Source organism: Pseudoduganella sp. OTU4001 (genome assembly GCF_038440195.1).
Lineage (GTDB): Bacteria > Pseudomonadota > Gammaproteobacteria > Burkholderiales > Burkholderiaceae_D > Rugamonas.
In genome coordinates this window covers 1-47,772 of sequence record NZ_JASATG010000040.1, presented here as the reverse complement: position 1 = coordinate 47,772, position 47,772 = coordinate 1, and the positions used below count along the sequence as shown (strand labels likewise).

Sequence of the window (47,772 nt, the reverse complement as noted above, 5' to 3'; positions counted from 1 at the left end):
ACCATGGTCAACGTGACCGATGGTGCCAACGTTCACGTGCGGCTTAGTCCGCTCGAACTTTTCTTTTGCCATTTTAGACTCCTAACAATGTTTGAGTTGCTGGGCACGCGCCCGACTATCAGATGGATACTGCAGAATTCTGGTGCCCTTGACGTGGATTGAACACGTGGCCTCTCCCTTACCAAGGGAGTGCTCTACCACTGAGCTACAAGGGCTTATTTTTACTACTGTGCTGCATGGAGCGGGTGAAGGGAATCGAACCCTCGTCTTAAGCTTGGAAGGCTTCAGCTCTACCATTGAGCTACACCCGCGAGGTTCCGACTACATTCGACTACAACTTCACTCAGCTTCCTGCAAGCTTTGGTGGAGGGGACTGGATTCGAACCAGTGTACTCATAAGAGGGCAGATTTACAGTCTGCTGCCTTTAACCACTCGGCCACCCCTCCGCGAAGGAACCGCAGAGTATGAAGCAACTTCTCAACACTGTCAATACTGTTATTTGCTTATTTCGCAAACGCTGCATGACCGTGCGCTTCGGGGCGAGATTGTAAGGGCTAGTCCTGCAAAAATGCAAGTGTTGTTTTTACGTTGCACGTTTTGCTTTAAAATCGGTCAACTTATCCCGCATACCCGGAGCCTTCTTTCCGTGACCCATCCCGCCTCCGGCTGGCAGCGTACGCTGGCCGCCAACCTGATCCTGCTGGCGGTCTACGCCATTGTTGGCCGCTTCTGTCTCTACCTGTCGCTGGCGCCTGGTTACGCCAGCCCGCTGTTCCTGCCGGCCGGCTTCGCGCTGGCTGCGGTGGTCACTTTCGGTCCGCGCCTGCTGCCCGGTGTCGCGATCGGCGCCCTGCTGATCAACTTCCTGCCTTTGCCAGGCGCGCCTAACCCGCTCGCGCTGCCGCCGCTGCCGCAGGGACTGGCCGCACTGGCCGCTGCCGCCGGTTCGGCACTGCAGGCCTGGCTGGGCATGCTGTACTTCCGCCGCGCGATCCGTCCGGAAATCGGCGCCGGCCGCGACGTGCTGCGCTTCCTGTTGCTGGCGGTGTTTGTGACCCTGGCCAGCAGCACGCTGTCGAACGGCGTCGCCGTCGCGGTGGGAGCGATCCCGCGCCATGGCTGGCTGACCAGCTGGCTGACCTGGTGGATTGGCGACGCCATCGGCGTGCTGCTGGCGGCGCCGCTGTGCTGGGTACTGATCGGCCAGCCCCGCAGCCTGTGGCAGCGCCGCCGCTTGCTGGTGGGCGTGCCGCAGCTATTGCTGGTGACGCTGTGCGTACTGCTCTACGTGCTGGTGGCGCGCTGGGAAACCCGCCAGCACCTGGAAGGTTTCCGCCTCAAGGCGCAGCAGGTGGGCGACTTGCTGCAAGCCCGCTTCAGCGAACACGAGCGCTATCTGCTGGCAATGGCGCGCGCCATCAACCGCTACGGGCGCGGCATGAATGCACAGGGCTTCGACAAGATTGCGCACGGCTATCTCGACCAGCGCCCCGAACTGCTGTCGATGGCCTGGCTGCGCCCGGTCAGCGCCGCCGAACGTCCGGAATTCGACGCCTGGGCGCGCGACAAGATCGATCCTGAGTTCAGCATTATTGCGCCCTCTTCCACGCCCGGCCACTCGCACAGCCATGCCCCGCACGGACATGCCACGCTGGCGCCCGGCGAGCATATGGTGACCCTGTTCATCGAACCGGCCTCGCGCCGTCATTACCAGGGCCTGGACTGGCTGGCCGAGCCGGTGCGCGCGCAAGCGGTGCGCGCGGCGCTGTCGGGCGGACGGCCGGTGGCCAGCGCGCCGGTCCTGCTGTCGCAGCCGGGCGAAGGCAGCGGCGTGGTGCTGCTGCAGGCGGTCGAGCCGGGCGATGGCCAGCCGGCCGTCGGCATGCTGATGCTGGCGATGCAGATCGATTCCTATGTGCGCGGCGCGCTGGCCGGCGCCGACTTCCCGCATATGCAGGCGCGCCTGGTGGATCGCGGCACGCCGGGCCCGACCACGCTGGTCGATGAGCTGTCGCGCGCCCCGGGCAGCGACGACTACTGGCGCAAGCTCAGCTTTGGCGGGCGCGAATACGAGCTGGTGCTGGAACCATCGCCGGCCTATATGGCGCAGCAGCATGGCTGGCAAAGCTGGCTGGTGCTGAGCGCAGGCCTGCTGCTGACTGGCCTGCTGGGGGCGCTGATGCTGCTGACCAGCGGCGAGCGGGCCCAGATCCAGCAGCAGGTCAAGGAATCCACGGCGCGCCTGCGCGAACGCGAAGCGCGCCTGCAAGCCATCCTCGACAAGGCGGCCGACGCCATCCTGACCATCGGCGCCGATGGTTTGCTGGTGTCGGCCAACGCGGCGGCCGGCCGCCTGTTCGGCTACGCGCCCGACGCGCTGGCCGGGGTGCCGCTGGCGCGCCTGCTGCCGGAAGCGGAGAGCGACAGCGCGGCCCGCCTGCTGCGCAATATCGCCAATGGCGACACGCACGAACACGAATCGAGCGGCCGCCGTTCGGATGGCAGCACGCTGCCGATCGCGATCTCGGTGAGCGAAGTCGAGCTACCGGACGGCAACATCTTCGTCGCCATCCTGCACGACCTGACCGAACAGCAGCGCGCCCAGGAACGCATCTACCGCCTGGCCCACCACGATCCGCTGACCGGGCTGGACAACCGTCTCTCGCTCAACCTGCGCCTGGACCAGTTGCTGGCGCAGACGCGCCGCTTGCAAGGCACGGCCGCGCTGATGTTCCTCGACCTCGACCACTTCAAGAAAATCAACGACACCCATGGCCACGCCACCGGCGACCAGCTGCTGGTGGCGGTGGCCGAACGCCTGCGCGAACTGCTGCGCGAGGTCGATACCATTGCACGCCTGGGCGGCGACGAATTCATCGTGGTGACGTGCGGCACGGTGACGCCGGCCGACGCGACCCATATCGCGATGCGCATCGTCAATGCGCTGGCCGAGCCGTTCCAGCTGGCGGGCAAGACCATCCACACCGGCACCAGCGTCGGCGTGGCGATGTTCCCGCAGGATGGCGGCGACAGCCCGACCCTGCTCAAGCATGCCGACACGGCGATGTATGCCGCCAAGAGCCACGGGCGCGGCAATTTCCAGTTCTTCTCGGCGGCCATGAATGCCGCGACGCATGAGCGGCTGTTGATGGAAAACCGGCTGTGGCAGGCGCTCGAGCGCAAGGAATTTGAGCTTTACCTGCAGCCGCAGGTGGAACTGGGCAGCCGGCGCGTGATCGGGGCTGAGGTGCTGCTGCGCTGGCACCATCCGGAGCTGGGCATGGTGGGGCCGGACCGCTTTATCCCGATTGCGGAAGAGTCGGGGCTGATCCTGCCGCTGGGCGAGTGGGTGCTGACGCAGGCAGTCAGCCTGCTGCAGCGCTGGAAAGGCCGCCAGCGCCTGGCCGTCAACCTGTCGGCGCGCCAGTGCCATGGCGGGGCCTTGCTGCCGCTACTGGACCGGCTGGTGGACGAAAGCGGGATCGATCCGGCGCTGCTGGAACTGGAGATTACCGAGTCGGCGGCGATGCAGGATCCGGAACGTTCGCGCCACCTGCTGCGCGAGCTGCGGGCGCGCGGCTTTACCGTGGCGATTGACGATTTCGGCACCGGGTATTCATCGCTCAGCTACCTGAAGCTGTTCGAGATCGACCGGATCAAGATCGACCGCGGCTTTGTGAAGGATATCGAGAGCGATCCGAACGATGCGGTGATCGTCACCGCCACCATTGGGCTGGCGCATTCCCTGGGCCTGGGCGTGGTGGCCGAGGGCGTGGAGACGGAGGCGCAGGTGGAGTTCCTGCGCAGCAAATACTGCAATGAAGCGCAGGGCTATCTGTTTGCGCGGCCGATGCCGGTGGCGGAGTTCGAGGCGCTGGCTGGGCGGCTGCCGGAACCGGTTTAAGGCGACAGCGCCGCCAGCACCTGCGCCTTCAGCGCCCGGATCAGCGAAGTCTCATCCGGCGGCACCCCTTCCGGCGCCGGCTGTGAGCGGTCCGCGTAGAACAAGCCCAGCTGCACGCCCTGCACCACCAGCGGCAGCACGATAAAACTGCGCGTATCCGGCAGCAAATCGAGGTGCCACTGCGGCAGCAGGTCGCGGATCTTGGGCGCACTCGCATCGGCGATCATCAGGTCCGCGTCGTTATCCAACGCCAGGTGGAACAAATCCTTCCCCTGCAGCGGGAACACAAAGCCCTCCTGGCGCGGCCCGCTCCGGTCCCCCAGCGAAATCCGGGCCCGGAACTGCCCCGCCTTGGTATCCTTCAAGCACACCGTCGCAAAGCGGAAGCCCATGCTGCGGTACAAGGTCTCCAGCACCTGCTGGATCAGCTCATTGACGCGCGCCTTGCCCTGCACCCGCATCTCGGTCAGTTCCTGCACGCCCGCCAGCAGCTGCTCGCGCGCGTCGTACGGTTTGCCGCTTGGATAAGCGCCCTCCTGCGCCCCGGCATCCAGGCTGGCCAGCGCCAGCACGCTGGGCAAGGTGCCCGCCGCGCCGGCACCGCCTGTCTCGGCGTAGGGATCGCCGGGCTCGCTGGCCACGCCGCCGCTGCTGCCATCCATTTGCATACTGTTGAGCAGCGCATCCATGCTGCTGCGCGCCCCGGTCAGCACCTTGGTGACCTGCTCGCGCTCCAGCCCCAGCGCATTGCCGAAACGCTGGTGCAGCATGCGCACATCGTCGGCACTGGCGCCGCCGGCCCGGGTCAGGGCGCGCGCCGCCTCCATGCCGAAGGTCACCACCTGGCGCACCCATTCGTTGCGGTCCGGCGGCGGGCGCAGCGTCCCGGCCGGCAGCGGCACCAGCGAACGCACGATCACATCCGGGATTTTCCATTCGCGCAGCACGGCCGCCGTCAGCGTGTCATACGTGCTGCCCAGGATCATCTGCGAGGCCTGCGCCTGCGAATGCTGGCCGGCCGCGATCAGCGCATTGATTTCACGGAATCGCTCATGCTCGCGCGAAGCGATCAGCAGCGGCCCCAGGTTCTTGAACAGCGCCCCGATGGCCGCCTCCTCCGCCTTCTGGTAAGGGCTGTAGCGCGCCAGTTCGCGCCCCACCAGGCTGGCGCACAGCGCCGCCTCCAGCTCGACCCGCACGCTCTGCGCATGCTTGCTGTTGGACAAGGTATCGACCAGCAGCATGGCCAGCGCCGTGGTCTTCACATTATCGAAACCCAGCAGCGAAATCGCGTGGGAAATGGTGGTCACCGGCGCGCCCGAGGCTTGCCGGTATTGCGGGGTATTCGCCAGGCGCAGGATTTTCTGGGTCAGTGCCACGTCTGACAGCACGTGGTAGGCCAGGCTTTGCGTGCCCTGGTCGTCGGAATCGGCCATCTGCACCACGCGCGCGATCGATACGCCGAGTGCAAACAAGCCCTCGTCATCGCTGCAAAGCTTTTTCAGCAGGTAGGCGCGGACCGGGCGGTCTTCTGGATTGGGGTTGGTGCTGGAGCTCATAGCCCATTGTAGCCCCAGCAGCTATCAGATCGCGACGCGCACTCCAGCTTCGCGCCGCGCCGCCGGGCGAATGTTGTATTTCTTCAATATATCCTGATGCAATCCTGCCAAGGCATTCAGCTTGTTGTTGGCCGGGTCCAGGCGCCGCACGGTGGCCACCAGCGCCAGCGCATGGCGGCCCAGGGCGTCGTCCCAGCCCTCGTTTTCCAGGCATTTCAGGATCGCCACCGCCGCATTGAAGGCCACCTGCGCATTGTCCGGCAGCTTGGCGACCGCTTCCAGCATCAGGTCGACCGCGCCGCGGAAGTCGCCGCGTTTTGCCAGCGCCGCGCCGGCCGCCACCATTTCGCCGACCTCGTTGCGGCTCTCGTCCGCCAGGCGCTGCGCCAGTTCGGCATGGCCGCTCTGCTCCATCATGCGCATGGCGCGCGCCATGGCGACCGGCGAAGCGGAGTTGCGCATCACGTCGCGCATGACCTCGGTGGCCTGCTCCTCCTTGCCCGCATCCAGGCAGGTGCGCGCCAGCTCCATCTTCATTTCATTGGACAAGCCGCTGGCGATGCGGGCGCCGTTGACGGCGTAATCGAGCGAAGCATTCATGCGCGCCGTGTTGCCGGTGAATTCATGCAGCGCGGCCGAGGCGATGGCGCTGCAGACGTCGGTATTGCGGGTGCCGGCCAGCGACTTGTCGAGGTCGCGGATCACGGCCGCTGCCGCCACCGGGTCGCCCTTCTTGACCAGGGTTTGCGCCAATTTGGCATGGTCTTCCGGCGTGCGGAATTCCGAATAGCGGGTCTTGCTGACCACCTGCTTCAGGGCCCGTTCGGCCGCCTCGATATCGCCCGCCTCCAGCGCCACCTCGCCCAGCCGGCGCAGGCGCCGCACCGCATGGGGCGACAGCTCCACCGCGCGGTTCAGCACGGCCTGGGCCGCCGCCAGGTCGCCATTGGCTTCATGGGTGCGCGCCAGCCAGTCGTAGGCGTCGAGGAAGCGGCTGTTTTTTCCCAACAAGTCTTCCAGCATGCCGCGCGCCTCGTCGTAGCGGCCACGCAGGTACAGGGTTTTGGCCTGGCCCAGGCGCGCCCAGTGGATGTGCCGGGACTCCCACAATGCAGCGTAAATCGGCTCCGCCAGCTCCGGCTCGCCGGTCTGGATATGCAGCTCCGCCCGCATGCGGCGGAATTCGGTGGCAAAACGCGGCTGCGCGGCTTCGCCGTCCTCGCAGGCTTCGATCGCGGCGCGCAAGTCACCCATGTCCACCAGCTGGTGGATCGGCACCAGGGCGTTGCGCCGGTCCTGGGCGCGCCAGATGCGCTCCAGCATGCAGTCGGCGGCAAAGGGCTTGAGGATGTAATCGTTGGGCATCAGCTCGGCGGCGCTGACGACTTTGCTGAACTGGCCTTCCCCCGTGACCATGAAAAACATGGTGCCGGCATTGATCAGGCGGTGATGGCGCAAGTCCTCCAGCATCTGCTGGCCATCCTGGCCGCCTTCCAGCGCGTACTCGCACAGGATCAGGTCGTAAGTCTTCGTTTCCAGGGCGCGGACCGCCTGGTTGGAGCTGGCTGCGTCTTCGATGCGGTCCAGCCCGCACAGGCTCAGCATATTATGCAAGCTGGCGCGCATGCTGGGATTGGGCTCGATGACCAGCGCTGTCAGGCCCTTCAATTCATTCATGGCATTCGGCGTGGGGCAAGGGCTGCCCCTATTCTAATGCGCGCCGTGAATTTGCGTGAGAATGAAGGGTGGCAGCGCGGCGCGGCTGCCACAGTTGGGCTTGTCAGGCCTGGCCCAGGCCGGGATTGCGTTCCACCACATCGATCAGGGCCGCCACCACTTCCGGATCGAACTGGCTGCCGGCACGGTCGCGGATATAGGTCATCACTTCCGGATACGGCCATGGTTCCTTGTAGGGGCGCTCGTGCAGCAGGGAGTCGAACACATCGACCACCGCCACGATGCGCGCCGACAGCGGGATGTTCTTGCCCTTGAGCTGGTTCGGGTAACCGCCGCCGTCCCAATGCTCATGGTGGCCGCCTGCAATTTCCGCGCCGTAAGTCAGGTAGCTGACGCCGTCGACCATATTGGCCGCCCGCTCCAGCACGCTGCGCCCGACTGCCGCATGGGTTTGCATCAAGGCCCGTTCCTCGTCGGTATGGGCGCCCGGTTTCAGCAGGATATGGTCCGGCGTCGCCACCTTGCCCACGTCGTGCAGGATGGATGCCAGGCCGATCATGTCCACCAGCTGCGGCGTCAGCTCGTCGTCGTAGATGCCGCGCTCCTTCATGCGCGCGGCAATGGCCGAGGACAGCTGCTGCACGCGGCGCACATGGCCGCCGGTGCAGCCGTCGCGGAATTCCGCCAGGTCGGCCAGCGCCACCACGGTGGCTTCCTGCGCCTTGCGCAGCTGGCCGAACATGTACAGGTTGTCGAATGCAGCGGCGATGCGCTCGCAGAACACTTCCAGCAGGTCGCGCTGGATCTGGGCCAGCGGCCACGGCGGCGTGACCGAGATCAGCACGTCGCGGTTTTCCTGCGTGTGGATGTACAGCACATTGGCCGGATGCTCGAACTGGCTTTTCTTTTCCTCGAAGGCTTTGCGGATGGTCGGCCACAGCGGGTGTCCGGGCGGCATCTGCTCGTTCTCCGCCAACGGCGCATAGCCGCCGGTCGCCGCCACCACGGTGGTGTCGCCGGTATCGACTTGCATCAGGCACAGCACGCCGTCCGCGCCAACGTCGAGGATGGCCGATACCTGGTTCAGCACGCCGGATGCGAACTCGCGCAGCGAATGGATCTGGTACAGGTTGGTGGCGCCGGCCAGGATCTTGCCCAGGCCGATGCGCGAGCGCTCCAGCATGTTCAGGCTCTCGTACGCGCGCAGCGCCGAGATCACGGTGGTGAACAGCTTTTGCGTAGTGAGTTCGGTCTTGGCCTTGTAGTCGTTGATATCGTATTCGATGATCACGCGCTGTTCCGGCGCCTGTCCCGGCTGACCGGTCCGCAGCACCACGCGCACGATGGAGTTGTGCAGCTCTTCGCGGATACGGCGCGCCAACAGCAGGCCGGCATCGTCGGTTTCCATCACGACGTCCAGCAGCACCAGGGCGATGTCGGGCGTATCGCGCAGGATTTCAAAAGCCTCACGGCCGCTATAGGCCGAGTACAATTCCAGCTCACGTCCCTTGAAGCTGACGTTGCGCAGCGCCAGGCGGGTCACCGCATGCACGTCCTGGTCGTCGTCCACAATCAGCACGCGCCACAAGCGCTGTTCAGGGGAGCCCGCCGATGGCGGTTGCTTATCTTCTTCGTCTTCTTCCAGCAACCAGTTGTCATCGACGGCGTGTGGATCCGCCATGAAATCTCCTTGATCTAAATAGACTAATCTTTACATCCAGCATAATCAGATTTGACTTACGTAGCAATTAAAACTTGCCTACTCGTAAATCGCTTTACTCTCTGATACGCTTTGACAACACCGACCTTTGCTAAAGGAAAAGACCATGCAAGTAAGCACTGCGCAAGAAGACGCTAGCCAAGGCAAGGAATTCCTCGCATTCAAGCTGGGCGCCGAAGAGTACGGAATTGACATACTGAAAGTGCAGGAAATCCGCGGCTACGAAGCGGTGACCCGCATCGCCAATGCTCCCGAGTTTATCAAGGGTGTGATCAACCTGCGCGGCATCATCATTCCGGTGGTGGACATGCGCATCAAGTTCAAGCTGGGCGAGCCGGTGTATGACCAGTTCACGGTGGTGATCATCCTGAACATCAACGGGCGCGTGGTGGGGATGGTGGTTGATTCGGTGTCGGATGTGACGACGCTGATGCCGGAGCAGATCAAGCCGGCGCCGGACATGGGCACGGCCTTCAGCTCCGAATACATGATCGGGCTCGGCACGATCGATGAGCGCATGCTGATCCTGGTGGACATCTACCGCCTGATGTCCAGCCCGGACATGGGATTGAGCGAGTCGCTGGCTGCCGGGGCTGGATAAAAGTCTAACCGCCTTTGCTTCGCGCGCAGCCGTTCTGGCCGGCGAAGTTCAGGTTCTGGTAGCGGATCTCATATTTGCCGTTCGACAGCTGGTCGACCACCAGCTTGTCGTGCGGCTGCACGTAGGCATAGCGCACGTTTGAGCGGCGCTCCAGGTCATACACCTTGATGAACACCGGCGCGGCGTTGGAGCTGTTATCCAGCGTCAGCTGCATGTCCTCGCCCTTGTTGGCGACCGGGAAGCCTTCCACATAACCCGACTGGTTTGGCCATGGTTCGCCATTGGGCGCGACCGGCGGCGCCACATCGGCCTCGCAATCGACAGCGGCGCTTGGCAGCACCACCTGCGACAGGGCCAGCACCTTGATCGGCGGCGGCACGTTGGCAGCGCTCGGTTCAGGCGAATACGGTTTGGCGACGGCCCAGCCATCGTCCGGGGTGACTTTTTCCACACGCGGAGGGTGGATCTTCGGGGTGGCGGCAGCGGTCGCCGTCAGTTCGGCGGGCGGCTTGCCGCCCCAGGCGCCGGCCAGCACGCTGGACACGGCACGCGGCTCGGTAATCGTCAGCACGCCGCCCAGCCAGCCGGCCGCGGCGGCGCCGCCGACCGTGCCCCAGAAACGCCAGGATGTCAGCACCCGGCGCCGGCGCGGCACGTCGAGCTGGTCGGACCAGCCCGGCTCGGCATGCGCCGGCTCATGCTTGGTGCTTTCCAGCCATTCGATTTCCCATTCTTCCTGGGTGATCCACTCATCGTGCTCCTTGCGCCGCTGCGGATCGGACAAAGTGCCATAGGCCGTGTTGACGATCGCCATGATGCGGGCCGCCTTTTCATCCCCCGGATTCTTGTCAGGATGATATTTTTGGCTCAGGGCCTTGTAAGCAGCACGTATGACTTCCTGCGGCGCTCCACGCGCCACTTTCAGGTTGTCATAGTGAGTATGTATCTTTCCCATCTCTCAATCATATTACAAACGGTGGCTGCGGTCGCTAGCCAGTAATTGCTGGGGCAGCTCGATGCCATGGCCAATCACCAGGACTTTGAACAATTCTCCCATTTCGGCGGGAGAAAGCAATTTCTGCAGTGCGCTAGCGTGCGGCAGGTAGTTGAGGGCGTCGGCCGGGTCGAAACGCTGCATCAATTCGCCGATGCCGGCGCCGATCAGGAAGCCGGCCTGGCTGTTGTAGGCCAGCACGTCGGCACCCGCGTCCTGCGCCGCCAGCGCCATGGCGGTGAAGTCGACGTGGGCCGTGATGTCCTGCAGGCCGGGCAGGTAGAACGGTTCGGGGTGGGCGTGGTGGCGGTAGTGGCACATCAGGGTGCCGGTGGCACGGTCGCCCAGGTAGTACTCGCGCGCCGGAAAGCCGTAGTCGAACAGGAAGGCGGCGCCCTTGCCTTTGGCCAGCATGGCGGCCAGGGTGGCCATGAAGCCGCAGCCGGCGCCGTGCACCTCGGTCACGTAGCCGACCGGCAGCTGCTCGGGCACCGGGATCTGGCGCCCGATCTGGGCGGCCAGGGCCGAGCCGGCGGCGGCGGGGCCGGCCGGCAGCCAGGCGAAATGCGCGCCGCCCGCGCCGTCCTCTGCGGCGGCTACGTCCAGCGATTCCCAGCCGGCCTCGGTGCGCGTCACCACGTCCACCGGCATCGCATCCAGCACCTCATTGCCGAACACCGCCCCTTCGAACGATTCCGGCAGCGCATCCAGCCAGCGCACTTGCGGGAAGCCGCGCAGCAGTTCCTGCTGGCGCGCGCGCAGCTCGCCGGACAGTTCGACGATGGAATAGCTTTCGACTGTCACGCCGGCGGCGGCCAGTTCGGTCAGGATATCCTTGGCCAGCTTGCCGGTGCCCGCCCCGAATTCGAGGATGTGCGGGGCGCTTTGGTCCATAATAGCGGCTGCGACGTGCGCCAGCGTTTGCCCGAACAGGGCGCTCAGCTCGGGCGCAGTTGTAAAATCGCCATCCTTGCCCAGCTTGGCGGCGCCGCCGCTGTAATAACCCAGGCCCGGCGCGTACAGCGCCAGTTCCATGAAGCGGGAGAACGGGATGGCGCCCCCTTGCCGGATAATTTCATCGGCGATCAGGCGCTGCAGGGCTTGGGACGCGGCCAGCGCGTCGGGAGAAGGTGCTGGTAAAGACATGCCGGCATTGTAGCGGTTCAGCGCCGCCCGGCGCTATTTTGCTCACTTTGACTATGACTGACACAACTTCACGCGTAGCACTGGTCACCGGCGCCGGCCGCCGCCTGGGGCGCGAGATCGCCCTCGGCCTGGCGCGCGCCGGCTGGGACATCGCGGTCCACTACCGCAACTCGCACGACGAAGCGCGCACTGTGGCGCAGGAGATTGCCGCGCTGGGCCGACGCGCCGTCACGCTGCAATGCGAGCTGGCCGATGAGGAGGCCGTGGGCGGCCTGCTGCCGGCAGCGCTGGCAGCACTGGGGCGCATCGACTGCGTGGTCAATAACGCTTCGCTGTTCGACTACGACACCGACCTGAATTTCAGCCACGCCCGCCTGGACGCACATATGCACGCCAATGTGGCGGCGCCGATCCAGCTGGCGCGCGCCCTATATGACGCCACGCCGGAAGGCGGCCAGGCCGTGGTTGTGAACTTGCTGGACCAGAAGCTTTATAATCTCAACCCTGATTTCCTGTCCTATACCCTGTCCAAGGCGGCGCTGCAGGCCGCCAACACGATGCTGGCGCAGTCGCTGGCGCCGCGCGTCCGGGTGGTAGGCGTGGCGCCCGGCATCACCATGGTGTCCGGCGACCAGAGCGAGGAAGGCTTCGCCAAGGCGCATACCCAGACGCCGCTGGGCCGTTCCAGTACTCCCGAGGACATTGCCGACGCCGTGGTGTATGCGGCCGGTGCGCGTGCGGTGACCGGCACTACCCTGCTGGTTGATGGCGGCCAGCATTTGCTGCCGTCGCCGCGCGATGTGATGTTCCTGGCCAAATAAATATTTTTGAAATTTTGAAAGAATAGCACCATGCTGTCCGCCCTGATTCACCCGCAACTGCAAGACTGCCGCCGGCTGTTCCTGCGCAACTATGAAGTGCTGATCAACATCGGCGTGCACGATTTCGAGAAGAAAGGCGAGCAGCGCGTCCTGATCAATGTCGACCTGTACATTCCGCTGGCCGATTCGACCCCGAAAGCCGACGAGCTGCACGAAGTGGTCGACTACGACTTCATGCGCGAGACCATCGCGCGCCGCATGGCGGAAGGCCACGTGCACCTGCAGGAAACCCTGGTGGACGATGTGGTGCAGGCCATGCTGGCCCACCCGAAGGTGCGCGCAGCACGCGTGTCGACCATGAAGCCTGACGTGTATCCGGATTGCGAAGGCGTGGGCGTGGAAGTATTCAAGATCAAGGAAGCAGCATGAACGCCGTTGTAGACACCAAGGCCGAAGACAAGATCGCCTACGAGAACAACAAGCTGCACAAGCGCCTGTGCCGCCTGGTGGGCCAGGCTATCGGCGACTTCAACATGATCGAAGACGGCGACAAGGTGATGGTGTGCCTGTCCGGCGGCAAGGACTCGTACGCCCTGCTGGATATCCTGATGACGCTGCGCGAACGCGCGCCGATCAACTTCGAGATCGTGGCCGTCAACCTGGACCAGAAGCAGCCCAACTTCCCGGCCGACGTGCTGCCGGCCTACCTGGAAAAACTGGGCGTGCCGTTCCACATCGAGAACCAGGACACCTACTCGATCGTCAAGCGCCTGATCCCGGAAGGGAAAACCACCTGCTCCCTGTGCTCGCGCCTGCGCCGTGGCATCCTGTACCGCGTGGCCGATGAACTGGGCTGCAACAAGATCGCCCTGGGCCACCACCGCGACGACATCCTCGAGACCTTCTTCCTGAACATGTTCTTCGGCGGGAAGATCAAGGGCATGCCGGCCAAACTGGTGTCGGACGATGGCAAGCATATGGTGATCCGCCCGCTGGCCTATGTGAAGGAAGAAGACACCGAGCGCTATGCGGCAGTGAAGAACTTCCCGATCATCCCGTGCGACCTGTGCGGCTCGCAGGAAAACCTGCAGCGCAAGCAGATCAAGGCCATGCTGCGCGACTGGGAGAAGAAGCACCCGGGCCGCGTGGAGAACACCTTCTCCGCCCTGTCCACCGTGGTGCCATCGCACCTGATGGACCGCGACCTGTTCGGCTTCGTTGACCTGAAGACCGACGGCATCGCCAACCCACTGGGCGACATCGCCTTCGACGAAGAGCCCTGCTCCACCCCAGCCTCCATGCCGGGCGTGATTCCGCTGCAGCCGGAATAAGCATCAAACGGACGCGGCGCAAATCGCATTTGCGCCGCACGTCCCGACATATTATTTAATTCGCAACACACTGCCTCTACCGGGGTAGAATTATTTCCTTCCAATTATCGAAGGGAGTTCCCCAATGCGTCGTCCAATTGGCTTATGCATCGCTGCGCTAATGCCATTCATCGCGATCACCGCGCATGCGGCCGAGCCGTCTGGCGCGATGGCTTCGATTGAGGTGCGTCATGTGGCGCCGGAGACCTGGCGGGTGGAGTACCGCTTCCCTAAAGCGGTAAAGGAGATCCGGCTGGATGCGGTGGGCGATTTCAGGCAGAAGGCATGGAGGGTGCGTTCGCCGGGGCTGAAGCTGGCGGCCGGGGAGAAGGTCGATGTGATTTCGGCGGGCGGCAAACCGTTCAAGGCGGCCAGCATCGAGATCACGCGCTACGACGGGCGGCCGGAGAAGAACTATGCGCCATTCAACCGCTTCAGCGATGGCGGTACGGCGATGTATCTTGGGCACTTGCAGGGCGAAGCCATGCGCGCCGATATCCGGCTGGCGGGCCTGCAGCAAGAGAACGTGATTGCGCCGCCGCAGAACCGGCAGAAGCCAGGCGGTGAGCGCGGCTATGCCTACTTCGGCCCGGCGCAGGCGGTGCAGGCGGACGCAGTGCAAGTCCTGGTCGATCCGAAGACGCCTGACTGGGCACGCGAGACGCTGCTGGATGCGGGCGCAAAAGTGGCGCAGTACTACGAGAAAGCTTACCAGCGGCCGTTGCAGGAGAAACTGTTCATCACCGTGTCGATCGGCGGCTTCGAAGGTCCAGGCATTTCAATGAATGGCGGCGCGGTGCTGGGGCAGCTGGCTTACCACTTCTCCGGCGCGCAAATGATCGGCGACCATCCGAAGAAGCGCGAGATGCTGGCGCGCCTGGTGGCGCATGAGATGGCGCACATCTGGCAGATGAGCACCACGCGCGGCGGCGTCGGCGAGAGCGACCCGTGGATTCACGAGGGCGGTGCTGAAGCCATGGCGCTCGATGCGGTGGCGCAAACCGGCATCGCGAGTGCGGAGTCGGTGGCAGCCTACCGCGCAGCGCAGACTGCAACCTGCGACAAGCTGGGCGACAAGGTCGATTCCTATGCCGGCATCTACGCCTGCGGCCTGGCGCGCTTCGAACGGCTCGGCGTCGGCATCGTGCCGCTGTGGCGCGCGATGATGGCGGCCACCGAAGCGACGGGCGACACCTACTCCGAGCAGATGATCAGGAATATCGCCGCCGGCACAGGCAGCGGCGGTTAAGCCCCGCTGCGCAGCATGCGCAGGATGTCGTAACAGGCGCCCATGGTGTGGTAATCCACCTTGCCGGCCGGGCTCTTCTCGTCGGAGTACTTGCGGTTGTCGGCGGTGAGGATGCGGTACCAGGCGCCGTATTTATGGTCGACGAAGTGTGTCCAGCAATAGCGCCATAGCTCCTGGTACAACTCGCTGTACTGCGCGTCGCCGGTGCGCTCGGCCAGCATGGCGGCGGCGGCCAGGGTTTCGGCCTGCACCCAGAAGTATTTGTCGGCATCGCAGATCGCGCCGTCCGGGGCGAACCCGTAGTGGATACCGCCATTCTCAACATCCCAGGCGCGCTCCACCGCCAGCGTGAACAGCTTTTCGGCGGCGGGCAGCAGCCAGCTGCTGCTGCGCTGCAAAGGTGCGCCCTGGCGCCCCATCTGCTCCAGTTGCAGCAGCAGCTTGGACCACTCGGTGAAGTGGCCGGGCTGGTAGCCCCAGGGACGGAACAGGTTTGCCTTGTCGTGCAGGTTGAATTCCCAGTCCACCGACCAGTCGCTGCGATAGTGCTCCCACACCATGCCATTGGCGCGTTCCGCCTGGCGCTGCGTGATGTTCCACGACAGCTCCTCGGCACGCCGAAGGAAGCGCGCGTCGCGCGTGGCCTGGTAGGCGGCCAGCATCGCCTCGCAGGCATGCATATTGGCGTTCTGGCCGCGATACGCGTCAAGTTCGCTCCAGTCGGCGCTGGCCTGGTCGGCGTACAGCCCGTGCTGCGGCTCCCAGAAACGCTGCTCCATCAGCTCGAAGGTTTCGTCGATATAGGCGCGTGCATCGCCCAGGCCCGCCATCAGCGCGTGCGAATAGGCCAGCAGCACAAAGGCCAGGCCATAGCAGTGATTGGCGCCGTCGAGCACCTTGGCCTCGCCATCGCGCCACTCCAGCAGCCAGGCATAGCCGCCGGTGCCGGGATTGCGATGCGCATTGCGCAGGAAGTCGACGCCGTGGCGTACCTGATGGATGTAAGCCGGGTGGCCGTGGCGCGCGGCCATGGCGTAGGTGAAGACGAAGCGCGTGCTCGACACCAGGTGCCGCGTGGCCGTGTCGTACACCGTGCCGTCATCCTTGAAGAAGTGGTAAAAGCCGCCACTCGGATCGATGCAGCGCGGATGGTAAAAACCCATCGTGTGCGCGATGTGGCGCTCCAGCGTAGCGGGCTCGAAGAAATCCGGGTAGTGCATCTTACTTGCCATCGCGCGAGAAGGAATACGGTGCATCGGCCGGGGCAATGCCGCGCTTCTCGTTTGGCGTGGCAGACATCTCGACGTCGAAGGTAGCCCCGCGCAGCAGTTCGTCGTGTCCCAGCCAGTTGCGTTCGAGCGCCTTGCCGTTCAGGCGTGCGGCGCGGATGTAACGCTTGTCGGCGCCATTGCCCGGCGCGTTGATGCGCACCTGCTTGCCGTTCTCCAGGTGCAGCGTGGCGCGCTGGAACAGCGGCGCACCCACCACGTACTGGCCGACCGCCGGCGTGACCGGGTAGAAGCCCAGCGCGGAGAACACATACCAGGCCGAGGTCTGGCCGTTATCCTCGTCGCCGCAATAGCCGTCCGGCGTCGGCATGTACATGCGGTTCAGCGTTTCGCGGATCCAGTACTGCGACTTCCACGGCGCACCGGCGTAGTTGTACAGGTAGAGCATGTGCTGGATCGGCTGGTTGCCGTGCGCATACTGGCCCATATTCGCCACCTGCATCTCGCGGATCTCGTGGATCACCGAGCCGTAATAGCTTTCGTCGAACGACGGCGGCAGGGTCATGACCGTATCCAGCTTGTTGACGAAGGCGGCGCGGCCGCCCATCAGCTTGACCAGGCCGTCGATGTCGTGGAACACCGACCAGCTGTAATGCCAGCTATTGCCTTCAGTGAAGGCATCGCCCCACTTAAGTGGATTGAACGGCGACTGGAAGCTGCCATCCTGGTTGCGGCCGCGCATCAGGCCGGTCTCCGGGTCGAACAGCTTCTGGTAGTTCATGGCGCGCTTGGCGTAGATGCCGATTTCCGATTCCGGCTTGCCGAGCGCCTTGCCCAGCTGGTAGATCGCGAAGTCGTCGTAGGCGTATTCCAGCGTGCGCGCGGCGTTCTCGTTGATCTTGACGTCGTAAGGCACGTAGCCAAGCTCGTTGTAGTACTTGACGCCCTTGCGGCCGACGGCGCTCATCGGGCCTTCGTTGTTGGCGCCGTTCTTCAGCGCGGCCCACAGGGTCTCGATATCGGCGCTGCTGCGCGAGCCTTTGATCCAGGCGTCGGCCACCACCGAGGCGGAGTTATTGCCGACCATGATGTCGGCATAGCCGGGGCTCGACCACTCGGGCAGCCAGCCGCCTTCGCGGTAGGCGTTGGCCAGGCCGGCCTGCATCTCGCGGTTGACCGATGGGTAGAGCAGGTTCAGGAACGGGTACAGGGCGCGGAAGGTGTCCCAGAAGCCGGTGCCGGCATACAGGTAGCCGGGCAGCACCTTGCCGTTGTAGGGGCTCCAGTGCACCGGCTTGCCGGCGGCATCGAGCTCGTACATCTTGTTCGGGAACTGCACCATGCGGTACAGGCTGGAATAGAAGGTGCGCATCTGGTCGATGCTGCCGCCCTCCACTTCCACCTTGGACAGCACCTGGTTCCAGGCCGCCTTGGCGCGGGCGCGGGTAGTGTCGAAATCGTCGCTGGCCAGCTCGCGCTGCAGGTTCAACTCGGCCTGTTCGGGGCTGATGAAGGACGAGGCGACCCTCATATGCACCTTCTCGCCGCGCGCGGTCTTGAAGCCGACGATGGCGCCGCTATGCTGGCTTTCCATCTCCAGCGCGCCGGCCACCAGCTCCTTGCCGCGCCATACGTCGGTCGAGGTGAACGGCTTGTCGAACACCATCACGAAGTAGTTGCGGAAGTTGGCCGGCAGCGGGCCGCGCGCGTAGCGCGTGCTGTAGCCGATCACCTTGCGCTGCTCGGGGATGATCTTGATGTAGGAGCCTTTGTCGAAGGCGTCCACCACGATGTAGCTCTGTTCCGACTGCGGGAAGGTAAAGCGGAACTGCGCGGCGCGTTCGGTCGGTGTGATTTCGGCGGTGACATTGGCGTCCGCCAGGTAAACGCTGTAGTAGTAAGGCTTGGAGGTTTCCGCCTTGTGCGAGAACCAGCTGGCGCGTTCATCTTCGCTGAAGCGCTTGGCGCCCACCACCGGCATCACGGCGAACTGGCCGTAGTCGTTCATCCATGGCGAGGGCTGGTGCGTCTGCTTCAGGCCGCGCATCTTGTCGGCGTCGTACTGGTAGGTCCAGCCGTTGCCCATCTTGCCGGTCTGCGGGGTCCACATATTCATGGCCCATGGCACCGTGATCGCCGGGTAGGTATTCCCGTTCGACATTTCAGGCTTGCTGGCGGTGCCCATCAGGGGATTGACCCACTCGACCGGGTCGCTGATCTTGCCGACGAATTGCGCCGATGCCAGCGGCGCGACGGCGGCCAGGGCGAGCGCGGTGAAGGTAGCGCGGATGATGCTCATTATTTGTACTCCGTCTGGCTGTATGGACGGGCGCTGCGTTCGCGGCCCCACTCTTTGTTTGGCGTGGCCTGCATGCGGAACAGCAGCTCGCCGCCAGCCATGATGTCTTCGTGGCGCAGGAAGCTGCGTGCCAGCGGTTTGCCGTTCAGCGCGACGCTGCCGACAAAGCCGTTGGCGGCCGACAGGCCTTCGGCGCGGATGGTGAAGCGTTTGCCGTTCGGCAGATTCAGCACGGCCTTATCGACGAAGGGGCGGCCGATCACGTACTCGTTGCTGCCGGGCGCCACCGGGTAGAAGCCCAGCGCGGTAAAGGTCAGCCAGGCCGACATCTGTCCCAGATCGTCATTGCCCGCCAGGCCGTCCGGCTTGTTGTGGTACTGGCTGGCGACGATCTGGCCCAGGCGCGCCTGGGTCTTCCACGGTGCGCCGGCATAGTTGTACAGGTAGGCCACGTGGTGCGATGGCTCGTTGCCGTGGGCGTAGTGGCCGATCAGGCCGGAGATGTCCTCCATATGGGCATACACGTTGTCTTCCACCTTGGCGTCGAACACCTGGTCGATCTTGTCGGCCATGCCGGCGTCGCCGCCCAGCATGGACACCAGGCCGGCGTTATCGTGCGGCATATACCAGGAGTACTGCCAGGCGCTGCCCTCGGTGTAGTCGCTGCCGAAGTTGGATTGCACCGGGTTGAACGGCTCGCGGAATTCGCCGCTGGTCTTACGGGCGCGGATAAAGCCGGTCCTGGTGTCGAATACGTTGCGGTAGTTCTGGGCGCGCTTGAAGTAGCGCGCGGCGATGTCCTTCTTGCCCATCTTTTCGGCCATGCGCGCGATGGTCCAGTCATCAAAGGCGTATTCCACGGTCTTCGACGCCGCTTCCGGCTCCAGGTCGATCGGCACATAGCCCAGCTTCATATAGTGTTCCAGGCCGCCGTAAGGGCCGTATTCGGCGCTGGCGGTCATGGCGGCCAGCGCTTCCTCGGCGTTGATGCCCTTGATGCCTTTCATATAGGCGTCGGCGATTACTGGCACCGCGTGGTAGCCGATCATGCACCAGGTTTCCAGGCCGTGGAAAGCCCATACCGGCAGGATGCCGTGCGGGCTATGCTGGCGCGAGGCCACCAGCGAATTGACGAAGTCGGCGTTGCGCTGCTCCGGCTGCACCAGCGTCAGCAAAGGATGCAGGGCGCGGTAGGTGTCCCACAGCGAGAAGGTGGAGTGGTAGCGGAAGTTCTTGGCCTGGTGCACCTGGTTGTCCGGGCCGCGGTACTTGCCGTCGCGGTCCATGAACAGGCTTGGCGCCAGCATGGCGTGGTACAGGCTTGTATACACCATGGTGCGCATATCGGCCGGTGCCTCAATCGCCACGGCGGACAAGGCGTCGTTCCAGGCGGTGCCGGCGCGCTGGCGTTCGGCGTCGAAGTCCCAGCCCGGCATTTCTTCCAGGTTGGCCAGGGCGCCGTCTTCGCTGACGCCGGACAGCGCCACCTTCACCAGCAGGGTGCCGTCATCCGGCGTACCGAAATCGAGGGCGCCAACCAGGGCCTTGCCTTCCAGGTGGATCTTGTCGGCCGCACTCTTGCCGGGGCCGGCAAAACCTTTGTACTCGACGCCGTCTTCGCGGTTCAGCAAGGTGCGGCCGACGATCGGGCGCGAGAACTTCATCGCGAAGTAGACCGGGCGGCCGGGCGCCCAGCCGCGCGTGATGCGCATGCCGGTGATGGTGCTTTTGTCGCGCACGCGCAGCGAGGACCACAGGTTCTTGTTCGAGTAATCGTAAATGCTCTGGCGCAGGTCGAGGATCACCTTGGCGCTGGCGCCCTTGGCGTAGCGGTAGCGGTGCAGGCCGACACGCTCGCTGGCGGTCAGTTCGACATCGACTTCGTGGTCCTGCAGCTTGACCGCGTAGTAGCCCGGCTCCGCGCGCTCGTCGGCGTGGCTGAAGCGCGAGCGGTAGCCGCTGAAGGGGCGCTCAGGATAGCCCGGTTCCAGCTTGGTCTCGCCGCTGTACGGCATGAGCAGGATGTCGCCCAGGTCCGAGTGGCCGCTGCCGGAGAAATGGGTATGGGAGAAGCCGAGGATGGAGTTGTCCTCGTAGCGGTAGCCGGCCGCCCATGGGTAGCTTTGGCGGAAGTGGCGCACCTGGGTATCCGGGCTTAACTGCACCATGCCGAAGGGGCGGCTGGCGCCGGGGAAGGTGTGGCCATCGCCACCGGTGCCGATAAACACGTTGACGGCGGCGGCCGGACTGCCCGGTGCGGCCGCCTGCGCGGCGCCGCCCGATGCGGCCAGCAATGCGGCGGAAGCAGCACACAGCGCCACGAAAGGTCGAATACCCATGGTGTCTCCTTTTATAGTGCTGCTTTTATAGCGCTACTGCATTTTCCCCCGCAATCAAAAATTACTAAAACACCCCTAATTTAGGCCAGTTTAGTAAACAACATCGCTACGGTACACCGGATACAGGTTGTGGCGCTCGTCCCAGGTGGCGTGGCGGCGGGCGAAGAAGTCGAGGCGTGCGCGCGGGCTCTTGGCGAAGGCCGGGTCGCTTTCCAGGCGTGCCTTGAAGGCGGCGGCCAGCGCCGGATCGGCCGCCAGCATCTCGCGCGCGGCCTCCTCGGCCACGTATTCCTCCATATACTCCTTGCGCTCCAGGTAGTTGTTGAAGATGCCCCATGCCGCCAGCGAATCGGCGTTGTGCGGCTCCAGCATGGTCATCACCAGGCGCGCTTTCGGCTGGGCGATCGGCACGAACAGGGCATTCTTGCCCACTTCGCGCTGCTCGGCCTTCCAGGCGCCCTTCCAGGTGGCCAGCTGGTGGCCTTCGAAGGAGGTGGCGGTCAGCCTGGCTTCATCGGCGCGGAAGGTCTCGACTGCGACTTTACCGGGCGCCCTGGACAGCAGCTTGTAGCTGATGCCGTGCAGTTTCAGCTTCGGCTCGACCAGCACGGCCTGCGCCGCCGGGATCAGGTAGCCGCCGGCTGGCGCCTTGGCGATCACGTCCGGCACCACTTCGTCGCGCAGCGGGACAGTCCACTTTTGCGGCTTGCTCTCGTCGTATCTGGTCCAGGTGCCGCCGGAGATGTCGGACGGGGTGCGGGTGAATTCGTAGCCCGGGAAATCGATCATCTCGGTGCGCCCGGTGGTCTTGTAGCTGATCGGCATGTCGGCCAGCTTCAGCGCGCGCGCATCGGCTTCGGCGGCGGCCTTGGCCCAGGCGGCGCCGTGCTGCGCCATCTGGTCCATCAGCGAAACGATGGTGTTGCGGGTCACCTTCACGCGGTGCGGGTAGTCGCGCCAGGAGTGGGTTTCCACCAGCATGGCGAAGCGGTTGCGCAGCAGGAAGTAGCCGGTCGAGAAGCGCGGCGTGGACATGCTGTCGACAAAGCCGGAATCCGGCTGGTCGGTCTTGTCGAAGGAGATGTAGAAGTGGCGCGGGTCGGAGCCCTGCTTGCGCAGGTCGGCCATCACGTTGTCGCGCAGCTGCTTGCCCAGCGGCTGCAGCGCCGCATCGCCGCCGTGCACCGGTTCGACCTGGATCGACACATCGGGCTGGAACTTGGCGCCGTCCGTCACGTGCAGGTCGATATAGGCCAGCGGGTCCCACTCGTTGACCAGCCGCAGCATGGCCTGCATTTCCGGCGCATCGGCTTTGACGTAGTCGCGGTTCAAGTTGTAGTTCTGGGCGGTGACGCGCCAGCCCATCTCCTCCGGGCCGCGCTGGTTGGGACGGTGGTTCTTGCCGAAGCGCTCGTGGCCGTCGACATTAAAGACCGGCACGAACAGCACCACCTGCTTTTCCAGCGCGCCTGGCGCCGCCTTGCCGTCCAGCGCCTCGCGCAGCGCCCAGAACCCGGCGTCCTTGCCGTCGATCTCGCCGGCGTGGATGCCGCCCTGCACCAGCAGCACCGGCAGCTTGCGCTGCTGCGCCGCTTTGGCGGTCAGGGCGCCGCTGCGCGACACCGCCATGGCCAGCATCGGGCGGCCTTCCGGCGTTTCGCCAAAGCTGAAGCAGCGCACCGCTTTCGGGTAGGCCTTCTGGTAATCCGCGCACAGGCGCTGCACCTCGTCGTAGCGGCCCGTGGCCTGGTAGCCGGAACGCTCGGCGACGGTGCTGAGGTCAGGCGCGGCGTGGGCGAAAGGAACGGTGACGGACAGGGCGAACAGCAAGGCGCTACGATTCATGCATATGCTCCAGCGGGCAATTGGGGTTAAATGGATGGTGCGGCATTACGGCCGCGAGTAGATCGCAATTTCGCTGACCGCCGGCCGCACCGGTGTCATCTCCGGTTCCGGCACGGCGCCGCCGGCGCGCGCACGCGTTCCCGGCGCCGCAGCCGGGCAGGTCCCGGTGGCGCGGTAGTGCAGCGCCGCTGCCAGCAGTGCTTCTTGCGGATCGCCCGGCAGGCGGGTGAAGTCGTCCGCCACCTGGCAAGTCGGCGCAAAGCCGTCGCTAAAGTCGCCAAAGCCCTTGTGGTTCACGCCCTGGAACTGGATGGTGAAATAGGTAGTGCCGCAGTTCGGAGTGGGAGTAAAGGCGTAAGGCTTGCCGCAGGTCTGGCCGCCGATCAGGTTGACTTCCACGTCCACGCCGCGCAGGCCGTTGATGATGGATTCGCTGGCGGAACAGGTGCCCGGCCCGGTCAGGATGGTGACGCGTTTCAGGTCCAGCTTCGGCAACGGTTTCAGGTAAGGCGCGGGCTTGGGTGCGCGCAGGGCGAGCGACAACGGCAGGAAGATCAGCGGCGTTTCCTGCGGGCGTTTGTCATTGACCAGGGTATGCTCGAAGGTCTTGCCCGAGGTCGGGCCGGGCCCGGCGATCATGTACGCGACCTGGCTGGCGATCACCAGCAGGCCGCCGCCGTTATAGCGCAGGTCCAGCACCAGGTCGTTCACCTTGGCCTCTTCCAGCGAGCGGAACGCTTCGATCAGTTGCAGCTCGGAGACCGCGTTGTGGTTGGTAAAGCTCATGTAGCCTACCTTGCCGGTAGGGGTTTCGATGACCTTGGTGTTCTGCACCGGCGCCACGTCGATCTTGGCGGCCGCCAGGGTCACCAGGCGTCGCTGGAAGCCGCGCGACATCAGCAGCTGGTGCTTTTCGCCGGCTTTGGTCGGGAACAAGCCGGCGTTCAGCTTGGCCACAGTGGCGGCGTCACCGCCCCAAATGAAGCTATTGGAATCGACCCATTCCAGTTTGTCGCCACGGCGCACGCCCGCCAGGTCGGCCGGCGAGCCCGGGACCACGGAGCTGACGCGCCAGGTGCGCGGAATGTTGGGGCCCGTGTTGCGCACCCAGGACAGGCCATAGCCCAGTTCCACGCCGCGCGACAACTCATCGTAGACCGCCGTGTCGTAGGTAAAGTGGTAGCGGTCCTTGGGCTTGCCGCTAGCGGTCAGCAACGGCGTCTTGAGCTGGTTGAAATAGTCCACCGCCGTGCTGAATTTGTCGGGGTCTTGCGGCGGCACTTCCCGATACCAAAGGTAAGTTTCATCGGTCCAGGTGCGCAGGAAAGCCTTTTCGTCGTCCAGCGTGCCTTGCTGGTCCGGATACCAGTTCGATCCGCCCGACTGGCGCGGCGCAGCGCACAGGTTCTGCAAGGCGGTGTAGGTCGGGAGCGCGGCCGCTGCCCGCGGCTGGATCAGGGCGCCCTGCCGCGCGCGCTGCGCAGTGGTGGCAGTTGCATTGGCGGCGCTGGTGCCGGTGCCGGCATCGCCGCCACCGCCGCAACCGGCGAGTAAAGCCAGCAATATGGCTGGAACGATAAGGGAACGGAATTTCATAGCCTGCCATTCTAACGCGGCATGTGCGAAAAAAAACGGCGCCCCGGGGCGCCGTTTTGTAACAGGCTATTTCAAGCTTAGGCTGCGTGCGAGGCGACTTTCGGCTTGTTGAACTCAGCCAGCAGCGCTGCTTCCTTCTGCTTGGCCGCTTTCAGGTGGCGCTCCTTCACGTGGCCGTAGCCGCGGATATCTTCCGGAATGCGGGCGATCGCCACGGCGGTTGCCAGGTTGTCAGCATCCAGCTTGCCCAGCAGGCCGGCCACGGTGTTGCGGTATTCGCCGATCAGGGCGCGTTCCATCTTGCGCTCCGCGGTGTAGCCGAACACGTCGAGGGCGGTGCCGCGCAGGCCCTTGAACTTGGCCAGCACGCCGAAGGCCTTCATCATCCACGGACCGAATTCCTGCTTGACCAGGTGGCCTTCCTTGTCCTTCTTCGCCAGCAGCGGCGGGGCCAGGTGGAACTTCACCGTGTAATCGCCTTCGAACATATTGGCGATCTTTTCGCGGAAGGCCGGGTCGCTGTGCAGGCGCGCCACTTCGTACTCGTCCTTGTAGGCCATCAGCTTGTACATATAGCGGGCCACGGCTTCGGTCAGCTTCTTGCTGCCGAGGGCGCCTTCCGCTGCCTGTACTTGCGCCACGAAGTCGCTGTACTGCTTGGCGTAAGCGGCGTTCTGGTAGGTGGTCAGCAGCTCCACGCGCTTGGCGATCACTTCTTCCAGCGACTGGGTACGCTTGAATTCGATCACGGTAGCCGGGGTGGCCAGCTTGGTCACGGCGGCAGTGTCGTGCGCGCAGTAGCGGCCCCAGTTGAAGGCCGACTTGTTGAAGCCAACCTGCACGCCATTCAGCTCGATCGCCTTCATCAGCGCCTCTTCCGACAGCGGCACTTTGCCCTTCTGGAAGGAGTAGCCCAGCATGAACATATTGGTGGCGATGGAGTCGCCCATCAGCGCGGTCGCGATCTTGCCGGCGTCGACGAATTCCACATTGGCTTCGCCGCAGGCGCGCTTGATTTCGCCCTGCGAAGAGGCGCCAGGGAATTGCCAGTCCGGGTTCTTCACGAAGGCTGCGGTGGTGGCGCCGGTCGAGTTGATGGCGGCCCAGGTGCGGCCTTCGCCCATGCGCGACAGCGCGTCTTTCGATGCGGTCACGATCTGGTCGCAGCCCACCACCAGGTCGGCGCTGCCGGTGCCCACGCGGGTCGAGTGCAGGTCGGACTGCTTGTTGGCCAGGCGTACGTGCGACATCACCGGGCCGCCCTTCTGGGCCAGGCCGGACATGTCCAGCACGATGGCGCCCTTGCCTTCAACGTGGGCAGCCATGGCCAGGATCTGGCCGACGGTCACCACGCCGGTGCCGCCGATGCCGGTGATCAGGATGCCGTACGGGTTCTCGGTCGACGGCAGTACCGGCGCCGGCAGGGCCGGCACTTCGCCGCCGCCCGCAGCTGCCTTCTTCGGTTTCTTCAGGTCGCCGCCTTCCACCGTCACGAAGGACGGGCAGAAGCCGTTGACGCAGGAGAAGTCCTTGTTGCAGCTGGACTGGTTGATCTGGCGCTTGCGGCCCAGTTCAGTTTCCAGCGGCTCCACCGACAGGCAGTTGGACTGCACCGAGCAGTCGCCGCAGCCTTCGCACACGGCTTCGTTGATCACGGCGCGCTTGGCCGGGTCAGGGTATTCGCCCTTCTTGCGGCGGCGGCGCTTCTCGGAGGCGCAGGTCTGGTCGTAGATCATGGCCGACACGCCCGGCTTGTCGCGCAGTTCCTTCTGCACGTCCATCAGCTCGGAGCGGTGGCGCACGGTGACGCCTGGCGCCCAGTTGTAGTCGTCCGGGTACTTCTCAGGATCGTCGGTCACCACGATGATCGGGGTCACGCCTTCCGCCGCGATCTGGCGCGAAATCATGCCAGGATCGAGCGGGCCGTCCACGTTCTGGCCGCCGGTCATCGCCACCGCGTCGTTGTACAGGATCTTGTAGGTGATGTTCACCTTCGCCGCCACGGCAGCGCGGATCGCCAGGATGCCGGAGTGGAAGTAGGTACCGTCGCCCAGGTTGGTGAAGACGTGCTTCTCGTTGGTGAACGGCGCCTGGCCGACCCAGGTCACGCCTTCCGCGCCCATATGGGTGAAGGTGGACGTTTCGCGGTCCATCCACAGCACCATGTAGTGGCAACCGATACCGGCCAGGGCGCGCGAACCTTCCGGCACCTTGGTCGAGGAGTTGTGCGGGCAGCCGGAGCAGAAGTACGGGATACGGTCGGTTTCCGGGTTGGCCTTGGCCGGCAGGTTTTTCAGCGCGGCTTCCTTGGCTTCCAGGAAGGCGATACGTTCCTTCACGCGCGCCGCCACCGGATGGTCCTTGCAATAGTGCTCGATACGGGAAGCGATGGCGCGCGCGATCTGGGCCGGGTTCAGCTCATAGGTCGCCGGCAGCAGCCAGTCGCCGTGGCCGGTCTTGCCCTTGTTGTGCCATTCGCCGGTGTCGTCGAACTTGCCGACCACGCGTGGACGCTCGGAGTCCGGCAGGTTGTACAGCTCTTCCTTCAGCGCGTATTCCAGGATCTGGCGCTTCTCCTCCACCACCAGGATCTCGTCCAGGCCCTTGGCGAATTCGTGCACGCCGTCCGCTTCCAACGGCCAGGTCATGCCGATCTTGTACAGGCGGATGCCGATATCGGCCGCGGCTTGCTCGTCGATGCCCAGGTCGGCCAGCGCCTGGCGGGTGTCCAGGTAGGACTTGCCGGCGGTGATGATGCCGATCTTCGGCTTCGGCGCATCCCAGATGATCTTGTTCAGCTTATTGGCGCGGCAGTAGGCCAGCGCGGCGTACCACTTGTAGCTGTTCATGCGGACTTCCATGTCCAGCACGGTGTCCGGCCAGCGGATATTCAGGCCGCCCGGCGGCAGCTCGAAGTCTTCCGGCATCTGGATCTGCACGCGGTCCGGGTCGAAATCGACCACGGCGCCCGATTCGATGATGTCGGTCACGCACTTCATGGAGACCCACAGGCCGGTGTAACGGCTCATAGCCCAGGCGTGCAGGCCGTAGTCGATGTATTCCTGCACCGACGATGGATACAGCACCGGAATGCCGCAGGCGTTCAGGATGTGGTCCGACTGGTGGGCGGTGGAGGAGGACTTGGCCGCGTGGTCGTCGCCGGCCAGCACCAGCACGCCGCCATGCTTGGCGGAGCCGGCGTTGTTGCCGTGCTTGAAGACGTCGCCGCAACGGTCAACGCCCGGGCCCTTGCCGTACCACATGGCGAACACGCCGTCGTACTTGGCGTCTTCGAACAGGTTGGTCTGCTGGGTGCCCCAGACGGCGGTCGCCGCCAGGTCTTCGTTCATGCCCGGATGGAATTTGACGTGGTGCGCATCCAGGTGCTTCTTGGTCTTCATCGCGGTCTGGTCGATCGAGGTGACCGGGGAACCGCGGTAGCCGGTGATGTAGCCGGCGGTGTTCAGGCCTGCTTTCAGGTCGCGCTCGCGCTGCAGCATAGGCAGGCGGATCAGCGCTTGCGTGCCGGTCATGAAGGCGCGGCCGCGCTCAAGGGTCCACTTGTCGTCGAGGGTGATTTCGTGCGCTGGCGATAGCTCGCCACTCTTGACGGGTGCGTTCATCAGGTGTGTCTCCAAAAACTTCTAAATTGTGGACGGCGCCCCGTCTTGAGTGCGGGGCTGCCGGTGATTCTGTTTAAGCTGCGGACTTGGAAGGATCTTCCAGCACGCCGCGGCGGATTTGGTCCAGCTCAATCGATTCGAACAGCGCGCGGAAGTTGCCTTCGCCGAAGCCCTGGTCGCCCTTGCGCTGGATGATCTCGAAGAAGATCGGTCCGATCACGTTCTGCGTAAAGATCTGCAGCAGCAGTTCGCGCTCGTTCTCGTTCGAGTGGCCGTCGATCAGGATGCGCAGACGGCGCAGTTCCTCAACGTTCTCGCCGTGGTTCGGCAGGCGGCGGTTGACCAGCTCATAGTAGGTCTCGATCGTGTCCTGGAACACGATACCCTGGTCGCGCAGCCCCTGCACCGATGCGTAAATACCATCAGTACCCAGCGCAATGTGCTGGATGCCTTCGCCATGGTACTCATTCAGGTACTCGGCGATCTGCGACTTGTCGTCCGACGATTCATTGATCGGGATGCGGATCTTGCCGCAAGGCGAAGTCATGGCCTTCGACTTCAGGCCGGTCAGCTTGCCTTCGATATCGAAGTAGCGCACTTCGCGGAAGTTGAACAGGCGCTCGTAGAAGTCCGCCCATTCCTTCATGCGGCCACGGTGCACATTGTGGGTCAGGTGGTCGATATAGGTCAGGCCATTGCCGACCGGGTTCGGGTTCGCGCCCTCGATCGCCACGAAGTCCGCGTCGTAAATCGAGATATCGCCAATCGCGCCGGTCGGTTTGCCGTCGGCCGAATTCTTGCCGCGCCAGCGGTCCACCAGGTACAGCAGGGAGTCGCCCACGCCCTTGATGGCAGGGATATTCAGCTCCATCGGACCGGTTTTGTTGTCAAAACCCCACGCACCGAGTTCCAGCGCGCGCTGGTAGGCATAGGCCGCATCGTTGACGCGGATCGCAATCGCGCACACGGAAGGACCGTGCTGGCGCGCGAAACGCTGGGCGAAGGAATCCTGCTCGGCGTTGATGATGAAATTGATATCGCCCTGGCGGTACAGGGTCACGTCCTTGTGGCGGTGACGGGCGATGGCAGTGAAGCCCATGTCTTCGAACAGCTTACCCAGGGCTTTTGGATCAGGTGCGGCGAACTCGACAAACTCGAAGCCGTCGGTGCCCATTGGGTTTTCCCAGGGGGTGAATTTCATGGTGCGTCTCCCATTTAGAATTGCGCACAGTATAGTCCCGGGGCGGCGACATTAAATTGCAAACATTTCCCAACATTGATCAGATTGAGCAATAATATTGCCAGAACATCGATTGAACGAGGAATTTATGACCAAGATTGCGCTGGATAAAACTGACCGCAAGATTTTGTCCATCTTGCAAACGGACGGCAGGCTGTCCAACCAGGATGTCGCAGAGCAAGTCAACCTCTCCCCTTCCCCTTGCCTGCGCCGCATCAAGCGCCTGGAAGAGGAAGGCGTGATCCGCCAGTACGTGGCGCTGCTGGACCCGGACAAGATCGGCCTCGGCCTGCTGGCCTACGTCAACGTGAGGCTGGAGAAGCACAGCGACGCCGCCGCCCACAGCAACGCCCGCGCCCTGGGCGTGAACCCGACCGGCACCTCGCCGCGCGCCGACTTCGCCGTGGCGGTGGAACAGTGGCCGGAAGTGGTGGCCTGTTACGCCATGACCGGCGAAATGGACTACCTGCTGCGCGTGCACGTGGAAGACATGGACCACTTCTCGCGCTTCATGATGGCGACCCTGCTGCGCCACCCGGCCGTGCTGGACGTGAAATCCTCGTTCGCCCTGCAGCGCATCAAGGACACCACCGCCTTGCCGCTGGTCTGAGCCTTACTGCTTATTGGACTGCAGCGTAAAGCCGATCAGGCGCGACACCACGGCGGCCAGGTACATCAGGCCGACCAGCATTTCCACACTGGCGATAGCGCGGGCATGGGGCGTGAGCGGGATCACGTCGCCGATGCCCGTGCTCGATAGCAGGGCAAAGCTCAAATAGTTCAACTCCGTCCAGGTGCGCGGGTCGGCCGGATTGACCGCCGATCCGAACGTGCCGGGCTGCACGGCCTGCAACAGCACGAAGACGTGGGTGAAGGCCCAGGCCAGCAAGGTAAAGGCGGCGCCGGCGGCAAACAGCTCGTCGGTCGTCGCTTCCCTGTCCTCCATCATGTACGCCACCAGGCTATACGCCGCATAGAAATAGAACAGCGCCTCCAGCGCGGATGTCCAGCGCAGCAAGTCCGGCATATCAAACAGCATCTGCAGGCATAGCAGGAGGATCACCGGACCCGCGATACTCGCACTGATCCAGGCATGCCCCGGCGTGCGCCGCACCATGCGCGTCGCCACCAGCAGCACCACAATGCCGAACACGTTAAAGACGATTTGCCCGCCACGCATGGCGTCGAGGAAGGGGTACAGCAGCATGCCCGCCAGCTGTGTCATCAGCAGCACAGCCGAGGGGTGGCGCTTGGTACTGCGCACTAAGAAAAATGGCTTCATCCGTGAAGTTTGATGTATGGTGTAAATCGCAAGACTACTACAACATACAGGAGACCCCGCAATGCAAGGCGACATCGTTTCATCCCTGCTGCTGCCGGCCGCACTGGCGTTCATCATGTTTTCCCTCGGGCTGGGCCTGACGCCGGCCGATTTCGGCCGCATCGTGAAACAGCCGCGCGCCCTGCTGGTGGGTGTACTGTGCCACTTCGTGCTGCTGCCGCTGGCCTGCTTCGCCATGCTGAAGGTGGCCGGCATTGGCGGCGCCTTCGCCGTCGGCTTCATGATCCTGGCGGCCTGCCCGACCGGCACCACCTCCAACCTGCTGACCTATATCGCGCGCGGCGACGTGGCGCTGGCGTTAAGCTTCACCGCCGTGGCCAGCGTGCTGACCATCTTCACCCTGCCGATGATCGTCTCGTTCGCGCTGGAAGTCTTCGCCGGCAGCGAGCAGGCGGTGCAGGCGCCGGTCGGCGCGATGATGAAACAGATGGTGCTGATGCTCGGCCTGCCGGTCGCCATCGGCATGACGCTGCGCCACCTGAAACCTGCTTTCGGCCAGCGCATCGAAGGCGCGTGCACCAAGGTCGCCTCGATCCTGTTCATCCTGATCGTGCTGGCTGCCGTCGCCAAGAACTGGGTTCTGCTGCGCGATAACTTCCACACCCTGGCGCCGTTCGCCCTGGCGCTGAACGTGACCATGCTGGCCTGCGGCTTTGGCGTAGCCTGGCTGGCCCGCCTGTCGCGCCAGCAGTCGGTCACGCTGGGGATCGAAACCGCGATCCAGAACGGCACCCTGGCGATGGTGATCGGCAGCAGTGTGCTGAAACAGGATGCTTATGCGATCCCTGGCGCGCTGTACGGGGTGCTGATGTATGTGAGCGGGCTGGCCTTTGCCTACGGCATGCGCTCCGTGATCAATCGTGGTCGTGCTGGCGCACCTGCGACTGCTCCAGGCGCTGGTACTCCGCAGTAGCGCGCACTTTGGCGATCGCGTTCCAGATCGCCTCGAAACGCTTGGGGTCCTTGTCGTAGGATTTGCGGCCCACCATCAAGTGGAAGTCGAAGCTGGCGAAGGGCTGCTTCGCCAGCACGATGCGGCCCAGGTAGCGCGGGTCGTCGCGCAGCAGGTTCTCCGCATCGCGCCCCATCAGCACCGCCACGTCGGCGCTGCCGGACGCCAGCAGCCTTAGGCCGTCCTCGGCCGACTTGGGCGTGTCGATCACAGTCTGGCCCAGCGCCTGCAGCATCTCCACGATGTAGTAGCCGCGCTGCGCCACCGCGATCTTGCGCGGGTTAACCAGGTGCTTGCCATCCCAGCTGGCGCCGCTGTCGGCGCGCAGGTACAGGTCCACATGGTCACGGTACATGGCACGCTCCGGGTCCTGCGTGCCATCGGCCTTCTGCGGCGGCCGGCTATAGGAACGGCGGCGCGGATTGTCTGAGGGACCGATCATGGCGTCCATGATGCCGTTACGCGTCTCCTCCTCGCAGCGGCGCCAGGGCCTTGCGACATAGTTGAACTGCTCGCCGGTCAGTTTCGCGACCCGCTTCAGGAGCTCGATATTCAGCCCGCTGCCATCCGGCATAGTCCATGGCGCCTGCGGCGCATCTTCAAAGCAGAAATTCAGCGGGGCACGTGTTTCGGCTCCAGCTGACCCTGGGCACAGGCTGACTATCAGCATGAGAAGAAATCGGTGCATGACGCCTCCAGTTCGCAATGGCAGTATAATCGCCTCAACCGTTATTATCAAATAAACAACGATATGAACGACGACTACAGCGCCAGCGAAAACACGACCGGCCGTCTCAAGATTGACGGCTCCATGACGGGATGGATTGAAACCTATCGCGACGCGGACTGGATTGCCGTCACGCTGGAGGCTGGGGTGACCTACCAGTTCGCTCTCACGGCGGCGCTGGCGGGCGCATGGCCGAACATGTGGGACACGCCACGCCTGGACGTCTGGGATCCCACCGGTTCCAGCTTCTACAGCAAATACGATCTGGGCCAATATGGTTTTGATCCCATACTGTGGCTGAAGCCGATACAAGCCGGCACCTATTACCTGATGGTGCAAGGCTCCTACCAGATCGGACAATACCGCTTGAGCGGCACGCTGCTGGCGGCGGACGACGTGGCCGATAACTACGCCCACGCCAAGCCAATTGCGCTCGGCCAGCAAATAAACGGCAACCTCGAACTGGCCCGCGACAGGGACATGTTCAAGGTAGAGCTGAAAGCGGGCGTGACCTACACTTTCGTCGCCAACAACGATCCCTTGCAAGCTGACGCGGCCACGCCCGATATCATCATCTATCGGGTTGACGGAGCCGGCCTCTCCGAGCGCGTAAATGCGTACTCCGCCGCCGGCGAGGCAACCAATGTGACGCCTGAGATGGAGGGCAGCTACTACGTGGATGTGTTCAATACGGACCAGGTCAAGGCCAACGCCCCTTATACACTGCGCGTGGAAGCGGCAGCGGACGACTTTGGCGCCAACAGCGATACCAGCGGCCACATTGCCCCTGGCGCAACAGTCATCGGCAATACGGAATTCAACAGCGACCGGGACTGGCTGAAGTTCAGTGCCCAGGCCGGCACCACCTACCGCTTCATCCTGCGGGATGCCGACCAGATAGCCAACCTCGCCATCCGCGATGTCAACGGCAAGTATCTCGGCTCGAATTCCCAATACTTCGAAGGCCAAAATGTCCTCCAGTGGACCGCTGGTTCAACTGGGGATTACTTTGCCCAGGTCCAGGATCTCGCCCGGGGAAAAAGCGGCGCCTGGAGTTTGAGCATGGTCGCAGGTCAAGCCGACGATTACTCCGCCGATGCCAGTACCAGCGGCCTGCTGCGTGAAAACGCCACCGTGACCGGGCGCCTGGAACTGCCACGTGACGAAGACTGGATCAAAGTCCAGCTGCAAGAAGGTACGGCGTATACCTTCACCCTGGCCGCAGGCGGCAAGTCGCTGGAGTCCCTGCGCCTGGTGGATGCCAGCGGCATGCCTGTCACCGCCGCCACGATCCGTACCGCCGAGGCAAACCAGCTTGCGTTCCAGGCGACGCGCGCGGGGGACTACTTTCTCGCCATCAGGGACAGCAGCGTGGCGCAGGCGGAGTACACGGTCACTTCAAGCTCGTCGATAGCCGATACCATTGCCGGCTCCAGTGGCACCAATGCCACGCTGGCGCCGGGCCAGGTGGTACGCAGCGCAATCGACTTCTACGGCGACCGGGACTGGTTCAAAGTGGAACTGGCAGCCAACGTGAGTTACACCTTCGCGCTCGACGGCGCCCTGTCCGATGGCGGCACACTGGGCAGCAATGGCACGCATCCGGCCATGGAATTATTGGATGGCAGCGGCAACCAGGTGGCCTTCGGCAGCAGCAGTACCAATTTCGAGGATCCATCCATGTCCTTCCGTGTTTCCACGGCAGGCACTTACTACGTGCAGGTCTATTCAGACAGCAGTGGCGGCGCCAGCGCCACTTATACCTTGAAAATGGCTGACGACCAGACACCAATGGTCGACACCCGCCCGCCGAAGCTGAATTATGTGCTGGCGCCCAGCCGCTATACCGACCAGCTCGACCAGAATATCCAGGTACTGTTCAGCGAATACATCGTTTTGGGAACCGGCAGCGTCGTCCTGCGCACCAAGGATGGCACGGTTGTCGAGACCTTCAACCTCGGCGGCCCCCGCACAAAGGTGGAGTTGGCGGCCCTGTGGCTCGATCCCACTGCACCGCTGGAATACGGCACGGAATATGTGCTGACATTGCCAGCCGGCGCGATCAAGGACGCAGCCGGCCTGCCGCTGAAGAACGACACCGTCGCAGCTTTCCGAACGGTCGACGCGCCGCAAATGCTGCACGGGACGGCTGGCAACGATGTATTTCGCAATGGCAGCAACCGTGACCAGATCGACGGCGGCGAAGGTATCGACACCATCATTTACCAGGGCAGCTCCAGCTTCTACAAAGTAAGCATCAACCTACAGGGAACATTCGTCCGCCCGATGTCATCCAGCGGCCCGGTCGACATGCTGAATTCAATTGAACGGCTACATTTCGAGTCCGATAGCGGTTCGCTCATCCTGGCTTTCGATGTCGATGGCAATGCCGGCAAAGCCTATCGCCTCTACAAGGCAGCGTTTGCACGCGCCCCTGACCAGACTGGGCTGGGCTTCTGGGTCAACGCGCTCGACAATGGCATCAGCCTGCCGGAAGTGGCGCGCAATTTCGTGGACAGCGCCGAGTTCCGCAGTTTGTATGGTACGGCGAACAGCGATACCAATTTCCTGACCGCGCTGTACAAAAACGTGCTCCAGCGCGCGCCGGATGCGGATGGATTGGCGTTCTGGTCGAATGCCATGCACAGTGGCTATGGGCGCGACCAGGTTCTGGCCCACTTCAGCGAGAGTGCCGAGAACCAGGCGGCAGTCATCGGCTCGATCCAGGACGGCATCTATTACGTGCCATTTGGCTGACTTCAATCGTCCGACTTCACGCCCGGGATCTTGTCGAATAGCTTGCTGGCGGCGCGCACGTTGGCTTTCAGTGCGTAGTCGAGGGAGGCCAGTTGTTCTTCCATGGCTTCCTGCAACACGCTAGCCGGGTCGGCCGGGCCGAGTTTGAGGTAGGCGTCGGCTTCGCCGTAGTCGCGGTGGATTTCCATGCCGGCCTTTTTGGCGATGTGCATCATGGTCGCGTTGGAGGACAGGCAGTGCATGTAGAGCGTGTCCACGTCGTTGTTGCGGCAGGCGACGTTGGCGCGCTCGAACAGCTTGGAGCCGATGCCCAGGCCGCGCGCGGACTTCGAGACGGAAACGCCGAATTCCGCTACCTGGTCCTTCTCGGTGGACTTGTGCTTGTCCTTGTCTCGCTCAGCGAAGGCCAGGTGGCCGACCGCTACCAGCTTGAACACGCGGTTGTACACGCCAAACACCAGGTCGCGGTCGAAGTCAATGCTGTTCACGTAGCGCGTGATCTGCTCGTCGTTGACCGGCGTGCCGAAGCGCAGCAGCCGGTCATGCCGTTCCAGCCCAAGGAAGTGCTTCAGCATGCGGCGCCGGTCGCGCTCGCGCAGCTCCTTCACCGGGACGGTTGGCCTGTCCTTGCCGCCGAACAGGCCGCGCAGAGGATTTCGGAAAAAGTTCAGGCTGGTCATTTCGTCACTTCCTGCACGGCCGCCACGCGGGCGGCGCGCACGAGTTCGGGAATCCTTTGCGGCTGGCCGGCGGAGCGCTGGGCGATCTCGCCGGCATTGACGCCGTGTGCGGCGTCCAACGCTTTGGCGAGCAGTTCGCGCTGCGGCGCAAGGCCGGGACCGGCGCATTCGGCGGCCGCCAGGAACTGGGCGAAGCGGGCTGGCTTGCGATAGGCGTCGCAGCGTTCAAACAGGGCGACCATGGCGGCTGGATCCAGCGCCAGCGCCTGGGCCACACTGGCGTGGTCGCGCGCGGTCATGACGGCGAGGTCGCGGCACTCGGTCGGGACTTTCAGGCGCTTGCTGGCCTGCTCGACCTGCGCAAGAGGCTGGTCGTGCAGCAGGACGGCGTAGCGTACCGGCAGCTCAAGCTCCCGAGCCGCGGCCCGGTCGATGATAGGCGCAATGGCTGTGCCGTCGCCGACTTCGGGAATGATGTGCGACAGCGCGCCGCATTCGCGCAGCACTTGCAGCATGCGCGAAGGCTTCTGCTCCATCAGGCCGCGCGCCACTTCTTGCCACACGCGTTCCGGCACCAGGGCATCGACCTCGCCCTGCTCCACCATGTGCTGCATCAGCGCATTGGTTTCGGGAGCGACCCGGAAGTCGGGGAAGCGTGCCGCGAAACGCGCCAGGCGCAGGATGCGCACCGGATCTTCGGCAAAGGCGTCGGAGACGTGGCGGAAGATGCGGTCCTTGATGTCCTGCTGGCCGTTGTAGGGGTCGACCAGCACGCCGTCGTCGCCACGCGCAATGGCATTGATGGTGAGGTCGCGCCGCACCAGGTCTTCTTCCAGCGTGACGTCGCTGGAGGTGTGGAACACAAAGCCTTTGTAGCCGGGCGCGGTCTTGCGTTCGGTGCGCGCCAGCGCATATTCCTCATGCGTCTGCGGATGCAGGAAAACGGGGAAATCCTTGCCAACCGGGCGGTAGCCGGCAGCCACCATTTCTTCCGGAGTGGCGCCCACTACGACGTGGTCGTGGTCCTGGACCGGCAAGCCAAGCAAGGCATCGCGTACCGCACCGCCGACCACATAAGTCTTCATACCCATCAATCGTCCGGCATCTCCGCGTCGTGCAGTGGCGCGGTTTCGGTTTCGGCCAGCGCGCCGGCGATCCAGGCGTCGACGGCCGGATGGTTGCGCATGCGCTCGCAGTAGGCCGCCAGGGCGGGCGGCAACACCACGCCGTAAGTCTTGAAGCGAGTGACCACCGGCGCGAAGAAGGCATCGGCAATCGAGAACTCGCCGAACAGGTATTCGTTGTGGCCGAAGCGGCTCAGGCACTCTTCCCACATTTCGCTGATGCGGCCGATGTCGGCCTGGGTGGCCGGGGTGCGGCCCTTGCCGGGATAGCTGCCCTTGATATTCATCGACATGGTGGTGCGCAGGCTGCTGAAGGAGCTATGCATCTCGGCGCACACCGAGCGCGCCAGCGCGCGGGCGGCGACATCGCGCGGCCACATCGGCTTGTCGGGGAATTGCTCGGCCAGGTATTCGCAGATCGCCAGGCTGTCCCAGATCGCCATCTCGCCCGCCAGCAGCACCGGCACGCGGCCACTGGCGCTGTACTTGGCGATGTTGTTGGAGGTGTCGGGCTGGTCGAGCAGCACGCGCACTTCGGTAAACGGGATATTGAAGGCTTTCATTGCCACCCACGGGCGCATCGACCACGAGGAATAGTTCTTGTTGCCGATGACCAGGGTCAGGCCGGGTTCACGCGCGGCGGCCAGGGTCTCTGCCAGTTTCGGGTCAAGTTCTGTGGTCTGCATGGTTCCTTCCGTCTCCTTTAGCGGCTGCCGTAGGCAGCTTCCTGTTGTTCCTGTTCGGTGTAGCCTTTCGGCGTGATGGTGCCGCCCAGGCGCGCCTTCAGCGATTGCGGCTTGCCTTCAAACAGCGCAGCGTAATAGGTGGCGTTGACCATCACGTTTTTCACGTAGCCGCGCGTTTCGAAGAATGGGATCGATTCGATGAAGATGGTGCTGTCCATCGGCTTGGTCAGCTGCGTGCGCCAGGAACGCAGGCGGCCCGGCCCCGCGTTGTAGGCGGCCGTCGCCAGCACCTGCGAACCGTCCATGCTGCCCAACACCATATTCATGTAATTCGCGCCGAGCAGGATATTGGTCTTCACGTCGCTCAGCATGCCCTGCACGAAATCGCTCAAGCCGATCTTGCGCGCCACCCAGCGGCCGGTGGAAGGCATCACCTGCATCAGGCCGGACGCGCCGGCGGTCGACTGCGCATCCATGATGAAGCGCGATTCCTGGCGGATCAGGCCATACACCCAGGCCCGGTCCAGGCCCAGGGTGCTGGTGGTGGGCTGCATGATGTCGTCGTGCGGCACCGGGTAGCGGTGGGTGTAGTCGGCCTGCACGCGGGTCTTCTCGGAGGTGTACACCATGCGGTCCAGCACATGCTTCTCGCGCGCGAATTCGGCGGCGGCCATCAGCTGGCGCTCATTCAGGCTGCGCGTTTCCCAGTTCCACTCGCGCGTGCCTTCGAAGCGCAGGCGCATCTCGAAGAATTTGAGCGCGCGCTGCAGGCCGGGATTGGCGGCGATGGCGGCCATTTCGGCAGGGGTCGGCGCGGCGCCGGGCACCGGGATGGTGACTTGCTGCCCCAGCTCTTCCCCGGCCAGGATGCCGTAGTAGCTGGACTGGTCGGCGATGCTGCGGTAAGCCGCCAGCACTTCCGGCGTATTGCTGCCGGCTTCGGCGGCGGTGGCGCGCGCATTCCAGTAGATCCAGGTCGGGTCCTTGCGCAAATGCGGCGGCATGGCGGCGATGGTGGCCTTGACGGTTTTCCAGTCGCGGTCGCGCAAGGCGTAGCGCGTCTTCCACTGCATCTGGTCCGGGGTCAGCGGCGCACCGGCGGACTTGGCCCAGTAACTCGAAGTTTCAGGCGCCACGGAATAGCCGGCCACCAGGGCCAGGTTGGCCCAGCCGATGGCGCGTTCCTGCGGCGTCAGTTTGGGCAAAGCTTTTTCCAGCGCCATCTTGGCCAGCTTCATGCTGGTGCGGGCGCCACGGCCCACCGCCACCAGGAAGGTTTCGTGGTCGGCGCGCGTAGCGCCCGGGCCCTTGGCCAACGCCAGCGTTGGCAGGTCGACCGCCTGGCCCATCTTCTTGTCGGAGCCGTTCAGCAGGATGACGGTGCGCTTGGCGGGACCGGTGGCATTCGTCTCGCCGGCCAGGCGCACCTGGTGCCACAAGTCTTCCTGCGTGAACTGGCCGGTCTGGGACAGCGATGCGATCAGGGCGCCGCAGGCCTCGCCGTAATACGGCGGATAGACCAGCAGCACGCGCGCTTCGGCGGCGACGTTCTGGCCTTTGGTCAGCTTGGACAGCAGGTTATAGCATTTGACCTGGGTGTCGTCCTGCAGCACGAACAATGGATACTGCTCGTCGAAGGTGGTCCAGTCGCGCTTGCGGCCCAGCTCCAGCAGCCAGTCGTTGCGCATGCGGTCGGCGATGGCGTTACCTTCATACTTCTTCAGGAAGGCGCGCACTTCGGCGTTCGAGACATCCTTGAAGCGGGCCTTCAGGCGGTAGTAATCTACGTAGGAAGGAATCGAGTAATCTGCAAGGCGGGCGGCGTAGAACTCGGCCTTGGCGGCGTCGTCGCGCCGCACTGCATCGCGCAGCAGGAGGAAGGCGTCATCTTCCTTGCGGCTGTCGCTTGCGTTATCCTGCGCGCAGGCCAGTGGCGAGGCGGCGCAAGCAGCGACCATCAGTGCGCCGGCTATCCATTTCGAGGTGGAAATCAATGTACGACTCTCAAGGTAATTCACGATATGTCCAGCCCAACTAGCATACCACGCAACCCCGACGGCCAGCCAGCCTCCGGCAAGGCGGAATTGCGCAAACATATGCTCGCAACACGGCGTGCGCTGGCGCCGGAAACACGTGCGCAATGGGACCGGGAAATTGGCGCGAAAGTGGTCCAGTGGTGGCGCGAAACTGGTGTCGGGTCGGTGGGGGTTTATTGGCCGCTGCGCGATGAGCCCAACTTGCATGCCTGCTATGCGGAGCTGGCGGAACTGGGCGTGAAGCTGCTGCTGCCGGTCGTGCTGGAGAAAAATGCGCCGCTGGCGTTCGCGGAGTGGACAATCGGCGAGCCGATGGTGAAAGATTCAATGGGGGTGGCGGTGCCGGCCGTCCTGCGGCTGGTGGAGGAATATCCGCCGGCTTTACTGATTCCCTGCCTGGGGTATAACCCGCAGGGTTATCGGCTGGGGTATGGCGGCGGATTCTACGACCGCACGCTGGCGCGCGAACCGCGGCCGGCGACGGTGGGGGTGGCGTATCGTTGCTTAGCTGCGGAGTTTGGCAGCGATGGGCATGATGTGCCGCTGGATAGGATTCTTACCGAAGACTAAAACCGGCAACCCAGTGTCTGACCCGCAGGGTCAGACACTGATACGCGACGGCCGCGTAGCCGGCTTAAACCAGGCGATTCCACAAGGCCGTCGTGGCGGCGGCCTGGTTCATGGAGTAGAAGTGCAGGCCCGGCGCACCGCCGGCCAGCAGGCGCTCGCACAGCGCCGACACCACGTCGAGACCGAAGGCCTTGATCGAGGCCGAGTCGTCGCCAAACGACGCCAGCTTCAAACGCACCCAGCGCGGGATCTCCGCGCCGCACATATCCGAGAAACGCATCAGCTGCGTGTAATTGGTGATCGGCATAATGCCCGGCACGATCGGCACGTTAACACCCGCCTTCTGCGCCGCGTCGACGAAATGGAAATATGCGTCGGCGTTGTAGAAGTACTGGGTGATGGCCGCATCCGCGCCCGCATTCACCTTGCGCACGAAGGCATTCAGGTCGTCCTGCGAAGAACGCGCCTGCGGGTGCACTTCAGGATAGGCCGCCACTTCGATATGGAACCAGTCGCCGGTTTCGGCGCGCACGAATTCCACCAGCTCATTGGCATAGCGGAACTCGCCCGACATGCCATAGCCCGAAGGCAGGTCGCCGCGCAGCGCCACCAGGCGCTTGATGCCGTGCGATTTGTACTGCTGCAGGATGGCGCGGATCGATTCGCGCGAACCGCCCACGCAGGACAGGTGCGGCGCGGCGTCTTCGCCAGCGGCCATGATCTCGAGCACGGTATCCAGGGTGCCCTGCTGGGTCGAACCGCCGGCGCCGAAGGTCACGGAAAAATATTTGGGATGCAGCTCGGACAGTTTGGCGCGCGTGGTGCGCAGCTTCTCTGCCCCTTCCGCCGTCTTGGGCGGGAAGAACTCGATACTGAAATTATGGTTAGCCATCTTTGTCTTTCAACAGGAGGGTAGACAAGGCCCAGGAAATCACGCTGTACAGCAGCGCGCCGAGGATGGCAGAGCCAAAACTGTCCACATGGAAGCCGTCCACCACTTTCGCCACCAGCCAGAACATGAAGCCGTTGATGATGAAGATGAACAGGCCGAGTGACAGCACGGTAACGGGCAATGTCAGCAACAGCAGCAGCGGGCGCACCAGGGTGTTGACCAGGCCAAGCACGAGGGCAGCAACCAAAGCGGCGCCGATGCTTGTGACATCGACGGAATGCATCAGGTAAGGCACCGCGAACAGCGCGGCGGCATTGATTATCCAGGTAAGGACCAAACGCATAGAAAGTAACCTTGGCAGACATGGCCCCGCCGCCACGCGGGCGGCGGGGCCGAGTGCTAAATTAATAGCGGTAGTGTTCAGGCTTGTAAGGGCCTTCAACCTTCACGTTGATGTACGCGGCCTGCTCTTCGGTCAGGGTGGTCAGCTGCGCGTTCAGCTTCTTCAGCTGCAGGCGGGCGACCTTCTCGTCCAGGTGCTTCGGCAGGGTGTACACGCCGACCGGGTAGGCCTTGGTGTTGGCGAACAGTTCGATCTGCGCGATGGTCTGGTTGGCGAACGAGGACGACATCACGTACGAAGGGTGGCCGGTGCCGCAACCCAGGTTCACCAGGCGGCCTTCGGCCAGCAGGATGATGCGCTTACCGTCCGGGAAGATCACGTGGTCCACCTGCGGCTTGATGTTCTCCCACTGGTACTTCTTCAGGGAAGCCACGTCGATTTCGTTGTCGAAGTGGCCGATGTTGCAGACGATGGCCTGGTCCTTCATGCGCAGCATGTGCTGTTCGGTCAGGATGTGGTAGTTGCCGGTGCAGGTCACGAAGATGTCGCCGTGTTCAGCGGCGTAATCCATGGTCACCACGCGGTAGCCTTCCATTGCAGCCTGCAGGGCGCAGATCGGGTCGATCTCGGTCACCCACACTTGCGCCGACAGGGCGCGCATCGCTTGTGCGGAGCCCTTGCCCACGTCGCCGTAGCCGGCGATGACGGCGATCTTACCGGCCACCATCACGTCGGTCGCGCGCTTGATGCCGTCCACCAGCGATTCGCGGCAGCCGTACAGGTTGTCGAACTTGGACTTGGTGACGGAGTCGTTCACGTTGATGGCCGGGAAGGCCAGCTTGCCGTCCTTGTGCATCTGGTACAGGCGGTGCACGCCGGTGGTGGTTTCTTCGGTCACGCCCAGGATGTGCGGCAGGCGCTTGGAGTACCAGGTCGCGTCCTTGGCCAGGTGGGCCTTGATGGAATTGAACAGGCAGATTTCTTCTTCCGAACCTGGGTTGTTCAGCACGGAGATGTCTTTTTCAGCGCGGGCGCCCAGGTGCAGCAGCAGGGTGGCGTCGCCGCCGTCGTCCAGGATCATGTTGGAGTACACGCCTTCACCTGGCCATTCGAAGATGCGGTGGGTGTAGTCCCAGTATTCGTCCAGGGTTTCACCCTTTACGGCGAAGACCGGGGTGCCGGCAGCGGCGATGGCGGCGGCGGCGTGGTCCTGGGTCGAGTAGATGTTGCAGGAGGCCCAGCGGACTTGCGCGCCCAGTGCTTCCAGGGTGCGGATCAGCACTGCGGTCTGGATGGTCATGTGCAGCGAACCGGTGATGCGGGCGCCCTTCAGCGGCTGGGCAGCGGCGAATTCTTCGCGGATTGCCATCAGGCCTGGCATTTCCGTTTCGGCGATCTTGATCTCTTTTTCGCCCCATGCGGCCAGGCCGATGTCAGCGATGATGTAGTCTTGGGAATCTTTGAGTACGGCGTTCATCACGCCCTCCTTTCATGATGTTGAAAAAAGTAACGTGAGCGCGGTGTTGATGTTCCGAGCCTGGCCAGGCTAGCTGGTCGCAGCGCTCCTCGGAGAGGGGGAATTGTAGCACTACTGGCCGAGCCCGTGTCCCCCTTGGGGTGTGACCCCAGGGCGGGACACGGGCTCGGCTGTGGGAATTACAGGCCGGCAGCGGCGCGCAGGATCGCGGCCTTGTCGGTACGCTCCCAGGTGAATTCCGGCTCTTCGCGGCCGAAGTGGCCGTAAGCGGCGGTCTTGGCGTAGATCGGGCGCAGCAGGTCCAGCATCTGCACGATGCCTTTCGGGCGCAGGTCGAAGTGCTCAGCTACCAGCGCTGCGATCTTGTCGTCCGAAATCACGCCGGTGCCTTCGGTGTACACGGTGATGTTGATTGGGCGTGCCACGCCGATGGCGTAGGACACCTGCACCTGGCACTGGCGCGCCAGGCCGGCGGCCACCACGTTCTTGGCCACGTAGCGTGCAGCGTAGGCTGCCGAACGGTCGACCTTGGAAGGGTCCTTGCCGGAGAACGCGCCGCCGCCGTGCGGTGCTGCGCCGCCGTAGGTGTCGACGATGATCTTGCGGCCGGTCAGGCCGCAGTCGCCCTGCGGGCCGCCGATGACGAAACGGCCGGTCGGGTTGACCAGGAACTTGGTGTCCTTGATCCATTCGGTCGGCAGTACCGGCTTGATGATCTCTTCGATCACGGCTTCTTCGATCTGCGAGTGGCTCATCTCAGGCGCGTGCTGGGTCGACAGCACCACGGTGTCCACCGACACCGGGCGGCCATCGACGTAGCGCAAGGTGACCTGGGACTTGGCGTCCGGCCGCAGCCATGGCAGGCGGCCATCCTTGCGCAGCTGCGACTGGCGCTCGACCAGGCGGTGCGAATAGTAAATCGGCGCCGGCATCAGTTCCGGGGTTTCGTCGCAGGCGTAGCCGAACATCAGGCCCTGGTCGCCGGCGCCCTGGTCCAGGTCGATACCTGCACCTTCGTCCACGCCCTGGGCGATGTCCGGCGATTGCTTGTCGTAAGCAACCAGCACGGCGCAACCCTTGTAATCGATACCGTATTCGGTGTTGTCGTAGCCGATACGCTTGATGGTATCGCGGGCTACTTGAATATAATCCACGTTGGCAAACGTGGTGATTTCACCTGCCAGCACCACCAGACCGGTGTTGCACAGCGTTTCCGCGGCAACGCGGGCACGTGGGTCCTGGGTGAGGATGGCATCCAGAATCGCGTCGGAAATCTGGTCGGCTACCTTGTCCGGGTGGCCTTCCGAGACGGATTCAGAGGTGAAGAGGAAATCGTTGGACATCGCAAGCTCCTGACTTTGGTTCTAAAAAATATTGTCGCAAAACCAATGCAGCTTGCGACGCTTTAGCGATTTTTATATCCCGCTTCGCAAGTTGTCTGTTAACTCAGCGGCTACTGCTAATGGTATTTTACGCTTCTTAAAAAATTTTTGTGCAGGGCAACGTATAAATTGCTCTTATAAACTTATACATGCTGTTAAGAATATTCCGCTTTTTCTCCGTATTTCCATTGCCAATTTTGCATGCGCTTGGCGTAGCACTCGGCTGGACCGTTTATTTTCTGTCGCCTTCTTACCGCCGCCGCATGCGCGAAAATATGGCGCAGGCTGGCTTTGGCGCCCATCTGAACGCTGCGGTTGGCGAGGCCGGCAAGGCAATTGCCGAGCTGCCCTTCATCTGGTGTGCCGATCCGCAACGCGTGACCGAACGTGCAACAGTTGAGAATTGGGAACTGGTCCAGCAATACCTGGATAACGGCAAAGGGATTGTTTTCTTGACGCCACACCTTGGTTGTTTTGAGATCACCGCCCAGGAAATTGCCCACCGCACCGAGCTGATGGTCATGTACCGCCCGCCGCGCAAGGAGGCGATGAAGCCCCTGATCGAGGGCGCCCGCGCGCGCAAGAACCTGCTGCTGGCGCCGGCCAATATGGGCGGCGTGCGGATGCTGGCCAAGTTCCTGAAGAAAGGCCAGCCGATCGGCCTGCTGCCCGACCAGGTGCCGCAGGAAGGCGAAGGCGTGTGGGCCGACTTCTTCGGCCGCACCGCCTACACCATGACCCTGCCGGCCAAGATGGCCCAGCTGGGCGATGCGGTGATCCTGATCGTCTACGCTGAGCGCCTGGCGGGTGGCAAGGGCTATGTGGTGCGCTTTGTGCCGTTCGAAGCGTCGCTGGAAGGCGATAGCGCGGCCCAGGCGCGCGCCATCAACAGCGAAATGGAAAAGCTGATCGCGCGCTGCCCGGCCCAGTACTACTGGAGCTATAACCGCTACAAGGTGCCGCCCGGCGTGGCCGCACCAGGCGCCGGCGCGCAGGAGGCGGCATGAGGTTCCTGCTTGGGATGATGTGGCTGCTGCATTGGCTGCCGCTGCCGGTGCTTGGCCGTATCGGCAATGGCGTGGGCAGCCTGCTGTTCGCGGTGATGGGCCCGCGCCGCGAAATTGCGCTGACCAACCTGCGCCTGACCATGCCGGAACTCAGCGAAGAGCAGCGCCGCGCGCTGGCGCGCCAGCATTTCCAGGCGTATTCGCGCAGCGTGCTGGAACGCTCGATCCTGTGGTGGGCGCCGGAAGCGCGCCTGCGCAAGCTGATCAAAGTGGAGAGCGCCGTCGCCGGCACGGCGCCGGACCAGGTGCCGGTGGCGGAGCTGGCCGGCCAGCCGACCATCCTGCTGTGCCCGCATTTTGTCTGCCTGGACGTGGGCGGCGTCGCCGTGGCGCTGGAAGCTTCGGCTTCCTCGATGTATGTGGCGCAAAAGAACAAGGCGTTTGACGCAGTGCTGCGTGCCGGCCGTTCGCGTTTCAAGCCGGTCAGGCTGTTCACGCGCCAGGACGGCATCAAGCCCATCATGCGCGCGCTGAAAGAGAACATGCCCTACTTCATGCTGCCGGATATGGATTTCGGCGCCAAGGATGCGGAATTCGTGCCTTTCTTCGGCGTACCGGCGGCCACCCTGACCGCCACCGCGCGCATCGCGGCGGCCACCGGCGGCCAGGTCATGCCGGTGATTGCCACCTTCCTGCCCGGTTACCAGGGTTATCGTGTGAAGTTTTATCCGGTGTGGGAGAATTACCCGGGAACCGATATGGTGGCTGCAACCCGCCGTATGAATGAATTTATTGAAGAACGCGTCAAAGAAGCGCCGTCCGAATATTTCTGGACCCATAAGCGGTTTAAAACCCGTCCGGAAGGCGAACCTTCCTTCTATTCCAATAAACGATGAAACTCAAATTCACCAAGATGCACGGCGCCGGCAATGATTTCGTGGTCATTGACGCCATCAACCAGAAAATCGACTTCACCCCGGCGCAATGGAAGGCGCTGGCCGACCGCCGTTTCGGCGTGGGTGCGGACCAGATGCTGGTAGTGGAAAAGTCCAGCGTGCCGGGCTGCGATTTCCGCTACCGCATCTATAACAACGACGGCGGCGAAGTCGAGCAGTGCGGCAACGGTTCCCGCGCCTTCGTCAAGTTCGTGGTGGAGAAAGGCCTGACCACGGCGCGCCAGATCACGGTGGAAACCCTGGCCGGCATCATTTCGCCGCGCCTGGAAGACGATGGCAGCATCACGGTCGATATGGGTGCGCCGGTGCTGGAACCGGCGCAGGTGCCGTTCGTAACGGAAGGCTTGACCGGCCAGCCGGAAGGCCGCGAAACCCTGTGGCCCCTGCTGCTGGAACTGGGCGGCCAGCGCGAGACGGTGCAAGTTTCGGTGGTGTCGATGGGCAACCCGCACGCGGTGCAGGTGGTGGCCGATGTCGATAGCGCACCGGTGGAACTGCACGGCCCGCTGATCGAGAACCATGTGCGCTTCCCCAAGCGCGTCAATGCCGGCTTCATGCAGCTGGTAAACCGCCACCACATCAAGCTGCGCGTGTTCGAGCGCGGCGCGGGCGAAACTTTGGCGTGCGGCACCGGCTCCTGCGCAGCGGTGGTGGCAGGCATCCGCCGCGGCCTGCTGGACTCGCCGGTGCGCGTCAATGCGCGCGGCGGCCAGCTGTCGATTGCGTGGGCGGGCGAAGGCCAGCCGGTCTACCTGACCGGGCCGGCCGTCACCGTGTTCGAAGGCGAAATGACGATTTAAGCCGCCGCCATCAGGCCAGCGCCCAGCCAGCTTTTCAGGCGGTACAGGCGCTGGCGGTAGTTCCCCTCCATATCCGCATCCACCTGTTCGAACAGGCGCACGATGCGGTCCAGTTTTTGCCGCTCGGCCGCCGTGCGCACCAGCACCAGGCGGCGCTTGCTGCGCCCGTAGCTGGCGCGGATATCGACCACCAGGCAGTGGCCCTGGTCGGCGGCCTTCAGGTCCAATAGCAATGCTTCGGCGCGCGTCAGGCGGAACAGTGCCGCCAGCTCGATGCGCGCGGCCAGCAAGGGCTGGCTGCCGAGCAATTCGCGCGTCAGCAGCGGCAGCAGGGGGTCGGCCCAGCCGGCGCGCGGCGGCGGCGGCGCGATACGGTCCAGCGCCTGGCGTGCTTCCTCACTGCCCTGGGCGGCGGCCTTCTGCAGCCAGTACACGGCGCGCACGTCATTGTCCTCGGCGCCGCGGCGGGCGCGCCAGGCCTGGATGCCGCACTCGAGCTGCGCTGCGCTATGTCCCATGTCGGCGGCGCGCTCCAGGCAGGCATGCGCCTCGCTTGCGCTGCGCTGGGAAAATTCGGGACGGATGTAAATACGCGACATGGCAAACCAGGCATCGGCCAGGCCCTGCTCGCCAGCCTGCGCCAGCCAGCGCAGCGCGCGCTTGAAGTTCACGGTGCCGTTGGCCGATTCGACGCGGTCGCCTTCGCTGTTCATGCGGGCCAGGTGCAGGCCCAGCGCCAGCTGGGCGTCGCGGTCGCCGGCTTGCGCCGCCACGGTGCGCTGGCGCAGCAACTCGGACGGATCTTCGGCTTCAGGCGCGTCGGCCGGC

36 protein-coding genes, 3 tRNA genes, 1 pseudogene and 1 riboswitch are annotated in these 47,772 nt (G+C 63.8%); of the genes and pseudogenes, 13 read left to right on the top strand and 27 right to left on the bottom strand.

Annotated elements, in window-relative coordinates; genetic code table 11:
- From AAHE99_RS24100 to AAHE99_RS24085, 4 genes and pseudogenes are all read right to left on the bottom strand, one after another.
- Positions 1-72 (bottom strand): annotated as a pseudogene (locus tag AAHE99_RS24100) (GTP-binding protein); the annotation flags it as partial.
- Positions 73-140: 68 nt separating this feature from the next.
- Positions 141-215 (bottom strand) — tRNA-Thr (locus tag AAHE99_RS24095).
- A gap of 22 nt (positions 216-237) precedes the next feature.
- Positions 238-311 (bottom strand) — tRNA-Gly (locus AAHE99_RS24090).
- A 50-nt stretch (positions 312-361) separates the two neighbouring features.
- Positions 362-447: transfer RNA gene (locus AAHE99_RS24085), tRNA-Tyr, on the bottom strand.
- 200 nt (positions 448-647) lie between these two features.
- Here AAHE99_RS24085 and AAHE99_RS24080 point away from each other — a divergent pair.
- Positions 648-3,905, top strand: coding sequence for an EAL domain-containing protein (locus AAHE99_RS24080; RefSeq protein WP_342120156.1), 3,258 nt, complete (start codon positions 648-650; stop codon positions 3,903-3,905).
- Here the strand turns inward: AAHE99_RS24080 and AAHE99_RS24075 are convergent.
- From AAHE99_RS24075 to AAHE99_RS24065, 3 genes are all read right to left on the bottom strand, one after another.
- On the bottom strand, positions 3,902-5,464 hold the full coding sequence (locus AAHE99_RS24075; protein WP_342120154.1) for an HDOD domain-containing protein: 1,563 nt from the start codon (positions 5,462-5,464) through the stop codon (positions 3,902-3,904). The two genes, AAHE99_RS24080 and AAHE99_RS24075, sit on opposite strands and share 4 nt — an antisense overlap.
- Positions 5,465-5,488: 24 nt before the next feature.
- The gene (locus tag AAHE99_RS24070) at positions 5,489-7,141 is read right to left on the bottom strand and encodes a tetratricopeptide repeat protein (RefSeq protein WP_342120151.1); all 1,653 of its coding nucleotides are present in this window, start codon (positions 7,139-7,141) and stop codon (positions 5,489-5,491) included.
- A gap of 103 nt (positions 7,142-7,244) precedes the next feature.
- Entirely contained in the window at positions 7,245-8,822 is a 1,578-nt protein-coding gene (locus AAHE99_RS24065; RefSeq protein WP_342120148.1) for a DUF3369 domain-containing protein, read from the bottom strand.
- A 145-nt stretch (positions 8,823-8,967) separates the two neighbouring features.
- Here AAHE99_RS24065 and AAHE99_RS24060 point away from each other — a divergent pair, with 145 nt between their 5' ends.
- On the top strand, positions 8,968-9,462 hold the full coding sequence (locus AAHE99_RS24060) for a chemotaxis protein CheW (RefSeq protein ID WP_342120145.1): 495 nt from the start codon (positions 8,968-8,970) through the stop codon (positions 9,460-9,462).
- A gap of 4 nt (positions 9,463-9,466) precedes the next feature.
- Here AAHE99_RS24060 and AAHE99_RS24055 read toward each other — a convergent pair whose 3' ends face one another.
- Together AAHE99_RS24055 and AAHE99_RS24050 are read right to left on the bottom strand one after the other, a co-directional pair.
- The gene (locus tag AAHE99_RS24055) at positions 9,467-10,417 is read right to left on the bottom strand and encodes a J domain-containing protein (protein ID WP_342120143.1); all 951 of its coding nucleotides are present in this window, start codon (positions 10,415-10,417) and stop codon (positions 9,467-9,469) included.
- Between the two features lie 12 nt (positions 10,418-10,429).
- A complete protein-coding gene (locus AAHE99_RS24050; RefSeq protein ID WP_342120141.1) occupies positions 10,430-11,602 on the bottom strand; it encodes a class I SAM-dependent methyltransferase in 1,173 nt (390 codons plus the stop codon).
- 53 nt (positions 11,603-11,655) lie between these two features.
- Here AAHE99_RS24050 and AAHE99_RS24045 point away from each other — a divergent pair, with 53 nt between their 5' ends.
- From AAHE99_RS24045 to AAHE99_RS24030, 4 genes are all read left to right on the top strand, one after another.
- Complete coding sequence (locus AAHE99_RS24045) at positions 11,656-12,423, top strand: SDR family oxidoreductase (RefSeq protein ID WP_342120139.1); 768 nt, start codon at positions 11,656-11,658, stop codon at positions 12,421-12,423.
- A 30-nt stretch (positions 12,424-12,453) separates the two neighbouring features.
- Complete coding sequence (locus tag AAHE99_RS24040) at positions 12,454-12,852, top strand: dihydroneopterin aldolase (protein ID WP_342120137.1); 399 nt, start codon at positions 12,454-12,456, stop codon at positions 12,850-12,852.
- Positions 12,849-13,754, top strand: a complete 906-nt coding sequence (ttcA, locus tag AAHE99_RS24035; protein WP_342120135.1) for a tRNA 2-thiocytidine(32) synthetase TtcA — start codon at positions 12,849-12,851, stop codon at positions 13,752-13,754. The genes AAHE99_RS24040 and ttcA overlap by 4 nt, the downstream gene beginning before the upstream one ends.
- A 124-nt stretch (positions 13,755-13,878) precedes the next feature.
- Positions 13,879-15,042 (top strand): hypothetical protein, encoded by a 1,164-nt coding sequence (locus AAHE99_RS24030; RefSeq protein ID WP_342120133.1) that lies wholly within the window; start codon positions 13,879-13,881, stop codon positions 15,040-15,042.
- On the opposite strand, the gene AAHE99_RS24025 is transcribed toward AAHE99_RS24030, so the two are convergent.
- The 7 genes from AAHE99_RS24025 to hppD form a co-directional block, all read right to left on the bottom strand.
- Complete coding sequence (locus tag AAHE99_RS24025) at positions 15,039-16,274, bottom strand: AGE family epimerase/isomerase (protein WP_446728956.1); 1,236 nt, start codon at positions 16,272-16,274, stop codon at positions 15,039-15,041. The two genes, AAHE99_RS24030 and AAHE99_RS24025, sit on opposite strands and share 4 nt — an antisense overlap.
- Positions 16,264-18,570 (bottom strand): GH92 family glycosyl hydrolase, encoded by a 2,307-nt coding sequence (locus tag AAHE99_RS24020; RefSeq protein ID WP_342120130.1) that lies wholly within the window; start codon positions 18,568-18,570, stop codon positions 16,264-16,266. The genes AAHE99_RS24025 and AAHE99_RS24020 overlap by 11 nt, the downstream gene beginning before the upstream one ends.
- Entirely contained in the window at positions 18,570-20,909 is a 2,340-nt protein-coding gene (locus AAHE99_RS24015) for a GH92 family glycosyl hydrolase (protein ID WP_342120127.1), read from the bottom strand. The genes AAHE99_RS24020 and AAHE99_RS24015 overlap by 1 nt, the downstream gene beginning before the upstream one ends.
- Before the next feature lie 90 nt (positions 20,910-20,999).
- A complete protein-coding gene (locus tag AAHE99_RS24010) occupies positions 21,000-22,754 on the bottom strand; it encodes a M14 family metallopeptidase (protein WP_342120125.1) in 1,755 nt (584 codons plus the stop codon).
- A 45-nt stretch (positions 22,755-22,799) separates the two neighbouring features.
- Positions 22,800-24,350, bottom strand: a complete 1,551-nt coding sequence (locus AAHE99_RS24005; RefSeq protein ID WP_342120121.1) for a S41 family peptidase — start codon at positions 24,348-24,350, stop codon at positions 22,800-22,802.
- A 77-nt stretch (positions 24,351-24,427) separates the two neighbouring features.
- Positions 24,428-27,973 carry an indolepyruvate ferredoxin oxidoreductase family protein gene (locus AAHE99_RS24000; RefSeq protein WP_342120119.1) on the bottom strand — a complete coding sequence of 1,182 codons (3,546 nt, stop codon included), beginning with the start codon at positions 27,971-27,973 and terminating at the stop codon, positions 24,428-24,430.
- A 73-nt stretch (positions 27,974-28,046) separates the two neighbouring features.
- Positions 28,047-29,174 (bottom strand): 4-hydroxyphenylpyruvate dioxygenase, encoded by a 1,128-nt coding sequence (gene hppD / locus AAHE99_RS23995; RefSeq protein WP_342120116.1) that lies wholly within the window; start codon positions 29,172-29,174, stop codon positions 28,047-28,049.
- Between the two features lie 127 nt (positions 29,175-29,301).
- Between hppD and AAHE99_RS23990 the strand changes: the two genes are divergently transcribed.
- A complete protein-coding gene (locus AAHE99_RS23990) occupies positions 29,302-29,823 on the top strand; it encodes an Lrp/AsnC family transcriptional regulator (RefSeq protein ID WP_028103119.1) in 522 nt (173 codons plus the stop codon).
- Positions 29,824-29,826: 3 nt separating this feature from the next.
- Here the strand turns inward: AAHE99_RS23990 and AAHE99_RS23985 are convergent, their stop codons facing one another.
- The gene (locus tag AAHE99_RS23985) at positions 29,827-30,477 is read right to left on the bottom strand and encodes an ion channel (RefSeq protein ID WP_342120110.1); all 651 of its coding nucleotides are present in this window, start codon (positions 30,475-30,477) and stop codon (positions 29,827-29,829) included.
- 79 nt (positions 30,478-30,556) lie between these two features.
- Here AAHE99_RS23985 and AAHE99_RS23980 point away from each other — a divergent pair, with 79 nt between their 5' ends.
- Positions 30,557-31,468 (top strand): bile acid:sodium symporter family protein, encoded by a 912-nt coding sequence (locus AAHE99_RS23980; RefSeq protein ID WP_342120107.1) that lies wholly within the window; start codon positions 30,557-30,559, stop codon positions 31,466-31,468.
- Here AAHE99_RS23980 and AAHE99_RS23975 read toward each other — a convergent pair.
- The gene (locus tag AAHE99_RS23975) at positions 31,410-32,195 is read right to left on the bottom strand and encodes a substrate-binding periplasmic protein (RefSeq protein WP_342120105.1); all 786 of its coding nucleotides are present in this window, start codon (positions 32,193-32,195) and stop codon (positions 31,410-31,412) included. The genes AAHE99_RS23980 and AAHE99_RS23975 overlap by 59 nt on opposite strands.
- Before the next feature lie 63 nt (positions 32,196-32,258).
- Here AAHE99_RS23975 and AAHE99_RS23970 point away from each other — a divergent pair, with 63 nt between their 5' ends.
- Complete coding sequence (locus AAHE99_RS23970) at positions 32,259-34,991, top strand: DUF4214 domain-containing protein (protein ID WP_342120103.1); 2,733 nt, start codon at positions 32,259-32,261, stop codon at positions 34,989-34,991.
- Between the two features lie 2 nt (positions 34,992-34,993).
- Here AAHE99_RS23970 and AAHE99_RS23965 read toward each other — a convergent pair whose 3' ends face one another.
- Genes AAHE99_RS23965 through AAHE99_RS23950 form a run of 4 tightly spaced genes read right to left on the bottom strand, consistent with a single transcriptional unit; the run spans position 34,994 to position 39,439 of the window.
- Complete coding sequence (locus AAHE99_RS23965; RefSeq protein ID WP_342120101.1) at positions 34,994-35,671, bottom strand: GNAT family N-acetyltransferase; 678 nt, start codon at positions 35,669-35,671, stop codon at positions 34,994-34,996.
- On the bottom strand, positions 35,668-36,756 hold the full coding sequence (locus AAHE99_RS23960; RefSeq protein WP_342120158.1) for a multifunctional CCA tRNA nucleotidyl transferase/2'3'-cyclic phosphodiesterase/2'nucleotidase/phosphatase: 1,089 nt from the start codon (positions 36,754-36,756) through the stop codon (positions 35,668-35,670). The genes AAHE99_RS23965 and AAHE99_RS23960 overlap by 4 nt, the downstream gene beginning before the upstream one ends.
- A 5-nt stretch (positions 36,757-36,761) precedes the next feature.
- The gene (locus tag AAHE99_RS23955; protein ID WP_342120100.1) at positions 36,762-37,481 is read right to left on the bottom strand and encodes a glutathione S-transferase family protein; all 720 of its coding nucleotides are present in this window, start codon (positions 37,479-37,481) and stop codon (positions 36,762-36,764) included.
- Positions 37,482-37,498: 17 nt separating this feature from the next.
- Positions 37,499-39,439, bottom strand: a complete 1,941-nt coding sequence (locus AAHE99_RS23950) for a lytic transglycosylase domain-containing protein (protein WP_342120098.1) — start codon at positions 39,437-39,439, stop codon at positions 37,499-37,501.
- Between the two features lie 63 nt (positions 39,440-39,502).
- Here AAHE99_RS23950 and AAHE99_RS23945 point away from each other — a divergent pair, with 63 nt between their 5' ends.
- On the top strand, positions 39,503-40,087 hold the full coding sequence (locus AAHE99_RS23945; RefSeq protein ID WP_342120096.1) for a 5-formyltetrahydrofolate cyclo-ligase: 585 nt from the start codon (positions 39,503-39,505) through the stop codon (positions 40,085-40,087).
- 64 nt (positions 40,088-40,151) lie between these two features.
- Here AAHE99_RS23945 and metF read toward each other — a convergent pair whose 3' ends face one another.
- The 4 genes from metF to metK all read right to left on the bottom strand — a co-directional run bounded on the left by metF (position 40,152) and on the right by metK (position 44,142).
- Positions 40,152-40,979 (bottom strand): methylenetetrahydrofolate reductase [NAD(P)H], encoded by an 828-nt coding sequence (metF, locus tag AAHE99_RS23940; protein WP_342120093.1) that lies wholly within the window; start codon positions 40,977-40,979, stop codon positions 40,152-40,154.
- A complete protein-coding gene (locus AAHE99_RS23935; protein ID WP_342120091.1) occupies positions 40,972-41,322 on the bottom strand; it encodes a phage holin family protein in 351 nt (116 codons plus the stop codon). The genes metF and AAHE99_RS23935 overlap by 8 nt, the downstream gene beginning before the upstream one ends.
- Positions 41,323-41,383: 61 nt before the next feature.
- Positions 41,384-42,799, bottom strand: coding sequence for an adenosylhomocysteinase (gene ahcY, locus AAHE99_RS23930; protein ID WP_342120088.1), 1,416 nt, complete (start codon positions 42,797-42,799; stop codon positions 41,384-41,386).
- A 29-nt stretch (positions 42,800-42,828) separates the two neighbouring features.
- Positions 42,829-42,896, bottom strand: a riboswitch (S-adenosyl-L-homocysteine riboswitch).
- An 82-nt stretch (positions 42,897-42,978) separates the two neighbouring features.
- Positions 42,979-44,142 (bottom strand): methionine adenosyltransferase, encoded by a 1,164-nt coding sequence (gene metK / locus AAHE99_RS23925; RefSeq protein WP_342120085.1) that lies wholly within the window; start codon positions 44,140-44,142, stop codon positions 42,979-42,981.
- A 188-nt stretch (positions 44,143-44,330) separates the two neighbouring features.
- Here metK and AAHE99_RS23920 point away from each other — a divergent pair, with 188 nt between their 5' ends.
- Genes AAHE99_RS23920 through dapF form a run of 3 tightly spaced genes read left to right on the top strand, consistent with a single transcriptional unit; the run spans position 44,331 to position 46,944 of the window.
- Positions 44,331-45,188: a lysophospholipid acyltransferase family protein gene (locus AAHE99_RS23920; protein ID WP_342120082.1), complete on the top strand. Its 858-nt coding sequence runs from the start codon at positions 44,331-44,333 to the stop codon at positions 45,186-45,188.
- On the top strand, positions 45,185-46,084 hold the full coding sequence (locus AAHE99_RS23915; RefSeq protein ID WP_342120080.1) for an LpxL/LpxP family acyltransferase: 900 nt from the start codon (positions 45,185-45,187) through the stop codon (positions 46,082-46,084). Before AAHE99_RS23920 ends, AAHE99_RS23915 begins: the two co-directional genes overlap by 4 nt.
- The gene (gene dapF / locus AAHE99_RS23910) at positions 46,081-46,944 is read left to right on the top strand and encodes a diaminopimelate epimerase (RefSeq protein ID WP_342120078.1); all 864 of its coding nucleotides are present in this window, start codon (positions 46,081-46,083) and stop codon (positions 46,942-46,944) included. Before AAHE99_RS23915 ends, dapF begins: the two co-directional genes overlap by 4 nt.
- On the opposite strand, the gene AAHE99_RS23905 is transcribed toward dapF, so the two are convergent.
- A partial coding sequence (locus tag AAHE99_RS23905; protein WP_446728955.1) for a tetratricopeptide repeat protein occupies positions 46,941-47,772 on the bottom strand: 832 nt, incomplete at its 5' end. The two genes, dapF and AAHE99_RS23905, sit on opposite strands and share 4 nt — an antisense overlap.

Bases quoted from the DNA above. Each gene is read 5' to 3' on its own strand.
- AAHE99_RS24075 (WP_342120154.1), bottom strand. From the start codon at position 5,464: ATGAGCTCCAGCACCAACCCCAATCCAGAAGACCGCCCGGTCCGCGCC.
- AAHE99_RS24070 (WP_342120151.1), bottom strand. From the start codon at position 7,141: ATGAATGAATTGAAGGGCCTGACAGCGCTGGTCATCGAGCCCAATCCC.
- AAHE99_RS24065 (WP_342120148.1), bottom strand. From the start codon at position 8,822: ATGGCGGATCCACACGCCGTCGATGACAACTGGTTGCTGGAAGAAGAC.
- AAHE99_RS24060 (WP_342120145.1), top strand. From the start codon at position 8,968: ATGCAAGTAAGCACTGCGCAAGAAGACGCTAGCCAAGGCAAGGAATTC.
- AAHE99_RS24055 (WP_342120143.1), bottom strand. From the start codon at position 10,417: ATGGGAAAGATACATACTCACTATGACAACCTGAAAGTGGCGCGTGGA.
- AAHE99_RS24050 (WP_342120141.1), bottom strand. From the start codon at position 11,602: ATGTCTTTACCAGCACCTTCTCCCGACGCGCTGGCCGCGTCCCAAGCC.
- AAHE99_RS24045 (WP_342120139.1), top strand. From the start codon at position 11,656: ATGACTGACACAACTTCACGCGTAGCACTGGTCACCGGCGCCGGCCGC.
- AAHE99_RS24040 (WP_342120137.1), top strand. From the start codon at position 12,454: ATGCTGTCCGCCCTGATTCACCCGCAACTGCAAGACTGCCGCCGGCTG.
- ttcA (WP_342120135.1), top strand. From the start codon at position 12,849: ATGAACGCCGTTGTAGACACCAAGGCCGAAGACAAGATCGCCTACGAG.
- AAHE99_RS24030 (WP_342120133.1), top strand. From the start codon at position 13,879: ATGCGTCGTCCAATTGGCTTATGCATCGCTGCGCTAATGCCATTCATC.
- AAHE99_RS24025 (WP_446728956.1), bottom strand. From the start codon at position 16,274: ATGGCAAGTAAGATGCACTACCCGGATTTCTTCGAGCCCGCTACGCTG.
- AAHE99_RS24020 (WP_342120130.1), bottom strand. From the start codon at position 18,570: ATGAGCATCATCCGCGCTACCTTCACCGCGCTCGCCCTGGCCGCCGTC.
- AAHE99_RS24015 (WP_342120127.1), bottom strand. From the start codon at position 20,909: ATGGGTATTCGACCTTTCGTGGCGCTGTGTGCTGCTTCCGCCGCATTG.
- AAHE99_RS24010 (WP_342120125.1), bottom strand. From the start codon at position 22,754: ATGAATCGTAGCGCCTTGCTGTTCGCCCTGTCCGTCACCGTTCCTTTC.
- AAHE99_RS24005 (WP_342120121.1), bottom strand. From the start codon at position 24,350: ATGAAATTCCGTTCCCTTATCGTTCCAGCCATATTGCTGGCTTTACTC.
- AAHE99_RS24000 (WP_342120119.1), bottom strand. From the start codon at position 27,973: ATGAACGCACCCGTCAAGAGTGGCGAGCTATCGCCAGCGCACGAAATC.
- hppD (WP_342120116.1), bottom strand. From the start codon at position 29,174: ATGAAATTCACCCCCTGGGAAAACCCAATGGGCACCGACGGCTTCGAG.
- AAHE99_RS23990 (WP_028103119.1), top strand. From the start codon at position 29,302: ATGACCAAGATTGCGCTGGATAAAACTGACCGCAAGATTTTGTCCATC.
- AAHE99_RS23980 (WP_342120107.1), top strand. From the start codon at position 30,557: ATGCAAGGCGACATCGTTTCATCCCTGCTGCTGCCGGCCGCACTGGCG.
- AAHE99_RS23975 (WP_342120105.1), bottom strand. From the start codon at position 32,195: ATGCACCGATTTCTTCTCATGCTGATAGTCAGCCTGTGCCCAGGGTCA.
- AAHE99_RS23970 (WP_342120103.1), top strand. From the start codon at position 32,259: ATGAACGACGACTACAGCGCCAGCGAAAACACGACCGGCCGTCTCAAG.
- AAHE99_RS23965 (WP_342120101.1), bottom strand. From the start codon at position 35,671: ATGACCAGCCTGAACTTTTTCCGAAATCCTCTGCGCGGCCTGTTCGGC.
- AAHE99_RS23960 (WP_342120158.1), bottom strand. From the start codon at position 36,756: ATGAAGACTTATGTGGTCGGCGGTGCGGTACGCGATGCCTTGCTTGGC.
- AAHE99_RS23955 (WP_342120100.1), bottom strand. From the start codon at position 37,481: ATGCAGACCACAGAACTTGACCCGAAACTGGCAGAGACCCTGGCCGCC.
- AAHE99_RS23950 (WP_342120098.1), bottom strand. From the start codon at position 39,439: ATGGTCGCTGCTTGCGCCGCCTCGCCACTGGCCTGCGCGCAGGATAAC.
- AAHE99_RS23945 (WP_342120096.1), top strand. From the start codon at position 39,503: ATGTCCAGCCCAACTAGCATACCACGCAACCCCGACGGCCAGCCAGCC.
- metF (WP_342120093.1), bottom strand. From the start codon at position 40,979: ATGGCTAACCATAATTTCAGTATCGAGTTCTTCCCGCCCAAGACGGCG.
- AAHE99_RS23935 (WP_342120091.1), bottom strand. From the start codon at position 41,322: ATGCGTTTGGTCCTTACCTGGATAATCAATGCCGCCGCGCTGTTCGCG.
- ahcY (WP_342120088.1), bottom strand. From the start codon at position 42,799: ATGAACGCCGTACTCAAAGATTCCCAAGACTACATCATCGCTGACATC.
- metK (WP_342120085.1), bottom strand. From the start codon at position 44,142: ATGTCCAACGATTTCCTCTTCACCTCTGAATCCGTCTCGGAAGGCCAC.
- AAHE99_RS23920 (WP_342120082.1), top strand. From the start codon at position 44,331: ATGCTGTTAAGAATATTCCGCTTTTTCTCCGTATTTCCATTGCCAATT.
- AAHE99_RS23915 (WP_342120080.1), top strand. From the start codon at position 45,185: ATGAGGTTCCTGCTTGGGATGATGTGGCTGCTGCATTGGCTGCCGCTG.
- dapF (WP_342120078.1), top strand. From the start codon at position 46,081: ATGAAACTCAAATTCACCAAGATGCACGGCGCCGGCAATGATTTCGTG.